Raw genomic sequence first — 57,671 nt, forward strand, 5'->3', positions numbered from 1 at the left:
CAAGAGTACTTAAATCCTAGAAGTGAGACGCAACTACACTCTCAACGTCAAATGATTAATCAAAAAAATAGTCAAGCTTCACAAATGCCTAAAAAACATCAACTAGGTATCACAGAGGAAGATATGAGAATTCCCGGTGAATCAAGCAGTAAATCTCGTAATATGAGTACTAAAAAGGGTTGGGGAAGTACTAACGCACAGGAAAAAAAATCAAAGAGTGATGAAGACTCTGATGATGATAACCCTAATTTATCTGATCTAGCTACTCCAGCACCTAAAAATATTCATAGTAATTTGTCAATTAGTGATGATGATAGGGCATTAAATAGGCAGATGATGCTATCTGGTCCTAAAGGTGGTTTTCAAAATAATCAGCCAAGAGGTATAGGTGGCTCGAGCGCTAACCTATAGTCAAAACATAATTGCTAACATTATCTAAATATAATAAAATCTACTAGTTCAATTATTTAATTAGTTTAGGTTCCCAATGAATTTTCAATACAACAATTTTAAAATTTTAGAAGTAAGTGGAATAGATACCATAAAATTTCTTCAAGGTTTGGTAACATCTGATTTAACTAAACTATCTGATGATAATAATTTATTGATGACTACTTTTGCTAATTTAAAAGGACGAATTATTTCTTTATGTTTTGTAAAATATGTTTCTAGCCAGAAATTGTTACTCTCAGTTGAGCAAACTGTTATAGATAATCTACTTTCTTGGTTAAAAAAGTATGGTATGTTTTCTAAAGTTAGTTTTGCTGTTAATGAAGATTATTCATTGTTTTTTACCGATAATGGGTTTTTAAATCATGATATTTTAGTCAAAGATGCTTTAAAGTCTGAAATATCATATGAACAAATACAAAAGATAAATATCCTAAACAAGCTTGCAATTATAGATCAAGCTAATGTAGAGAAATTTCTTCCAGCAGAGTTAGATCTTGATAATATAGAAAAAGTTGTCAGCTATACCAAAGGTTGTTATATGGGTCAAGAGGTGATAGCGAGGATGCACTATAAAGCTAAGTTAAAAAAAGAATTAGCAGTTGTTAAATCTGATACAAATATTCAAGATTTTGATTTAAAAACTAGTGATGGCAAACCTCTAGCAAATGTTGTAAATAGGGTTTATGTTGAGGATGTTTGCTATATGTTGGTAGTGTTTCATAAAGAAGCAACAGAAGTTGAATATCAGCTAGAAAATGAAGTAATTATAACTAAATGCTAAATAATCTTAATCAACAGCAACAGCAAGCTGTCAAATATACTAGTACTCCCTTACTAGTACTAGCTGGAGCTGGCAGTGGCAAAACTAGTGTGATTATTGAAAAAATCTCTTATCTAATAGAACAGCTTTTGTATCCAGCTAAAAGTATTTTAGCAGTTACATTTACAAATAAAGCAGCCAAAGAAATGCAAGAGCGTGTTAAATCTCGTCTTGATAAGGAAAAATCAAAAGGACTGATGATTTCAACGTTTCACTCGCTTGGTTTAACAATTTTAAAAAAGCATTTTTTAGATTTAGGGTATAAGAAAAACTTTACACTTTTTGATAGTCACGACTCACTTGCATTAATATACGATATTGCATATGAGGAGTATCAATTACCTAAACAAAATGCTGGGTTTATTCAATCAAAAATATCATTTTGGAAATCAGCGTTACTAACACCTAACGAGATACAGCCTCAAGATGATCTTGAAGAGCAAGCAGCTTTTATATACAAAGAATATCAAAAATATCTAAAATCTTATAACTCTTTTGACTTTGATGATCTGATATTTCAACCAATACAGTTATTTAAAAATTACTCAAGCATTCAAAAATTATGGTCAGATAAATTTAGATATATTCTCATAGATGAATACCAAGATACTAATGAATCACAATATCAACTTTTGAAGTATTTGACACAGGACAAAAATAAATTCACTGTTGTAGGAGACGATGATCAGTCTATATATGCATGGAGAGGTTCTCGACCTGAAAATTTACGCCATTTGCAAGAAGATTTCAAAGATCTAAAAGTTATTAAGTTAGAACAAAACTATCGTTCCACAGGTAGAATACTTAATGTTGCAAATAAGCTTATTGAAAATAATAGCCATATTTTTGACAAAAAACTTTGGTCAAATAAAGATTACGGTGAGCAAATTAAGGTTATTAGTCTTACAAACGATGAAGATGAGGCACAATTCATAACTAGTGATATTTTCTTTGATAGGGTAAAAACAAAATCTAAAAACTCTGATTATGCAATATTGATAAGGAGTAATTACCAAGCATACTTACTTGAAAGATATATGCAAATGCACAAAATTCCTTATACAATTAGCGGGGGAAGTTCTTTTTTTTCCAAATCAGAAATCAAAGATATCATTTCGTATTTAAGACTAATAGTTAATCTGGACGATGATAGAGCATTTTTGCGTGTTGTGAATACTCCTAAACGTGAAGTTGGTAGTGCAACTATTCATAAATTAGGAGAATATGCAAGTGAACATCACTGTAGCTTTTTTCATACTTTATATAATTTAGAAAAGTTTGAAATACGCGATTTTACCAAAAAAAACTTATCATCTTTTAAAGATTTGATACTTAATACGCAGCAGGAGATAAATTCAAGTATATCTGCTCAAGAGCTAAAAAATATAATTAATAATTTTATTGATAATATTTCATACCGACAGTGGCTTATAGATTCTAGCTCCTCAGAGAAACAAGCAGAGTTTAGATATGCGAATGTCATAGAGGTTACTAAATGGATTGTCAATCAGCTTGAAGGTGAGTCATATAATGCTCTTGAATCGCTAGCTTCAGTTCTTAATAAAATGTTACTTATAGATATTTTAGATAGAGATAACGAAGATAAAAATGATAATCAGGTTCAAATTATAACTATGCATGCTTCCAAAGGTTTGGAATTCAAAAAAGTTTATATAATGGGTATGGAAGAAGGAATCTTGCCACATCAACAAAGTATTGAAGAGGACTCTATAGAGGATGAACGTAGGCTTGCATATGTGGCGATTACTAGAGCTAGAGAAAATTTGACTATAACAATGACAAAACATCGTAAAAAGTTTGGCGAAAAACAGATATCTATTCCAAGTAGATTTATTGACGAATTACCAGAATCCGATCTATATTGGGTCGGCACAGAAAAAGAATGTGCAGAAACTCGTCAGCAAAATTCTAAACAGAATATATCCGCACTTAAAGATATGTTTGGATAATTTAGAATTTTTTAATAATTATATGGGTTTTAATCATATAACTGTATTTAGTAAACAGTTATTAAATACTAAGATCTATGATAATATTGGAATTGTTTTAAATTAAAGGTATGCATTTTGATTTCAATAGGAAAATATTCTAAGTTAAAAATTCTTGAAAAAGCACGAGATAGATTTGTTTTAGATGCTTTAGAGCTTGGTACAGCAAGTATTGCTAGTTCGGAGCTTAGCGATACAGTTAGTGTTGATGATAGTATAGAGGTTTTTTTATATCATAACTCTAAGTCTGAGCTTGTAGCAACTACAAAAAAAGTCCCAACAGTTGGTCAAATTGCTTATTTGCAAGTCAAAAGTATTACAAAAATTGGCGCTTTTTTAGACTGGGGATTAGAAAAAGATCTTTTTGTACCATTAGCAGAACAGCATCGACCTTTAGAAGTCGGTAAGTCATATATTGTTTATTTGTATCTTGATAAAGTTAGTGGCCGTATTACAGCATCATCAAAAGTTAATAAATTTATTACAGATTATGCTGGCGATGAATTAAAACCAAATCAAGAAGTAGATCTTGTAATTGCCAACTCAACAAATATAGGTTATAAAGCGATTATTAATAATAGTTATTGGGGTATATTATATTCTTCAGAAGTGTTTAGAAGATTGAGTTTTGGACAATCTACCAAAGGATATATTAAAAACATCCGTGATGATGGTCGTATAGATTTGTCTTTACAGCTAGTGCATAAAGATCTAGATAAAAATGCAGAGTTAGTAGAAAAATACCTGATTGAGCATAATGGTTCTGCTCCTTTTAACGATAAATCTAACCCTGATGATATAGTGCGTGAGTTTGGAATTAGCAAAGCCGCTTTCAAAAGAGCTATCGGAACCTTATTGAAGAAGAAAAAGATAATAATTAGAGAGAGTGGTATATATTTAAACGGATAAGATATATTATCTTTTTTATTTTTCTAGTGGCTTATGACAGAACCACCAGTCATAACAATCCGAACTTTCGAGTCTTTCTTGAGCAGTTTTTTCATTATTGGCAGGAGGTATTATAACTCTATCTCCAATCAGCTCATTGTTAGGCCAGCCAGCTGGAACTGCACCTTGTTTATAATTGTAAAGCCTTGACACCTCTAACAATTTCATCCATATTTCTGTCTACTTCTTGAGGATAGTACATAATTAATCTTAATTTAGATTGTGGGTCAACTATGAATACAGCTCTTACTGTATTAGTTCCTTTTCCAGGGTGTAACATACCTAGTTTCATAGCAAGAGAATCGTTTGCTGCGATAATTGGAAATTGTATCTTAATGTCTAAATTTTGATGTATCCATTGAGTCCACTTTATATGTGAAAAAACCTGATCTATCGACATACCAACTAATTTACAGTTTAGTTGCTCAAAATCACTGAATCTTTTTTGAAAAGCAACAAACTCCGTAGTACATATAGGTGTAAAATCTGCTGGGTGACTAAATAGTATGAACCATTGTCCTTTCAAATCTTCAGGGATATTCATAATGCCATGAGTTGTTTGTATACTGCCAAGATTTGGAAAAATATCTCCAATTAAAGGTAGTATTGAGCTATCGTTATTCATATCTGAGTTCCTTAATCAGCTTATTATATTAGCATTATCTAATAAAGTTAAACCTAATTCAAATGACTTAATATAATAATTAAAACTTTTTAGAATTACTTTTTAGAAACTTTGTGAAAAGTGCGATGTAAGAATGTAATAATCTACAAATTGCTATTGTTATTAGTTGGCTAAAGTAGTAAAATAATGACTTGCTCTTTGCTATGCAAGATAATAAGATAATTTTGTATAGCTTATCAGTAAAAAACTAACAATGATAAACCGGAAGGAGTTTACAAAATGAAACATTATGAAATCGTGTTAATGATTCATCCAGATCAATCTGAGCAGCTAGATGCAATGCTTAGCAAATATCGTGGAATCATTGAAGAGAAAGGCGGAAAAATCCATAGATTTGAAGATTGGGGACGTCGTCAATTAGCTTATCCTATCGAGAAACTTCATAAAGCACATTATGTGTTATTCAATATTGAATGTGATGTTGAGTCTCTAGAGAAGCTTCAGGAAAACTTAAAGTACAACGATGCAGTTTTACGTCGTTTAGTAATTTCTAAGAAAGAAGCTGTTACAGAGCCATCAATTATGATGGAAACTAATGAAAAAGAAGTAATTTAATAGAGGGATTTTAAGATGAGTCGTCGTAAAGTTTGCCGTTTCACTGTTGATGGTGTAAAAGAAATTGATTATAAAGATGTAAATAAGTTAAAAGCTTATATTACTGAAACAGGTAAAATCGTACCTAGTCGTGTGACTGGTACATCAGCTAAGTATCAAAGACAGCTTGCAACAGCTATCAAAAGAGCTAGATTCTTAGCATTATTACCTTACTGTGATCGTCATTTTAACTAATACCGGAGGTTGATTACAATGCAAGTTATTTTAAAAGAGAAAGTTGAAAACCTTGGTGTATTAGGTGATATCGTAAATGTTAAGCCAGGTTATGCTAGAAACTTCCTTATCCCATTTGGTAAGGCTGTTCAAGCTACTAAAGCTAATATTGAAACTTTTGAAGCACAAAAAGCTGAATTAGAAAAAGCTGAAAAAGCAAGATTTGATGCAGCTGTTGCTACTGCTGAAGCTATCAAAGACAAGGTTTATACAATCGCAGCTCAAGCTGGTGAAGGTGGTAAGTTATTTGGTTCTGTTGGTACTGCTGAAGTTGCTGAAGCTGTATCGCAAGCATCTGGAAAAGAGATTGAGAAGAGTCAAGTTCGTATGCCAGAAGGTGTGATTAGATCTATTGGTGAGTTTGAACTTACTATTCATGTTTATACTGATGTAGATGCTGATATCAAAGTAAATGTTGTAGCTTCTGAAGCGTAGTTTTATAATATATAAACTAACACAATATCTATATTTAATGTAAAAACCATGTGTTAGACATGGTTTTTTTGTATATAAGGGTCTTGATGTCAATGGATTATCAATTTAAGGTTGCTGAAACTACCTATTCAGTTGATGCTGAGAAAGCAATATTAGGAAATATTCTTCTAAATAATGATAATATAGAGCTAGTTGAAGATTTTCTTTTGATTGATGATTTTTTTGATAAAAGGCATAAAATTATCTACAAACAAATTACTGTTTTGAATCAATCAAACACTCCGTTTGATGTTTTAATCTTAAGCGAATATTTAGCTACCGAAGGTCTATTATCTGAGGCTGGAGGCGAGTCATATATTATTGACTTGGCAACAAATACACCAGCAGTTTCAAATATTAAGACCTATGCAAATATAGTTAAGGACAAAGCTAAGCTAAGAAGTCTACAGGCTAGTGTTAATGACATAGTTCAAAAAATATACTCTTCAGACTCAAAAAATCCTGATGAAGTTATTGACTATGCTGAAAGTAGAATACTTGATGTAGCTAAAGAGAGAGAGACTTTAGTAAAAGGACCTGAATCAATTAAATCTGTCATACCTAAACTAGTTGATCGAATGAGTGCTATTGTAGATTCTGGAAGCGGGTTGACTGGCATATCTACTGGGTTTATTGATCTTGATAAAATGACATCAGGCTTACAAAGAGCTAACATGGGTATTATTGCTGCTCGACCTTCAATGGGTAAGACTGTACTAGGTATTAACATAGCTCAAAATGTTGCAAAATTTGCAGATAAGCCAGTATTAGTTTTTAGTTTAGAAATGCCATCTGAAGATATAGTAACAAGAATGTTGGCTTCTCAAGCGCGTGTGGAGATGAGTTTGTTGAAGGAGTGTAATCGTTTAAATGATGCTCATTGGGTTAAGATTACAAGTGCTATGAAGTCCTTAAGCGAGATGCCTTTATATATTGATGATACATCAAGCCTTACACCTGCTGAGATGCGTTCAAGAGCAAGGAGATTGTATAATGAGCATGGTGGTCTTTCTATGATATTGATAGATTATCTTCAATTGATGAAAATACCAGGGTATGAAACTAATAGAACACTTGAAGTATCTGAGATATCAAGGTCACTCAAAGCTTTAGCTAAAGAGCTTGATATACCAGTTATAGCACTTTCTCAGCTTAATAGGGCTGTTGATGACCGTAAGGATAAACGCCCGATGATGTCAGATCTTAGGGAGTCAGGAGCGATAGAACAGGACGCTGACTTGATTATGTTTATTTATCGTGATGAAGTTTATAATAAAGATAAAGAAGATAATAAAAACCTAGGTGAAATAATTATTGGTAAACAGCGTAATGGCCCTATAGGTACTGTACATGTGCGCTTTGATGGCCAATTTGCAAGTTTTGCTAATTTGACACGCGAAAATGATAATATTTTACCTGGTGATATAGGGTATAACGAATAATTTTATATACAAAAGAGAAGTTCAATGCAACAAGATAAAATAAACTTACTTGGATTAAATCAAAAAGCTATAGAAGACTTTTTTATTTCGATAGGTGAGAAGAAGTTTCATGCAAGACAAGTTTTTAAGTGGATTCATAAAAAGGGTGTTATTGACTTTGATAGCATGACTGATCTTGGAAAGAATTTACGTAATAAATTAAGAGAAAATGCTGAAATAGTCATTCCTAAGGTTGTATTTAATAAAGCATCAAAAGATGGTACTCACAAGTGGCTTATTGATGTTGGTGGAAGTGCAGTAGAGACAGTCTTTATACCTGAAGAAGGAAGAGGTACTCTTTGTGTATCATCACAAGTTGGCTGTACTTTAAATTGCAGTTTTTGCTCTACTGGTAAACAAGGATTTAATAGAAATCTTTCATCAGCTGAAGTTATTTCACAGCTTTGGATAGCAGCTAGAACACTATCAAAAAATAATGGTGAGCATGACTTTAGCGTGACAAATATAGTTATGATGGGGATGGGCGAACCATTGATGAATTTTGAAAATGTAGTTCCTGCAATGGATATTATGATGGATGATTTAGCTTACGGACTATCACGCCGCAAAGTTACTCTTAGTACATCTGGTGTTGTTCCAAGAATATATGATCTACTTGAACAATCTGGAGTTTCTTTGGCTGTATCATTACATGCACCTACAGACTCTTTACGTAATGAAATCGTACCTATTAATAAAAAATATAATATAGATGAGCTTCTTGAAGCGTGCAAACTTTATGCTGAAAAAGGCCCGCATAAACACATAACATTCGAATATACATTAATGGAAGAGGTAAATGATAATTTATCAGATGCTGAACAATTAGTTGAGTTATTAAGATCTCGTGAAGTACCAGCTAAAATTAATTTGATACCTTTTAATCCATATCCAGGTACACCATATAAAAAACCTAGCAACAATCGTATTCATAGATTTAAAGAGTTTTTACAACACAATGGTTTTGTTACTACAGTAAGAAAAACTAGGGGAGATGATATTGATGCTGCTTGTGGACAGTTAGCTGGCGATGTCATGGATAAAACAAAAAGAAAAGAAAGATATTTAAAGAAGCTTGGTGATAAAAATGCAGTCTAATTTTAAAAAGATTTTAGCTACAACTATATTATCAGGAATGCTAGCTTCATGTATGGCCTCTAATAACGTGAATAACAAAAATCCTACCTCACAAAATCAAAATGAAGTAAAAAATCAGAATGTAGAACGAGCGGAATATTCAGTTACAGGTGGTTCTTTTCCTCAGGCTAATTATGAAGAGGCAACTAAAATTAATTCTGAATTAGCTATAATTTATTCAATAGAAGGGTATCTTGAAAGGGCAAAAACTAAGCTTATAAAAGCACAAGAGCTAGCAAATGAGCATAATCAGAAATTAGCTATTGTAGATTATGCTGGAGGATATTATTATCAAAGCATCGGAGCAAACTCTATTGCCGAAAAATATTATCAAAAAGCTCTTGATAATCATCCAAAGAACTATGAAGCAATGAACTTTTATGCACAATTTTTGTGTACAGAAAAGGAAGATTATAGTCGTGCACAAGAACTCTTTGAGAAAGCTTTATTTATGCCAAATAATAATGATATGGCTCAAACACTATTCTTATATTCTCAATGTATGTATAAACAAGGCAAGAAAGATGACGCTTTAGCATATATGCAACGAGCTGACAAATTTAGATTAGACTATAAAGCTGCTAAATTAAGATTAGCACAGATGTATTTTGAAAGAGGTGAATATAAAGAATGCTATAAAGTCATTTACAGCATGAAGAATGATCCTCAGTTCTTTAATAACAAACTTGTTTTAGACATGAGGTTAAAGTTAGCAGAGTACGCTAACAATAAAAATGAAGCTGCAGCTGTAAGATTAGTTTTATCTTCTAATAACTATAATGATGAAGATATAGATAAATTCTTCTCAGCAGCAGATCAAAAGGATATCGATAAAAATGCGTAGAATTAATCAAAATATTGAAAATACTCCAGAAAGACTACAAAAGCTATTAGCAAAATATGGCATTGGCTCACGTAGAAAAATTGAAGAGTTTATTGAACAAGGAAGAGTGCGAGTTAATGGTAAAGTCGCAACTCTTGGCGATAAAGCGACAGACAAAGATAAAATTAGCTTTGATGGAAAGGCTCTACACTCTTATGGTCAACCTATGACTAGACCAAGAGTTATTATTTATCATAAAAGAGAAGGGGAAGTCTGCACTAGTAAAGATGAGAAAGATAGAAAAACTGTCTTTGATTCATTGCCTAAGCTAGCAAAATCACGCTGGATAATGATTGGACGATTGGATATAAATACTACAGGATTGTTACTTTTCACAACAGATGGAGATTTAGCAAATCGACTGATGCACCCATCCTATGAAATTGAAAGAGAATACGCTGTACGCGTTTATGGTCAAGAGTTATCAGATGAAACTTTAAATAAACTTAAAGAGGGCATACAATTAGAAGATGGTATGGCGAAATTTAATAATATAAAATTCTCTGGCGGTGAGGGTGCAAATCTTTGGTATTATGTAACTTTGTCTGAAGGACGTAATAGAGAAGTCAGAAGAATGTTTGAAGCGGTTGGTGTTACGGTTAGTAGGCTGACAAGAATTAGATTCGGTGATATTATTTTGCCTAAATTTGTTTCTCGAGGAAAAACATTGGAGCTTAATCCTTCTGAAGTTAATAGACTAAGAAAGTCTGTTAAATTAAAAGAGTATAGCTTCCCTAAAAAATTAGTTGAAAGATTAGAGAAAAAATAATGGATTTTGTACGTCAGCTAGAAGATATTTTTGGTATTGATGTCTGGGAGTTAAAGCCAGAGTATAGGTTTACACAGCAGATTGAAACACAAATAATAACTGAAAAATTAGAAGACACAAAACCTTTAGAAAATAGCTTGGAGGTTATCTACTCAAATGAAGTAGATAGTCCTAAGGTTATAAATATTCTGTTAACTGATAAATTAGATATTAGCTTTTTAAAGCAAATTGTTACTAATTTATTTTTTAAATCTAATGTATGTATATATAAAACGAACAATATTAATTCTTTCCATAGTTTAGAAGGAATTAATCTTGCTGAAAATGATTTTATAAGTAACGATTATAAGTTATTAGATATCCAAAATAAAAAAACAATATTATCAAACTTATACAAGTATGCAGATTTTAGAGCTTGATATTACATTTCTAACAAAAACCATTCAGCTAGTAAGAGCTACTGATAAAGATTTTAGCTGGTCAGATAAACAAATCGAAGATTCATTAATTAATGACACCGTTTTAGGTTTAATGATTGATAGTGAGCTTGTTGCTATTACTATTTTTAACTATATATTTGAAACAGCAGAACTTTTGTATATATGTGTTGATACTGCTATGCAAAGTAGAGGAGTTGCATCTAAGCTTTTGAAATACTCAATTAATCATCTTGCCAAGAAAGAAGTTAAAGAATTATTTTTAGAGGTTGATATAAATAATACCAAAGCTATATCTCTATATAATAAACTCAATTTTATTAAAGTATCACAGCGTAAAAATTATTATAAAAAAACTGATGGTAGTCTAAATGATGCCTTAATCTGCCGATTAGATATATCAAACTAACCTTGACTATGCTATATTAATGCCTTGAAGACAACAGGGGTGCTATCTTTATAAAAAAGAATAGCTGAGAAAATAACCCTTTGTACCTGATCTAATTAGTATTAGCGTAGGGAGTTTGTTTGATTATTTTTTTATATAAGAAATATCACTCAAACTCTTATTATTTATTTTTGAAATAATAGGAGATTAATCATGGAATATTTAGGCTACATAACTTTAAACATATCATTAGTAATATATTTTATTCATTTTCTACCACAAACTATTCATAATCAGTTTAAACATAAAACGTTTGAAATTAGTCTCTGGACTCATTCTTTAATGATTTTTGCTAACTCTCTAGATCTTATATACGCAGTAGGATTTAATATGCAGTGGCAATATATTTTGGTTGATATTATTCTTTTAAGTTTTTTAACTATTCAACAATTTCAAATTCTTAATGATAGAAGACAGAAGAATATAGTTATACATACTATTTTCATTTTGATATTTTTATTAATTGTAATATATATATCTAAATTCATAACTCTAAACGAACAGACTTTATTATGGAGTGGGTCAATTAGTGGTGTTATATACAATGTATATTGGATACCTCAGATATATAAGAATTTTCGCCAAAAACAAGCTGAGGGATTTAGTATCTTCTACTTAGGGCTTTCAGTGCTTAGTCTTATGTGTGATATAAATAGCGCCATATTTTTAGGATGGCCTATTGTATCTGTAATAGTATCTAGTTGTTTACTTGTTTTAGTATCTATACAAATTATTCAATATTTTTATTATAAAGGAGTGATATCAAAGCAAATATTAAAAACTTCTATGAACTAGAATTATAGGCTAGCATATTTTTTATGTTAGAATTAGTGATTAGTATTTTTTAGAAAAAAGTTTAAACATGAAAAAAATTATTAGATATCTAGTGTGTATCTTAGCTTTAGGTGCTAGTTCTCAGGTATTTGCAGTGGATAATACCTCAAAAACATATACAGCTTATTCAATTGGTGATGCACTAGGTAAAGCTTCACATAAAAGCTTTAGTGCTATGAATCAAGAAATTATTAAAAAAGACTTCATCTCTGGCTTTGATGATACTATTTTAGATCATAAACCTGATATAAATAAAATTTCAGATAAAGATTCCTATGAAGTTGGAATGATTATTGCAACTCAATATAAAACAAAACTTAAAAAAATGATTGCTATAAATAAATTAAATGGTGAAGAGTTTATTAAAGGTTTTAATGATGGCGCTAATAGTAAAGATCAGTCTTTAACCTCAGAAGATAAAGAGATATTAAAACACTTTAGGGTTTCAAAAGATGAAGACAATTAGATAATATCAAGTAAATATAGTTGATAAATATATTCTGCTACTTTATTCTTAAATCTAACTAACCAAAAGTCTTAAAAATTATAAATAAATGCAAAGCTTAAAAGATATTCAGAACTTGATTAAACAAGATATTGAAAATAATAATCAGTTTATAATTAATTCACTTTCATCAGAAGTGGTTCTTATTAATCAAATTAGTCACTATATCATAAATAGTGGTGGCAAAAGACTTAGACCTTTGTTAGTAATGCTATTTTCTAGAGCATTAAATTATACTGGTAATGATCATCTAGCATGTGCTGCAATTATAGAGTTTATTCATACAGCAACTCTACTACATGATGATGTGGTTGATGACTCACACTTACGTCGTGGCAAAGAGACAGCTAATAATGTTTTTGGTAATGCTGCAAGTGTACTAACTGGAGATTTTTTATATTCTAGGGCTTTTCAAATGATGGTGGGTCTAGATAATATGAAAATTATGCAAATATTAGCAGATGCTACTAATAAAATATCTGAAGGAGAAGTACTTCAACTATTAAACGCTAGAAATATTGAATTGTCAGAAGAAGATTACACTAATGTAATATATTGTAAAACTGCTAAACTATTTGAAGCTGCATGTGAGTTAGCAGGAGTAATTAGTCTTGACAAGCAAAGCTATAGTAAACTTCAAAATAGTATTAAAAACTATGGTGTTTACTTAGGAAATGCATTTCAGATAGCTGATGATGTATTAGATTATGTTTCTGATGCAGAAAGCCTTGGTAAAAATATTGGTGATGATCTTGATGAGGGAAAAATGACCCTACCAACAATTTATGCCCTAGCAAATACTTCAAGTGCTGAACAAAAGAAAATAAAAGATGCCATTGAAAAAGGACAGTATGATATAAGCGAAATTATTAATATCGTCAAAAGTAGTGGAGCAGTTGAATACTCTTATCAAGTTGCATGTCAATATGCTGATAAAGCAAAAGAATCAATAAGTTTCTTGCCAGAATCAGAGTATAAACAAGCTATGATCTTACTATGTGATCTAGCAGTAAAAAGAAAAAGTTAATAATTTACAGAATATTAATATTACTTAAAATCCTTAAGCGTAATTTCAAAAGCTAATGCCTGATTAGGCCCTATTGTTGCAGGAGCTCTAGTTCCATATGCCTTATTTGGCGCACAGTATAATACAAATGTAGAGCCATTAGGTATTTTAGGAATAGCATCCTTCCAACATTCTATTAGATTTCTAAGAGGGAAAGTAGCACTCTCACTCGAATCAAAACTTGGTCCAATAAGTTTAGCTTCTTTTACATCGTTAAGCTTAGATTTATCATCTTCATATGCTATTACAGGAGTTGTTCCTTTATAAGCAATAGTTACTGTGCTATCTGCAGAAGGTTTTTTACCATCGCCTTGTTTAATCATTTGATAGTAAACACCATCATTTACTTTGACAGCATTATCAATTTTAGCAATTTGTGACATGAACTCATCTGATTTGACTTTATTTAGTTTAGCTATATCTAGCTGCTTTTTAATCATCCTATCTTTTAGAGTTTCCATATTTCTTCTAATTTGACTTTCAGAAATTCTAGGTTTATCACTATTGATAGCATCAGCAAAACCTGCAATTGTTTGTTTGTCATACAATCCAAAATCTTGTCTAGCAATACCAGATCCAACTTGATAACCTACTACATAACTAGCATCAGCATTCATTTTTAAACTACTTTTTGTTATATCGTTTGGTTGCGTTTGAGCTACTACGTTTTGAGTATTGGTTGATGTAGCTTGAGGCTTGGTCTCATTAGTTGTTTCTTTGGTAGAACATGAACCTATTGCTACTCCTAGGACAGTACACGACATTATTGCAACTATTTTTTTTAGTTTCATCTTATCTCCTTATTTATCTTCGAATATCATCTTTTGTGATATTAAAAAAATCAAAAAGCTCTTTATCTAACATTTGAGATGGAGAAATATTTGATAGAGCTTTGAATATAACATTTTTTCTTTCAGGATTATTATTTTCCCATCTGTTAAGCATATCTTTTATGAATACTCTTTGCAAATTATCTTGAGAGCCACATAGATTACAAGGTATTATCGGGAAGTTTTTTAATTTAGAGTACTCTAATGTTTCTTTTTCACTCACAAAAGCAAGAGGACGAATTACAATATTACGTTTATCATCGCTTAAGAGCTTTGCTGGCATCGACTTAATAGAACCGTTATAAAAGAGATTTAAAAAAAATGTCTCTATAATATCATCACGATGGTGCCCTAAAGCAACTTTAGTAATATTATTTTGCTCAGCAAAATCATATAGAATACCACGTCTCATTCTCGAGCATAATCCACATGTTGTTTTGCCATCAGGTATCACTCTTTTGACAACACTGTAAGTGTCTCTTTCAATAATATGAAACTCTATATTTTTAGTTTTAAGATAATTAGGTAAAACTTCTTCAGGAAAACCGGGCTGTTTTTGATCTAGATTTACAGCTACAATATCAAATTTTATAGGGGCCTTTTGTTGAAGAAGAAGTAGCATCTCAAGTAGACAATACGAGTCCTTACCTCCAGATAGGCAAACCATTATTTTATCGCCATCCTCAATCATGTTGTATTGATTTATAGCTTGAGCGGTTTTTCTTAGAATTTGTTTTTCTAATTTTTTTAGAGATTGTTTATTTATTTCTGTCATTTTTTTCTAAAATCATTTTTTTTAGTTCACTAGGAATTTTTTGTAATCTATGTGTTTTTGAATTATAGCAGGCAAGTTTTGCATTTGCTTTTGTAATAATTTGTTCATCACCTACTAGACGTATTTCATATTCAAATTCAAGACTTACTGCTCCTATTTTTGATATATATTGTGTTACCTCTATTTTATTAGGGTGTAGTAGGGGAAGTATATATTTACAAGTTTGTTCTGTGATTACTAGCTGAATTGAGTTTTGTGTAGCCCAACTCATTAATTCAGTGTTTTCATATGCCCAAGTTGTTCGGGCTTCTTCAAAGTAGTTAAAGTAGGTACAATTATTTACATGTCCATATTTATCAGTGTCAGCAAAACGAATATTTACGATATGTTTAAATATATTTGATTCCATAACTTACCTTTAGAAAATATATGAAAGTAAGGGTTTACGTGGTACTTCACAGTTTTGTAGTTGTACTGCATATTTTTGGGCAACATCTGCAGTTTTACGAGCATAGTTTTTTAAAAATGAGTTATTTCTGTGACTACCTCTTTTATATCCACCAATACCTTCATGATAGGCAAGATATAGATCATAAGTATTTGTTTTGCTTATACCAGTTTTGTTATGAACGTTATTCAAATACCAGCCAATAAAGTCTACGGCATCAGCATAGTCAGATCTTGAAACAAAAGACTGCTTAGTTTCTTTCTTATAATGTTCCCATGTTCCATCTAGAGCTTGTGCATAACCGTATGCGCTAGATGCTCTACCTTTAGGGATGAATCCAAAGTAATACTGCATTGAAGGTTGTGCATCAGCCCTAAAAGATGATTCTTGGCGCACAAAAGCCATTTGGACATTCAAAGGTATTCCCCAGCGATCATAAGAATCCATCATGTCATAATACCAGTCTGGGTATTGATGAATTATGCTACATGCATTATTAATATTTTTGGGTGGTTCAGTTGAACATGAGCCTAAAAGAATTACGGCTACCATAATAGAGATTAATTTTAGTATTTTTTTCATTATAAATTCCTATAAAAAACATCCACAACTTTATCTTGGAATCTTCTAGCGTTATAGCGATCAGAGTGTTTAAGATCATTGAGCATAATAGAAAATGATATACGATGGTTCTTTGCTGTTAAGACATATCCAGATAGTGTTGATACTCCTGCTAAAGTACCTGTTTTTGCATGAACTCTACCTAGTAATTTACCACCCATTCTGTATGATATTGTACCACTTATTCCAGATGCTGGAAGGTAGTTATAGAATTGTTTACCGATTTCACTATTGTAAGTTTTGGTCAAAAAATCCACCATAAATTCTGGCGTAACTCTATCAAGATGTGATAGTCCAGATCCATCATACATAGTCAAAGCAGAGGTATCTAAGCCTAATTTTTTATATAATATACTTTGGACAGCTTCTGTACCTGCTTTAGTTGAGCCAATTCCTTTTTCTTTTAAGCCAATTGTATTTAGTATAGTCTCTGCATACAAATTATCAGAATGCTTAAGTGTTTGATCAAAAAAATGACCTATAGTTGCTGATTTTGTGACTAGTTGTGTATCATAACCAGCTGGGATGTTATTAGTAATAATTACATTGCCATGTTTTATCCCATTTGAACTTAAGAAGTCGTTAACTGTATCGACTGTTTTAAGAGCAGGATTCTTAATTGCAAGTTTAAACATTTTTTCAGCAGTCCTTGATAAGTAGCCACTGATATATAAGACATTATTATCATTCATTGATATTATGGTTGCTTTTGAGGCACTAGTGTATATTGCTGAATTTTTTATACCAATATTGCTAGCATTACTTAATTCAACAACTCTGGTTGTCATGCTATTAGGGTTTTTAACCAATTTTATAACTGTGCAATTTCTATTTAATGTAAAACTAGAAGCTGGAGCACCATAACATAATGTACTATCTTCTTTTGACCAACCTTCTGGAGTATAAGGACCTGAGAATACTCCAACAAGATACACATCTCCGGTTATTTTGGATATTCCCTTTTCTGTTTTAATTTTTTTGATTAGTGAGCTTAATTGTCCACCCGTAAGTGCTGGATTACCAGTAAATTTAATATACATATCTCCATGCAGAATATGATTATTTACTCTATTGGATGGATATAAAATTGTAGTAGTAAATCTAAAATCATCAGGAATAGAGAGTAATCCAGAGACAATAGTGAATACCTTATTATTACTTGCGGGTTTCATAGACCTATTTTGAGCATAAGAATATAAATCATTGCCTGTCATAGTTCTTTGAGTAGCTATAGCAATTTTGGCATCAGTTAAGTTATATTTTTTTACTAGAGATTGAATTTCACTTCGGGTAGATGCGTAAGAAGCATTTAAACTAATTATAAATATAGATAGAGCTACTAGGAGCTTATTTCCTTTTCTCAAAGCGATAAACCTGTGTTGTAAGTTTCTAAAATTCTTAACTTGGAATAATAGCATTTTATAAAATATAAATATAGTAGGATACGATGCAATAGTAGGTAAGGTTTTATGTCTAAGTCATTTGTTGTAAGGCATCTTGCATTTATAATGTTATGTGATAAAATTGTAGCCTATAAATTTTGTTACAGGACTTATAAAGTTCTGGTTTGTTGGGTTTATTAAACTGGCATTTAAGTGAGGTGAGAGGGTATGCCAAGCGTTAGAATTAAAGAAAGAGAACCTTTTGATGTCGCTCTTAGAAGATTCAAAAGATCTTGTGAGAAGGCTGGAATAGTATCTGAACTACGTCGTAGAGAGTACTTTGAAAAGCCAACTTGGGCACGTAAAAGAAAGAAAGCTGCCGCGGTTAAAAGAGCTTATAAAAGCAATATAATCGCTAGAAGGTAGTAAATCATTTAATTCACCGTTGAGAGTTTAACTCTCCCTTTCACTAGGAATTCTTTTTTAAAATGTCACAGATTTTTGATCAATTGACTCTTGATATGAAAGAGTCAATGAAAAATAAAGATAAAAATAGATTAACTACTATTCGTATGGCTATGTCTGCTATTAAGCAAAAGCAAATTGATGAGAAGATTGAGATAACAGATGAAGTTGCTATAGCCGTAATAACAAAAATGATTAAGCAAAGACAAGATTCTTTCACTCAATATATGCAAGCCGATAGAGCTGAGCTTGCGGAAGGCGAGAAAAAAGAAATTGAGATCTTAACTAAATATATGCCTAAACAACTAAGTGATGAAGAAGTTGTAACTATAGTTCAAAAAGCAATAGAATCTGTGGGAGCTACATCTATGAAAGAGATGGGCAAGATAATGGCAAGTGTAAAGAAAGAGCTTGCTGGTAGAACAGATATGAGTAAAGTTAGTGCTATAGTAAAATCAAACTTAGCTTAAGTTCTAGATTTAATCAGTATGGCAAAAAAGATTTCTAATAACTTTATAAAAGAGCTTGTTGCAAATGCTGATATTGCTGATGTCGTGTCTAGATATGTTAATTTAACTAAATCTGGAAAAAATTATAAAGCTTGTTGCCCGTTTCATAATGAGAAAACACCATCATTCTTTGTTAATTCACAAAAGAGGTTCTTTCATTGCTTTGGTTGTCATGAGTCTGGTGATGCCTTAACCTTTGTAAAGAAAATTAATAATTTAGATTTCGTTGAGGCTGTTAAAACTCTTGCTGAAATTGTAGGCAAACCAGTTGAGTATGAAAATTATTCTCAGGAAGATTTACATAAAGAACAGCTATTTAACAAGTGTATTGGCTTTTTAGCAATTGCCCAAAAATATTATCGTTGGAATCTTGGTAACTCTGATTCAAAGGAAAAGGCTGTTAGCTACCTTAAAAAAAGAGGAATTGATAGTGATTTAGCTAAAGTTTTTGGCATTGGATACTCCTCAGAAGGTTGGAATAATGTTACTCAATTAGCTAAATCCGTAAATGTATCAGAAGATATATTAATTGATACAGGACTTGCAATAAAAAATGATAAAGGGAATGTTTATGATCGCTTTCGTAATAGAATAATGTTCCCAATTAGAAATATTCAAGGTAATGTAATTGGCTATGGAGGCAGAGTAATAGATGATTCAGATGGTGTTAAATATATAAACTCTCCTGAGACAATAGTTTTTCAGAAAAATAATATTTTATACGGGCTTTATGAATATAGAGAAAAGAAAAAACAATATCCTGACTTGGCAAATCAAAGTCTTATTGTTGTAGAAGGCTATATGGATGTTATTGGCTTAGCAAAATATGGCTTCTATTCTGCTGTGGCTACATTAGGAACAGCGTTCTCTCAAAATCATGCAAAAATATTATTTCGTGAAAGTAACTCTATTGTTTTATGTTTCGATGGAGATAGTGCTGGTCAAAAAGCAGTTGTTAGAACTATTAAAATAATTCTTCCTATTTTAGATGGAAATAAAAAGCTTAGGATACTTACCTTAGAACATGGTAAAGATCCAGATGATTATATTAAAGAATATGGATTAGACAATTTCAATAATTCATTAAAGAAGTCTCAGTCTGTCTTAGACTTCATAATAAACTATATCATAAATAATAAAGATGTTTCTAAAGCTGAATGCAAATCAGAAATAGTTGAAAACTTAAAAGAATTTTTGATAGATATTGATGAAAACATTTATACAGAGAGTCTAATTTCAACAGTTGCTGAGAAGATAAATATTAATACTAATCAAATAAAAAAATTACTAAAATTAGGAAAGCAGAAGTCTAATATAGTTAATTTAGATATTGATAATTATAAATATAGACAAAAAAGACTCTCAAAAAGTATGTTGCTTGAGGAAGTAATATTGGCTGAAATTTTTGTCAATATTGCTGATTTTCGTATGTTATTAAAAGAAAATGACTTTGAAATATTTGCTACTTCAAAAAATCTTGATATTCTTGTTAAAAGCTTGAAAATTCTCAAAGAAGACTCATCTAATGAAATAGAAGCTGTAATATTGATACAGCTGTTGGCAGAGGACTATCCTGACTATAGAGAGTATTTTTTTGAGTTATTAAGTCAAGGCATCAGTAAAGCTAGAAAAAAATCTGATGGCGAGCAATATTGTGAGCAGATCTTAAAAGATTTGAAGAGAATTGAAGCTAATAGTGTAAAAGAACAGCTTAATTATTTAGGGTCTTTACCTTTTAGAACAGATGTTCAAGAGATGGAACGTAAGTATTTAGTAGCAAAATTAAGTAATAAAATATAAAAAAATCTATTGGAGTATGAGTAGATGACAAGAGAAGATTTACTTTCTGATCTGAAAGATCTTATGGTTGATGGTAAAGAAAGAGGCTATTTGACCAGAGCAGATATTTTAGATGCGTTGCCAGGAGATGTATCAGAAGATCCAAAAAAATATGAGGAAATTGAAGCTATCCTTATAGATGCAGGTATTGATGTATATGATAGAACTCCTGAATTAGACGAAGATGATGATGAAAGAAAAGTAAGTGAAGCTAACTTAGATGATTTAAAGGGTAAAACATCTGATCCCATTCGTATGTATATGCGTGAAATGGGAATAGTCGACCTTTTAGATAAAAAAGGCGAGACTGATATTGCTATTAGAATTGAAGAAGGCACTACTGAGGTTTTTAGCACTATTTTGAGTTATCCAATAGTTGTTAAGACTTATATTGAACGTTTTCGTGAGTTAGAAGAGAAGGCTGTTGACTATATGGCTTCTCAAGATATCGAAGATGAGCCTGTTGCTAAGTATATCCGCTTTAATGAAATTATGGCTGGATTTAGCGATGAGCAAGTAACTGAAGAAAAAGTTGCAGAAGATGATCATGATGAAAAGATTGATACTCAAAGAGCATATGAGTTTTTTGTAAATCTTGAGAAAATGTTTGAAGAATATCAAGAAAAGCCAAATAAGAAACTTTATAGTAAAATAGTTAAAGAATTTGAGTGTTTGAGGTTATCTACATCTCACTTACAGAAATTAGTTGACTATATTAGGCTTCCTTATGCAAGGGTTAAGGAGTTTGAGCGAAAAATTCTTAGATTATGTGTGGAAAGGTCAAAGACTCCTCGCCAAGAGTTTATAAAAGTGTATGAAATAGGCTCTATTGAGTGGCTACCATCTTTGACTAAAAAATATAAATTTACAGATAATACTGTCAAAGAAATTCATAACTTGACAAAGCAAATTAATCAATTTCAGAATTTGATGATGATGAAAATTGAAGAGCTTAAGAAAGTTAATGTTGAAATTTCTAAGAGTGAAGCAAAAATTACTCAAGCTAAAAAGGAAATGATTGAAGCAAATTTGAGACTAGTTGTTTCTGAGGCTAAAAAATATACTAATAGAGGATTACATTTCTTAGATATTATCCAAGAAGGTAATATCGGATTGATGAAAGCCGTAGATAAATTTGATTATCGTAAAGGTTTTAAGTTTTCAACTTACGCAACTTGGTGGATTCGTCAGGCTATTACTCGATCAATCGCGGATCAAGCAAGAACGATTCGTGTACCAGTACATATGATAGAAACTATAAATAAGGTTAATAGAATTAAACGTCAAATTCTTCAAGAAAAAGGTCGTGAGGCTACGGAAGAAGAGATTATTGAGTATACTCCTAATATGACTAAGGATAAGCTTAAGAAAATTCTTAATATATCTCATACTCCAATTTCTATGGAAAGCCCAATTGGTGATGATGAAGATTCTACAGTTGGTGATTTTATTGAGGATAAAAATAATTATTCTCCGATAGAGGCTGCAAATTTAGAAAATCTAAGAGAAGCAATTAAGGAGCTTATTGATACTGGTTTAACTGAGAGAGAAGCAAAGGTACTGATGATGCGCTTTGGTATTGGTATGAACACAGATCATACTTTAGAAGAAGTTGGTAAGCAGTTTAATGTTACTAGGGAACGTATTAGACAGATTGAAGCAAAAGCTCTTAGAAAGCTTAAGCATCCATCTAGATCAGCATTTTTGAAGACATTTTTATAATCTTTATTGCCTAGTACTAAAACTTATTTTTCAAAATAGCTTTTTATCATTTAGTATGATATATTATTGCCAAATTTTATTTATTAAGTGTTTAAAATGAAAAAAATAGTGTCTATTTTTATACTGATATTTAGTACTTTAGCTCTTAATAGTTGTCTACTGATTGGTGCTGGAGTGTATGGTGTTGATCAGGCGGCATCATATTCAGAGAATCTTGATTACTCAGTTGTAGAAGTTAATAAGGCTGTTCTAGATACTTTAGCAAAAATGCCAGGTGTAACCATAACTAAAAACATTATAACTAATCAAGCATCAGAGATTGATGGTAGTGTAAATTCAAAGAGATTTAAAGGTACATTCAATATTAGTGTAGCTAGGATAGCTGAGAATTCATCAGCATTAACTATTAAATACGATATATTTGGTGATAAAGTTCAGTCAAAAAGATTCCTCGAAAATGTAAAGTCAAACTTGCATAAGAGTTACAGTTAGAAAAACTTCTCTTATAAGTCGTTTATAGTTTGATTAACTCTATAAACTCATCGACATATTGCTTTTGTACTGTCTCGACATTTACTTTGTCAGAAAAATCAGATAATTGACACATTTGTAAATTTGTATAACCACATGGATTTATATAACTAAATGGCGTAAGATCCATTTTAGTATTTATAGCAATGCCGTGGTAGCTTTTACCTTGCTTTATTCTTAAGCCAAGAGAAGCTATTTTTTTGTTATTTATATATATGCCATGAGCATTTTCAATAGTATGAGAATTGAGATTATAATGCTTCTGAAGTATATTTGTACAAGCTTGCTCAACTATATCAACCAATTTCTTTGCGCCAAGTTTATTTCTTTTTATGTCTAGCAAAAAATATATTACAGCCTGACCAGGACCATGATAAGTAACTTGTCCACCACGATCAGTTTCAACAATTGGAATGTTATGTGTGTTTAGAATGTGTTCGGGCTTGCCATGCTTACCTTGTGTAAAGACACTAGGATGCTCAACAAGCCAAATCTCATCTTTAGTAATATCACTACGCTTATTTGTAAAATCAACCATATCTTTAAAAACTTTTGAATATGGTTGTAAACTTAAATTCTTTATTATGATATTTTCTTTCATAAATATGAGTTTCTTATAGAACCATATGAACTTCTGGATGACTTGATATTTCTTTATAAATATTATCTAATTGCTCTTTACTATCAGCTGTAAATATTGCTGTTATAGATATATATTTTCCAGTTTTACTTTCTTTAGTATTAAAATCAATTTCACTATGTTTAGGTACATATTTTTCAAAAACTTTAAGAATAGCTTCTACAGTTTCTTTTTGAGGGTTTGCCATTATTTTAATTGGAAACTGGCAAGGAAATTCAAAAAAAGTTTCTGGTTGATTATTATTATTTTCTTCAGACATCATAAATCCTCTATTTTGGTTATAAAATTACCACCAACCTCTTTGTGATATATCATTCATAGATACTACCGGAACACTTGCTATTTTTTCTTTAGTATCACCAAGAGTTATTACAAGTTCGCCTACAGTTTGTCCTTTTTTAATTGGAGCTTTTATACCTGGAGTGAAGACTATACCTTGTTTTAAGAATGGTATATATGTTTTAGGCACTGTTTGGTATATGTTTTGAGTTGAAGCGACTGTTATTTTTTGTCCGGCTTTAGCATTAGGAATATTATCTGCACTTATCGTAACAGGTGAGTTAGCCTTGTATAGCAGAACATTTTCATATTTACTTATAGCATATCTTAGCAGTTTAGATGATTCTGAGTCTCTCTTAGCTGAACTGCTAGTACCAAGAACTACAGAAATGAATCTTTCACCATCTTGTTTCGCAGAAGAAACTAGACAGTAACCAGCCGCGTCCGTATGACCAGTTTTCATTCCATCAGCACCATCAAAAGTAAATAGAAGTCTGTTTCTATTATTTTGAAGGACAAAATTGTCACCTTTAGGAAATAATTTAGAACACTTATCCTGAGCTTGAGAATCCAATCCTTTAGCAGAGAAGCTTTCTAATACATTGCCACTAGAACGATCAAATTTTGGTAAGCATTGTTTACGGTCTGCAATGCTTACAGACTCTTGTTGTGTAGCATTCCATACCAAACCTCTATCATCATATATTTTATATGCATCTGGGAAGTTATATATGTAAGATCTAGCTAAAAGTGCCATATCATGAGCAGTTGTATATTGCTCACCACCAGGTAATCCATCTGGGTTGGCAAAATGAGTATTGTTCATGCCAATTGCTTTAGCTGTTTGGTTCATTAAATCTGTAAATGCTTCGGCTGTTCCACCAATATACTCAGCAAGAGCAATAGTAGCGTCGTTACCAGAGACTACATCCATACCTGTAACTAAGTTTTTGACAGAAACTTTAGCGCCTGCTTTTACATACATTTTAGATCCACCAGTAGAGGCAGCTTTCTCACTTATTGGTACCATGGTATCCCAACTAAGATTTCCTGCTTTGATTTCACTGGCAACAATATATGATGTCATGATTTTAGTTAAGCTTGCTGGAGGTCTTCTAACATCCATATTTTTTTGACTAACAATATCTCCAGTACGATAATTCATAGCTACCCATGCTGGTGCGTCTAATTCAATATTGACTGGTCTAACTATTATGTCTTTTTGTGCTAGTCCATTACCGCCATTAAAATATGGGTCTGAACTGGATGAAATATTTGGAGCTGCAAAAGCAGTAGTGGCCACTAAACTAGCCGTCAACAAAGCTATTTTTTTAAATTTCATAATTTTCCTCTTTAAAATCTTATTAAAGTGTAATTTGTAAATAATATCTCACAACATTTTAATATTTATAGGTTATAAATACAAAGGTTTTTATGATAGACTGTTTTGTAGTGTATCAAGCGTTTATGCTTTAGCAAAAATATAGGAGAAATTGTTATGCTAAAAAATATACCTTGTGGAAAAGATGTTCCTAATGATTTCAATGTTGTAATTGAAATACCTCAAGATAGTGATCCGATAAAATATGAATTTGACAAAGATAGTAATATGATTGTAGTTGATAGATTTATGTCATCTACAATGAGATATCCATGTAACTATGGTTTTGTTCCAAATACTCTTTATGATGATGGAGACCCTATTGATGTATTAGTTTTAGCTCCATATCCATTGGCAGTAGGTTGTGTGATTAACTGTAGAGCTGTTGGTGTTTTCAAAATGGAAGATGACGGTGGTGTTGATGCAAAAATTATTGCAGTACCAAGCTCTAAGCTAACTAAAGAATATGATCACATTAATGATGTTGACGACTTACCGGTAACGTTAAAACAAAGAATCGAACATTTCTTTACTCATTATAAAGATCTAGATTCAGGTAAGTGGGTAAAAGTTGATGGTTGGGATAATGCTGCTTTTGCTAAGCAAGAAATCAAAAAATCTGTCAGTAACTATAAATAATTTCTTCATTTGTTTTAAATATTTTAGTCTCTGAATCATTTGTGATAATATTTCTAATTGAATCAAATATTCTTTTTAAGCTTAATAATGAAAATAGATAAACAGAAAAATATTAAATTAGCAATTTTTGATGTTGATGGTGTTCTCACTGATAGTAGAATAATAATTTCAAATGATGGTAATGAATTTAAGAACTTCAATGTCAAAGATGGACTCGGCTTAGTCCTGCTTCAAAAGTTAGGTATTAGAGTAGCTATTATAACTGGCAAAGAATCAAAGATTGTTCATGATAGATTTGTAAGTTTAGGTCTGGATGCTGAAGATATTTATCAAGGGCAAAAAAATAAAATTAAGGCATACGAAAACTTAAAAAATAAGTATGATTTAAATGATCAAGATATTGCTTATATGGGTGACGATCTACCAGATCTTATTTTGATGGATAAAGTAGGCCTATCAGCAACACCTTTTGACTCTATAGCAATAGTAAAAGAATATGCAGATTATGTTTGTCAAAATAATGGTGGTAATGCTGCAGTTAGAGAGTTTTGTGACTATATTATCAAGCATATGGGATTACATAATAAAATCATTAATGACTTTTTAGAGTTTGGCGGAGTGAAATAAGGATAAAGATGAAGTTCTTCACTAAATATTCTTTATTTGCGAATGTACTCTCAATAATAATTATCATATTTGCTATGCTTTATATAAGTTATAATGCTCTAGATGGTGCAAAACCTCTTAAAAGCAATCAACAAAAAAATCGAGTTGAATTAAAGGCATTTGATTTTACTTATAATAAGTATGATGTAAAAGGTAATTTAGCTACAAACTTTTTTTCTAAAGAGTTAAGGCGTTATATCAATCAAGATTTATTTATGATTGATCTTACTGAAAAAAGTTATGATAGTAAAACTGGTAAGTTGCAATGGCAAGTTAAATCTAAACATGGTTATATTCAACAGTTTACAGGGCAGAACTTGACTCACTTATATGATGGTGTTGATTCTATTATATACACTAATGACAACTCAGTAGACTCTCAAAATAATAAAAAGTCTGATTCAACATCTTTAGATAAGATTTTTATTAAAACGTCAGAGATGTTTTATAACTCAGGTTCAAAAGACTTTTATAATGCTAGATTTACAAAAATGTACGATCCCGAAACTGGTAATAATACAACAGGCATAGGAGTAACTGGCAACTCAAACTCAAAGGTTATAAGACTTGGACAGAATGTAAGGAGCTACTATGCGTCGAGTTAGATTGATTGTGGCAATTTTTCTCTCGTTTACATCATATGCCTTTTCAGATGTAAGCGAAAATCAGATTGATAGTAGTCTCCCAATGTATGATGCTGCACTTCAAGAAGATAATGTTGCTGATAATGAAAAAGAAGATAATTCGCCTACTAATAGTCTAAAGGAGTATGGTCCTGTTACTATATGTTCTGATAGTGTCACCTATGATGATAATCAGCGTATAATTACTTATTTAGGTAATGTATTTGTGATGCAGATTCATAATAATCATATTCTTTGTCATAAGCCTACAACACCTAAAGATAATATTGTTTATTTTGAAAGAGATCCTTCACTTACTCTAGAACAATTACAACAAAGTTGGCTATCAACAGCTAAAAAACTTTGTGCTGAGCAAAAAGAGTGTAACTTTATATCTGGTCAAAGACTAGTAATAAATTTAGATGATAAAAAGAAGCTAAAAACATTTACTATGATTTCGGATGATAATCATAATTCTCAATTTTATACTTATCCTACAAACTCGAATCCTGATTATAATACAGTCAAGACTGCGACTAGGGGTCCTGTTGAAGGTCAATCAAAGATGGTAATTTATCATGTGAATGATAAGCATCTAGAAATGTATAGAAAGGCTGTAGCTTATCAAAATGATAATGTTTACAAAGGTGAAAAAGTAATCTTTGATATTGATCACGATTTAATATCTATTCCAGGTAGTGAAAATAGAAGGTCTACAATAATCTTAGATGGGGTACAAAAACAGACTAGAATTGATACTGGACTTACACCTATTAGTGATTATGGTAAAGATAGACAAAAAGGAAGTGTAACAGGATTGAACACTTATAACACCAGTACATAATTTTAAGAGTGGTTTAAAATGGAAAAATATACATTAGAAGCAAAAAGATTGGGTAAAAAGTATGGTGCTCGCTGGGTAGTAAATAATGTATCTATGAAAGTTTCAACAGGTGAAATTGTTGGATTACTAGGTCCTAATGGTGCAGGAAAAACTACGTCTTTCTATATGATTGTTGGACTTGTTGCTGCTACACGTGGCAAAGTACGCATGGGTGATGAAGATGTAACAAAAATGCCAATTCACTTAAGAGCACGAAGAGGGTTGGGATATTTACCCCAAGAGGCTTCTGTATTTAGAAAGCTAAGTGTAGAAGATAATATTATAGCTATATTAGAAACTCGTAAAGAGCTTAATAAAGTCCAAATTGAAGAAAAACTTAATGAACTTTTAGATGAGTTTAGTATTCAACATATTCGCAAAAGTTTGGGTATGAGTTTATCTGGTGGAGAGCGAAGAAGAGTTGAAATTGCAAGAGCTCTAGCTATGGACCCCAAGTTTATTCTCCTCGATGAACCATTTGCAGGGGTTGACCCAGTTTCTGTAATTGAAATTAAAGAAGTTGTAAGACATCTTAAAGATAGAGGGATAGGTGTATTAATTACAGACCATAATGTACGTGAGACGCTTGATATTTGTGAAAGAGCATATATTGTGAATGCTGGAAATATGCTAGCTGCTGGCTCACCAGAAGAAGTCTTAGCTGATGAGACCGTTAGAAAAGTATATCTTGGAGAAGATTTTAAATTGTAATTGATTACATGATTCATAATAGGAAATAAATTATGCAAATTGATCTGACAAAATCAAAAGTAGTTTGTGTTGGTAGGAATTATGTTGAACATATTCATGAGCTAAATAATGAAGTTCCAGAGAGCCCAGTCATATTTATCAAGCCTAATTCGAGCATATCTAAAAATCTTAGATTATCATCAGCTAGAGAAATTCATTATGAATGTGAGATAGTTTTTGCATTTGATCATGATTCAAATATAAAAGCAGTAGGTTTAGGCTTAGATTTAACTGATAGAAATTTACAATCAAAACTTAAAGCAAAAGGACTACCATGGGAATTAGCTAAAGCTTTTGATAATAGCGCTGTGATTAGCGAGTTTGTTAAGATTAATAATCAGGATATTGAGTTTCTAAACTTTAAAGCATATAAAAATAACTCCTTAATTCAGCAAGGTAGCTACGATTTAATGATTTATAAACCTCAACAAATTATAGATTTTTTAAGGCAAAATGAGATATCTGTGGCTGAAAATGATTTACTAATGACAGGAACACCCAAAGGTGTTGGAGTAGTAAATGAGGATGATAAATTTAGAATAGAACTCTTTTGTAAAGATAGAAAAATATTAGAAACAACTTTTGGATAAATAACATATGTGGGCAATTGTAGGAAGCAGTGGTTTTGAATCTTTTGATGATTTTGAGATTATAGAGGAACTATCACGAGAAACTCCATTTGGGTTGTGCTCAAATGGCCTCTTTAAAATAAAAATAGAAGATAAAGAAGCATTATTCCTAAATAGAACTGGCTTAGGTCAGAATATATTACCACATCAAATAAACTACAAAGCGAATATATATGCTTTGAAAAAATATGGTGCTACTTCTATAATTGCCTTATCTTCAGTTAGAAGTTTAAGAGAAGAGTTAAAACCTGGAGATATGGTTATTCCATATCAGTTCATTGATAGAACAAAATCTTTACGAGAATTTACTTTTTGTGAGCAGGGACTACTTAACTATGTATCTCTTTCAAAACCTATAACAGAGAGTATAGCTGAAGAAATTAGAGCAAAAAAACAAGAATTTGATTTTGATATTCATTTTAAGCAGAGCTACGTATGTATAGAGGGACCACAGTTCCCTACTATAATAGATGCTAAATGCTTCCAGAGTATGGGAGGTGGTGTCATAGGTATGACAGCATTTCCAGAGTTTGCTTTAGCAAGAGAAGCTGGGCTTAACTATATTAGCTGTAACTTTATCGTTGACTACGTGCCTTGGTCTTATGATGTTAGAAATCTCTATAACGTTTTAGAAATAAGAGAAACAAACAATCTTAAAGCAGAAAAACTAGTTAAGTGGTTAGTAAATAATTTACCTTTTTATGCTGAAAATGATTGTCATGAGCTTGGTATTGCTCGATATTTATCAACACCTATTGAGTCGTTATCTCCAAATAAAAAAGAATGGCTTAAAGTCATAGCTAGAGATAATTCTGAACATGAAGAAGCTCTTGAAGCTGAAATTCTTAAAAAAGTTCCAGACTTATATGGTGGTATCAAGACTATACCTGCTAAACTACAGGATTTATTAACTTTCATTAGTAAGTTTGACAGAGATGGCAATCGTCAAGATATTGATACCACAAGAAAGGCTGCTGCATCACTAGGGTTATATAGTTATCCTAAAGTGGATCTTGAGAGTGTTGAAGATATTGAAATTACACATGATGATGGTCACAATATCCCTGTTAGAGTATATAATCCTAAAGTTGATGAGAAACTTAAGGTAATAATTTTTTCTCATGGCGGAGGATTTGTATCAGGTACACTTGATTCATTTGATGCTTTTTGTCGTAAGCTTGCATTGACTACCAATAGGATTGTTTTTGCGGTTGATTATCGTCTTGCACCTGAACATAAATTTCCAGCTGGTCTAAATGATGTCGAGTTTGTTGCAGAGTATGTTTATCAGCACTCTAAAAGGCTAGGAGTTTCTCGTAAGAAATTTACTTTAATGGGTGATAGCGCAGGAGCTAATTTGACAGTTTTGGCAACTTATAATCTACTTCAGAAAGGTAGTGTTAAAATTGGGAATAATATTATCCTATATCCATCTGTAGATTTATCGCATATGCCTACGAAATCGCTTGAAGACTATTCTAGTGGCTATATTTTAACTAAAGCAAAAACAAAATGGTATTCTGAGTTGTACGTGCCTGAAGGTATGGACAAATGTTCTCCAGAAATATCTCCATTTTATATTAAAGAATTGGATAATATGCCGAGAACATTAGTTATGACAGCAGGATATGACCCTTTAAAAGACGAAGGGCTGTTATTCGCTGAAAGACTTCTTAGACATGATGTTGAGGTACAACATTATCACTTTGATAGTTTAGTACATGGTTTTATCAATTTCTCAAAATTGATTCCAAAAGAGATGGAAATACTTCATTCTAGAGTTGTTAAATTTCTTGGCTAATTATGAAAAATTATCTACTACAAATTGAGTACTTTGGTAAAAACTATTGTGGCTGGCAAAGACAGTCCCATTCACCAAGTATTCAAGAAGAGTTAGAAAAAGCACTCTCAAAAATTGCAAATCAAAATATAGAAGTTACTTGTGCAGGGCGAACTGATACCGGAGTTCATGCGACTTCGCAAGTTGTTAACTTTCATTCAGATGCAGATAGGAATCTTAGTTCTTGGATGAGGGGAACGAATGCTCTTTTACCACAAGATATTAAAATACTGGATATTAAAGTAGTTGATAATGATTTTAATTCTAGATTTACAGCGAAAAATAGAACCTATAATTATATTATCTATAATTCTCTAATTAGCTCACCAATATTCGCAGAACACTGCTTGTGGGAAAATCGTCAGCTAAATATAGATAAAATGAATCAAGCTTGTAAATACTTATTAGGTGAGCAAGATTTTACATCTTTTAGATCATCTCAATGTCAGTCAAACACACCATTTAGAAATATTCAAAAAGCTGAGTTTATTAAACAGGGAAGTTTTATAGTATTTGAGGTTGTTGGCAATGCTTTTTTGCACCATATGATTAGAAATTTTATAGGCTCTTTACTAAAAGTAGGTTTAGAATTTGAATCTCCAGAATGGATTAAGCTAGTATTAGAAGCTAAGGATAGGACAAAAGCCGCTGAAACAGCTAAAGCACACGGTCTATATTTTGTTGGAGTTGAGTATCCTGGGTTTAGCTTTAGACGTCGAGTCATAGAGCTTTTTTATTAGTCTAATAATTTAGTTTTCTATGAAAGTCTTATACGACTATATATTTAATATTATTTTTATCACTAAAAGCTAATTACAATCAAATTCATTTAGGTTAAAATATCCTTTTAAGAAAATATTTATTTCTATAAAAATGACAGATATACATAATCATAAGATTTTGATTTTAGATTTTGGTTCGCAATATACTCAACTTATCGCGCGTAGAGTGAGAGAGGTTGGTGTCTTTTGCGAAATATTTCCTCACGACATAGCAGATGATTTTATCAAAGATTATCATGCTAAAGGTATAATTCTTTCTGGTGGTCCTGAGTCTGTATATGATTCAGATGTTAAGGCTCCGGAAATAGTCTTTGAATTAGGTGTTCCTGTTTTGGGTATCTGCTATGGTATGCAAACAATGGTAATGCAGCATGGTGGAGAGGTAAAAGGAGCTGATCAAAGTGAGTTTGGTAAAGCGATCATTAATATCTTAAAATCATCAGAAAATATATTTTCTAATCTCAAAACAGAGCAGTCTGTATGGATGAGTCATAGTGATAAAGTTACTCAAACTGGCGAACATTTTGAAGTAATAGCATCATCAGCTAATGCTCCTGTTGCAGCTGTTGCTCACAAGAGTAAACCTTTTTATGGAGTACAGTTTCATCCAGAAACCACTCATACAGAGAATGGTAAACAGATTATAGAAAATTTTGCCTTAAATATCTGTAAATGTGATGCTCTTTGGAATATCGAAAATATTATTGAAAACGATATCAAAGAAATAAAAAAACAGGTTGGAAGTGATAGAGTAATTTTAGGCTTATCAGGTGGTGTTGACTCATCTGTGGTAGCAGCAATATTACATGAAGCTATTGGTGATCAACTTACCTGTATATTTGTAGATACTGGACTACTTCGTCTTAACGAAGGCGACCAAGTGATGGAAGTATTTGCAGAGCATATGGATATTAATGTTATTCGTGTAAATGCTAAAAATAGATTTTTAGATGCTCTAAAGGGTATTGGTGATCCTGAAGAAAAGCGTAAAATCATAGGTAAGCTTTTTGTTGATATTTTTGATGAAGAAGCAGCTAAAATCGAAAATGCGAAATGGCTTGCTCAAGGCACGATCTATAGTGATGTAATTGAGTCAGCTGGTAATAGCCAGTCTAAAGCTCATGTTATCAAATCTCATCATAACGTTGGTGGTTTGCCAAAAGAGATGAAGCTTAAGCTATTAGAACCTCTAAGAGAGTTATTCAAAGATGAGGTGCGTAAATTAGGACTAGGCTTAGGCTTACCGTATAATATGCTTTATAGACATCCGTTCCCAGGTCCAGGTCTTGGTGTGCGTATATTAGGTGAAATTAAGAAAGAGTATGTTGAAACTCTACAAAAAGCAGATGCTATCTTTACTGAAGAGCTCTATAAGCATAATTTGTATCATGATATTTCTCAGGCCTTCGGGGTTTTCTTACCAGTTAAGTCAGTTGGGGTTGTTGGGGATCAGCGTAGATATGAATATGTTATAGCATTAAGAGCTGTGGTTAGTATTGATTTTATGACTGCAACATGGGCAAATTTGCCTTATGACTTCTTATCTATAGTTTCAAATAGAATTGTAAATGAAGTTAAACAAGTATCACGAGTCGTTTATGATGTAACAGGTAAACCACCTGGAACAATTGAGTGGGAGTAACCACTAGCTGACGAAATGTTTAATTTATTAAAGTATATATTCTTTAGAATTATACTTTTGGGTTAGATGAAGATTTTATACTATGTCGAAATATACTATTTTAGATAAGATAAATACCCCTGCAGATCTTAAGCTTGTACCTGAGGGACAACTTAAAGAACTAGCATCTGAGTTAAGAACTTTTTTGGTAGATACATTGGATGTAAGTGGTGGACATTTTGCAAGTAGTCTTGGTGCTACTGAGCTTACAGTAGCACTACACTATGTTTTTAATACACCTTACGATAATATTGTATGGGATGTTGGACATCAAACATATATTCATAAAATCTTGACAGGTAGAAAAGATAAGCTTATTACTATCAAAAAAGATGGTGGGATTTCAGGTTTCCCAAAGCGATCTGAAAGTGAATATGACACTTTTGGAGTAGGGCACTCAAGTACATCGATAAGTGCAGCACTTGGCATGGCTATTGCAGATAGACTACAAGGTAAACACTCTAGCTCAATTGCTGTAATTGGAGATGGAGCTATAACTGGTGGTATGGCATTTGAGGCACTTAATCATGCAGGGGGAATTAAAGAGGACATTTTAGTTATTCTCAATGATAACGAAATGTCAATTTCTGATAATGTTGGTGGTCTTTCTGCTCATTTTAGCAAGATTATTTCAGGTGGCTTTTATAACTCAATTCGTGAAAAAGGAAAGGAAGTTCTTAAAAATATTCCACCGATGTTTGAGTTTGTGAAAAAGATAGAAACACAGACTAAAGGAATGTTTGTCCCTGCAAATTTTTTTGAAGATTTAGGTTTTTATTATGTAGGGCCAATAGATGGGCATAATGTTGTAGAGTTAGTAAAGACTTTAAGAATTTTAAAAGATCATAAGGGTCCGAAACTTTTACATGTAATTACCAAAAAAGGTAAAGGCTATACTAAAGCAGAATCTGATCCAATTAAGTTTCATCATGTTGCACCAAGTTTTCATAGTGGAGATGCTCAATCAAAAGCTTCTAAGCCAACTTACTCAAATATATTTGGTAACTGGATTTGTCAAAAAGCAGCTAAAGATGAGCGCTTAGTAGGTGTAACTCCAGCTATGAAGGAAGGCTCTGATTTAATTAGATTTTCACAACAATATCCAAATAGATACTTTGATGTGGCTATTGCTGAGCAGCATGCAGTTACTTTTGCAGGTGGTTTAGCATGCCAAGGACTTAAGCCTGTAGTTGCTATCTACTCAACATTTCTACAAAGAGCTTATGATCAGGTTATACATGATGTAGCATTACAAGATTTAGATATCTTGTATGCTGTTGATAGAGCTGGTTTGGTTGGAGCAGATGGAGCAACTCATGATGGTAGTTTTGATATATCATTTATGCGTTGTATTCCAAATCATGTAATTATGACTCCAAGTGATGAAAACGAGACATATCATATGCTTGAACTTGGATATGAATACAAGGGACCTGCAATGGTACGCTATCCTCGTGGAGCAGGTACTGATGCTGAAATTACTGATAATCTTGATATGGAATTAGGCAAAGCAAAGCTTGTTAAAAAAGGTTCAAGAGTCGCTATTTTAAATTTTGGAACTTTATTACCACTTGCTAACCAGCTAGCTGATAAATATGATATTACTGTAGTTGATATGAGATTTGTAAAACCTCTTGATGAACAAATGATTGATGAAATATGTCAAAACCATAATATTATATTTACACTTGAGGAAAATTCGATAGCCGGAGGCGCTGGCTCTGCGGTTAATGAGTATATATTTGCCAATGATCTAAGTAAAAATATAACTGTTAGAAATTTCGGCTTAAAAGACGAGTTTTTGACTCATGGTACAAAAGATCTTTTGCTAGATTATTCAAATCTTTCTTTCAATAAAATAGCTGAGGTTTTAGAGAAGCTTTTAAGTCACAAAAAATAATTATTATAAAATCTATCTAAAATTTAATTATAGTTGCTATTAATCTTACTATATATAGTATTTTGAGAGTTACTATTTTATAATTTCTAACATATTTATTTCTGGTGATACCTATCTGATGAAGAAAATACTTCTTGTCATTTTTTTGATACTTTTATTAGCATTGTCATACTATTATTTTATCTACCAAAAATATAATAATTGGCCGATTGTTAATCAAAAGCCACAGGGCGAGACTATTATTGCTTTTGGTGATAGCTTAACAGCTGGATACGGTGTCGATAAATATGACAACTATCCATCTCAATTATCAAGAATGATTGGTGAACCTGTAATAAATATGGGAGTATCTGGTGAAACAACAGGTCAAGCACTATTAAGAATTGAAGATGTTGTACAAGCTAATCCTAGAATAGTAATAGTATCACTAGGAGCAAATGATCTCAGAAAAAGAATTCCTGCAGCTCAAGCTTTTGCAAATTTAAGACGTATAGTAAATATACTACAGGCAAATGGAGCATTAGTTGTTATTGGAGGTTTAGACATACCATACTATAAAAATGATTATGCTGAAGACTATATCGAGTTTGCAAAAATTAATGGATGTTTGTTAGTTCCTAATGTTTTAGAAGGAATTATCGGCCACCAAGATTTAATGGTTGATGCTGTGCACCCTAATGCAAAAGGATATACAATTATGGCAAATCAATTTTATAACGTTATAGAAGGATATATTGATTAGTATTAAAACAGTTAGATACCTTTATTAAGATTAGAAACGCCTTCTTTTTGATAAACGTGATAGACATCTAAGCCAAGCTTTCTTCTAATGTATGGTAAAGAGAAATAACCACGAATATATTTTTCGCCATTTTCATTCTTATCATACACTACTATATGATGGTAATCCGAATTAATCAAAGTATTAAGGATATGACCAATCTTAGTATTTTTTATAATAGAATAAGATACAGCATTTACCTTAGCAATTGGTAACATAATATCATGTGCAACTAAATCAGCGGGTTTTGTGCCTGAGCTTCTAGCTCTTTCTTGAAGTGCTTGGCTTTCTATATAATGAAGAGCAATCGTCCCTACAACTTTATCTTCAGCATTAATGACTAGTGCAAAATCTTTATGATTATCAATTATTTTTGTTTTCACATCTTTTATATTTAGATCTGCTTTGACTGTCAAAGCATCATGATCCTTATAATCCCTAAAGACCTCTAAAGCGGAACTTTCTAAGTAAAGAAGATGGCTAGCATCATCTCTAAGATAGTTTATTGATTTAGTATCGGTAAAGTGAGAAAGCTCTATTTGTTTAAAGTCTTTTAAATCCACTATTTTCTCCATATATTAATGTCGATTTTATAAATAGATTTTAGACAAAACATTTATCTTTTTCAAAGTTTATCAATCAATATTTTTAGTATAAATAGTTAAGGTGGCAAAATTATTCAATTATAAGCATTTAGAACGGACTAGAGCAAATAATAATAGTAGGTATAAGTTAATATTAAAAACACTAAAAATGTTATAATAGACTAAATTTTTATTAGAAGATTAAAGTATGATCGAGACAGATAGAATAATTTCAGCAAATACTGTACAAACTAAGGATGAAAATTCCATTGATAGAGCTATAAGACCAAAAACTTTAGCTGAATATGAAGGTCAGCCTGCAGTACGCGAACAAATGGAGATTTTTATTCAAGCTGCAAAATCTCGAAAGGATGCCCTTGATCATACTCTTATATTTGGACCCCCAGGTTTAGGTAAAACAACATTATCAAATATTATTGCCAATGAAATGGAAGTGGAACTTAAGCAAACAAGTGGTCCAGTTTTAGAAAAAGCTGGAGATTTGGCAGCACTTTTGACTAACTTAGAAGAGAACGATGTATTATTTATCGATGAAATACATCGCTTAAGTCCTGTTATTGAAGAAATATTATATCCAGCTATGGAAGATTATCAGCTTGATATTATGATTGGTGAAGGTCCCGCAGCAAGATCAATCAAGATTGATTTACCTCCATTTACATTAGTAGGAGCTACAACTAGAGCAGGGCTTCTGACTTCACCCTTGAGAGATAGGTTTGGTATAATTCAAAGGCTAGAATTCTACTCAGTTGACGATCTAGCTAAGATAGTTTATCGTTCGGCTAAGCTTTTAGATCTAGATATTACAGACGATGGTGCCAACGAAATTGCTAAACGTTCAAGAGGTACACCAAGAATAGCAAATAGATTACTACGTAGAGTTAGAGATTATGCTCAAGTTAAAGCTTCTGGAGTTATATCTTATGATATTGCTGATAAAGCTCTTACAATGTTAAAAGTTGATCCTGTAGGATTTGATCATATGGATCATAAATATCTACTCACATTAATGGAAAAATTTGGTGGTGGTCCGGTAGGATTAGATACGATGGCAGCTGCACTTAGTGAAGAAAAGGGAACTATTGAAGATGTCATAGAACCATATTTAATCCAGCAAGGATACATCATGCGTACAGCAAGAGGGCGTATTGCAACTTTGCTAGCATACAATCATTTTAAATTAAAAATACCAGATAGTTTATCATCAGATCAACAACAGAATTTATCTCTTTAATTCAGAACTTATTCTTTAACAAGTAGCTTTAAGCTTATCTAAATTATTTGATTTAATTACACTATTTAATCTATTTTGATATTCATCTCCACCTAGTGAAGAATAGTCTGTTAAGGTGTTTATTAATTGATTTGTATTATCCGATCCAATACCACCATTTTGTCTTACTTGTCTAAATTTAGCAAACTTTTCTCCAGTATTTAATCTAAAGTAGTATCCAAGAATACTATCTCCAACATCTTTAAAAGTCTCTACTTGGACATCTGAATCTTTAGCCTTGACACCACAGTTTTCTTCAAAACAATGTAGTCCAAAATAATTATTATAGTCAACTGCAAATCTAGATGTTCCCCAGCCAGTTTCAAGAATTGCTTGAGCAATTACTAGACTTTTAGGGGCGATATTAACTTTTGTAACTAAAGCATTAACTTGTTCTTGTAAAGTATTAGCATTCCATACTTTGTAGAATGAAGTATATTTTTTGACTTTTGTTTTTTGATTTTCATCTAAATCTTGTTTGTCATTAAGAATTTCTTGTAGTTTCAAAATAGTTTGTCTTTGTTTGCATAACTCTTGATTAGCCTCATCTATTTCTTTTGACATAAACTCTATAAAGATTTTTTTCTTTTCAGATACATTTTTGATATCTCTAAAGTCAGGTTTATAAGTTCCTACTGGTATCGGAGGGGTTTCTAAGTGATATTTATCAGAACTTGCAAAACTTATATTTATGAAAAATATAGTTAAAACAAAAAAATACTTACCTAAATTTATTTTATTCATAATTTATACTATCTAAGATTAATTTTATTTAAATACAATTGTAACAAGATATACAAAATACTTGTATATCTAAATTCTACAAGATTTTAATCTTCATAAATTAGTATGTCACCAGGTTGACAATTTAGATATTCACAAATTGCTTCTAAAGTAGAAAACCTAATAGCTTTTGCCTTTTCATTTTTTAAAATAGATAAATTTTGCTCAGTAATTCCAATAGCTTTAGCTAAGTCTTTTGATTTTATTTGTTTTGCAGTCATAATTTTAGCTAGGTTAACTCTTATAGCCATCTAAATACCCTTAAATTGTTAAATCATTTTCTTCAGCAAGTTCGTGAGCTTTTTGCATAACTTTTGATATTGTTATAATCACTCCCCCACATAATAATGCTAGAATTTCGTTAGTACCAATTGATACACTTACGAAACGTTCACCTACAGGATTATGATAACTTAGAGTCAATGATATTAAAGGCTCAAAAATGATTTGAGCAAAAAAATAATATACTAATCCCCATCCTAATCTTTTGTATATCAAAACTACTCTAGAAGAAAAAACCTCAAGTTTTTCATAACACGTAAATAATTTGACTAAAAGAGCAATTATATAAAGTATTACTGAAACTGGTATCAAGCTAACTAAAAGGCCTATAATTCTAGTATCTAAAGCTATTGGTTGTGACATTTGATCGATATAATGCTGTGCTGTATCTGTGACATTAGGTATATATTCGCTCTGTGCAAGAGCCCAAAATGTTGGAACAGATATTACTATCAATACAAAAACTATTCTAAAAATATTTTTATAGAACTTACTAATTTTTTCTAAATTTTGCATAATTTTTATTCCTTGTGTATTTAGATGTATGATATCTATTTTAGATTATTTTTATTGTTTATCAATAATTAGTTATTGATAAACAGTAATTTATTTGTGAGAATATCAAAAAAATGAAAGAAAATAAAATATGTTTAGAAAAATTTTAATAATATTTAGCTTTTGTTTATTCATGAATTTATCGGTTGCTAATAATTTACAAGATATTTTGAAAGAATATGCTTACGAAGCATTGAAGTTAGAAAATAAAAAAGAGTTTAAAGCACCATATGTACTTGCAAAGGTAAACAATAGATTTGCTTATGTGATTTTTGATTCTGGATCAAAAGGAATAAGTGTTTTTAGCCACTCAGTTGATCAATTAGGACTTAATCAGGAAAGTGGTTCTGGATATTCATCAAATATGGTAGGACAAAAAATTAAAAATCAAAATGTAGTATTAAATAAAATTCAGATAGGCGACATTCTCCTTAAAAATGTCGAAGCCAAAATTACTAACCAGCCTAAAAGAAAACAATATCCGGTAATTGTTGTTGGAACAGATTTCTTAGTTAGATATAATGCGATTTTTGACTTTTCAGAGAACTTAATATACTTAAACAAAAATAACGTAACAGCTAAAAAACACTATGAAATAGAACAAGTATTAGATAAAGAAAATTATTTATTAATTAGCTTAACTAAATTATTATCTCAGCATCAGACAATTGCCATATCAATAGATAGTAATAAACCAGTTAATTGCTTACTTGATACAGGAACTTCTAATTTTACAATTTCAGATAAATATCTGAAGAGCATAGACTTAGCACCAACTAAACCTCATAAAACAATTAAAGCAACAGATGGAACATTGACAGTCGCAGATATTAAAATCAAGAACCTAATCTTAAATCCTATGAATTTGTTTTTCCAAAATAAAATCCAACTAGTAAATCTAGATGCAACTGCTGCAAATATTGAGTCGATGAGTAAATTTTTAGGAGTTGTATGCATTTTAGGATATCAGGAACTAAAGGCAGAAAAAGTAATATATGATTTTTCTGCAAGTAGAATTTATGTTAAGAAATAAGAACTGAAGGGTATATCAATTAGTTAGGAATAACTTTGCTTAAGTTTTCGAACATAGTTGCTTGAAGAGCTACATAAACTTGTTCTTCGAAAGCGGCATCGACAGTTTGACCTTTAGCTATTTGTCCAGCTATTTGCTTAGTAGCAGCAACCATTGCTTTAGCGACAGGATTTTCGCTATTTTGAGCAGCAGTGAAGTTACAAGCATTTTGGCCAAATAGTATGCTATCAGCATCACTTACTTGCTTATATATGCCATTTTCAGCGATAGCATTAGCTACAGGAGCTGCTACTGCACTTGCAGGTCTTAACATTAAAGTATGATCTTTAACATAAACAACACCTTCAGAACCTATAGCAACAGCGATAGCATTAACAGCAGCCTTAACAGCCCAACTACTTCCAAGCTTATCTAAATCATACACTTTAATATCACCAACATTAATGATATCTAAGAATTGAGTAAGAATAGATTCTACAGCTTTTTCATCAGATAAGTCACTTAAAACGTTTCTTGCTGTAGCAATATTACTATTAGCTCTGACATCAAGTAAATCAGTTTCACATATTGATTGAGCCGTTCTAGGAGAAGCTATTTTCTCTTGAATTCCACTTTCTAAATCACCTAGTGTAGTTACTGTATATGCAAGTGTATTTACATTTGCATATGTAGCGATGGCTTTATCACTATTACCACCTTGAATAAGTTGGATAGCCTGAATAGTTAAATAGTTAGTTATATTGTTAAACTCTATTGCAGTTTCAGCATATTTACTATTGATATTGTATTGACCATTCCAAAGAGCAACTCTTGCACTCCAGAACTTATCTATATTACTTCTATAACCGATATAATCAAGAGCACTAGCTGAATTCCATGCAGCAGTCAACTCAGATGAAACAGGTTTAGCAATATCATTATAGTATGCAGTAGGACCATTTACAGTTATGTTTTTAATAATGTTAAACTGAGCAATTTTTTCTTCAGTATAAGCTTTATCACCATTTTCAATACCTTTTAAGATATCAATTTTAGTGTTTATAGCTTTTAACTCAGCTTTCTTTTGAGCTATTTTACGATCATAATTTAATTGTTTAACTTTTTTACCGATTCCTGAAACATTATTTCTTTTTTCAGTCCATCTTTCGATAGTTTCGTTAATTTCATCTCTTTCAGCTCTATATTTTTCAAGACCTTGAGCCGCAGAAGCTTCGTCTTTCATGTACATGTCTTTAGGTTTAACAGCATTAGGTATTTTAACTTTACCGTTATTTGTTAGAACTAGACCTCTAGCTATTTTTTCACCATTTGCTTGTATATCAGCAGCATCAGCAGCAATGCTTTTAACAGCATAAATTGGAGAGTTAGGATCAGTATCAGCAGCTGTTTCAACTTTATTTGAATAATCAACGATAGAGTTGTTTACAATGTTAGCATTTAAATCATCTGCATAAACAGAAGTGGCTGCAATTGAACCTAAAAGAGCGATAGTGATAGTTTTTTTCATTCTAATCTCCATGATTAATAAAATATTAAATTAGTGTTACTTAAATGTTTAAAATACCTTACCATTATATTTAATATTAATTTTATGTCAATATTTAAATTAAAGTAAAATTAAAATAATTTACTTATATTTAATAATATAAGCTGAATATGTACGGATATTAGTACATATATGTAGTTAAATATGGGATTTGGTAATGAAATTAAAATTAATTTGAGAATTGTAAGTTTTAAAGATTAATAATTAATATTATTAAAAATAAAATTAAGGTATCTATTTGTAAACTGGAGATTTATATAAACTTTTATACCATGAGAATATAATTGCAGCAGCAATTAATTTACAAAGACAAGGTAAAACACAGTATACAAATTTAAGGGCTATCTCAAGATTAGCAGAATCAGAAGCAAAAGAAGAATTAATAATAGGGAAGGTTATAATCGTAGCTATTGCATAACTAAACTTAGCAATAAATGTGAGCATAGCATAATAACCGTTACCAAGCTCTTTTCGTTCAGGATAACTATCTATCCATTTAGCTAAAAGAATACTTGGAAGAATTAGCTCTGTAGCAAGTCCCGCACCAGAGATAAAGCTAATAATAGTAAAAAGGATATAGTCACCATTTGATAGTGCAAAAACAAAAGAAAATATGCTGGCATAAAATAAAAGGGCATAACCCCACGTTTTAATAATTCCAAATCTTAGTGATATCTTCTTCATTATAGGGATAAATACTATTGCTCCTAAGAAGTATGCGAATATATACAATCCTGTTAACTCGGGAGTTTTTAGAATATATTTACTAAAGAAAATAATAGTCACGGCTGGTAAGGTAGAACCAATAGCACTAACTGTATAACCTACAAATAGAAATATACCATCTCTATCTAGATGATTGATATAGTTTTTAATATTGAAACTATATATTACGTGTTTAGATTTATCTTCTAGATTAACTTTATTTATCCATTTTAAGAAAAATATACTAGATATGACAATTAATATTACTGCCACTATAGCATACAGAAAATAACCATTTTGGTGAGGCATTATAGCTAAAAAAATAGATAGTAATACAGAAGCTACTAACACTCCTAAAATGTTAAAAATTTCTCTGGCTGAGATTATTACAGATTTACTATTATCATCCTTCAACCAAAGAGCACCTTTAGTTGTTGAGAATATTGTAATATAGCTAAAAGCCAATGTAGATAAAAAAATTCCAAGGGCAAGATTGACTATAATATTTGTAAATACAGGGATACATATAATATAAACACCAGCTATGAATATAGCGATTATAGCTATTAAACTAATTTTACTAAGATAATGAAATTTATCACAATACCAACCTATTATAGGGTCAAATATAGCATCTAATGTTCTTAGGATAAAAAGAACTATACTCAAAACTACCAAATTTATACCAAAGTTTGAATGATAATATTCAGGTATAAATATATATATGGGAATACTAGCAAAGGCTACGGGAAAAGCTATAAATGCATAGTTAAATATATCTGATTTTTTGATGTTCATATAAACAATAAATTTATTGCATTAATATTATAATAGCACTTGCTAGTATTTATTTTTGATAAAAATTGATATTACCAATTTATTTTTTTCTCTGGTATCCATTTATCTAAAAGAGTTTTGTATTTGATTTCTAATACATCTTTAGGAGGTAACTCTGGTAGCTTAGAATATAAATCAGCTTTTTGAAAAGCTTTTAATAAAGGTAGTAACAACCAATCTTTTTCATTAGCTAGTTCTTGATAAGCATGTCCCCCAGTTTGAGGAGTATGCCATGGATAAAATGAGTGATATCGTAGAAGATATAATCCTTCATATGGTATATCACTACCTTGCTCGAAAACTTTATAAATATATTCATCATGACCAAAACTCATATCTACATTGTCGAAACCACATTTTTTCTTATATTTTCCATAATGAGTTTCAGATTCGGTATTATAGTTATTATAATCTTTAGAGTCCTTAACAAATTCTCTATGAGAAAAAACATTAGCAGAAGCAAAAGGGCAAGCAATAGGGTATGTATCACCAACAGTTGACCATTGAGGTAATTGACCGTATTCTGGTAATGTCATAATTTTACCTAAATCATGTACAAAACCAATTAGAGGGAACCAAGACCAATCTTTAATATGGCTATATAGATTACCTAGACTTTGTTTTTCAGTATAAAAATCTTGCCAAATTTTAGGAATACTTTGCCACTCATGATCCCTAAATAGTGATCTAACTAAAGCATTTTCTCTAATTTCAGTATCACTTTTTAAGAACTTATTTTGGCAAGCCTCTGCTGTTTGATATGCATGTTCAATTTGTGGTAAATCATTATCAGGATCACTTTCATCATGAACATTTTCGAGAAGTTTAAATACTTCATAAACATCCATATTACCAAGTTCAAGTTTAAAATATTTTTGCTTCATTTGAGTAACATAATCTGGGTTTTGATTAATATGCATTTCTCTATATGTTCTTTCTACACGATTTTGGAACTTACTATCTGTATAATTACGAAATTCGCCAAATGTATTTTCTGCTGTTTGAGACATAATATTTCTCCTTTAAATTAATTTAAATTTCTTTACCTAAATATCTTGTTTTTATACCTTTATTAAGATTATTTTCAATAGTCTCAAGATCAACTCCTTTTGTTTCTGGAACGAAAAGATATGTAACAATAAATGCTAAACTTGCTACACAAGCATATATTCCAAAAGTAAATGAAACTCCTAGTTTTGTTAAGATGGTTAAAAATGTTGCAGCAACAACAAAATTAGCTAGCCATTGTATAGATGCTACAAAACTCATGGCAGATCCTCTAACATTTAAGGGAAAAATTTCCGAAATAATTAGCCAGAACAGAGAACCGACACTAATACAATATCCAACAATATATATTAAAAGACAAATTAAAGCTAATATTGCAACTGTACTACTCGTAACATTATTAAGTAAATAAATCATACTAAACAAACTTAATGCAGCCATTGCAGATCCAATTAGTAGAAACTTTCTTCTCCCTAATTTATCAATAAATATTATAGTTATAATTGTAGCTATAAAGTTAACAAGCCCTAATGAAAGAGTCATAAGCATTTGCATTTCATTACCATCAAAGCCAATATTTTCCATTATATACGGTCCATAATACATTACTGTATTGATACCAAAAAATTGTTGAAATATTCCAAGAGCCAAGCCAATGTATAAGACAGGGCGGACTTTCTTATTGAAAATAGCAGAAAATTTCAGTTTAGTTGTCGTTTGGAGATTATTCTGTATAGCTAATAATTCTTTAGAAACATCCTGTTGTGTTTCTCTAATTTTAGCTAGAGTTTCACGAGCTTCATGCTTTCTTCCTTTAGAGAATAACCACTTAGGTGAGTAGGGCATAAAGCACATTCCAATAAATAACATTATCGCAGGAACCAAACCTGTAGCAATCATAATCCTCCAACTACCGCTACTAGTTAGGCAGTAATCAACTATAAATGCTATAACTTGTCCACCTGTTAAGAAAGCACCATTCCAAAGGACTAGAGATCCTCTTTTAGATGCTGGAGCAACTTCTGCTATAAATAGTGGAACAGCATAAGATGCTACACCAATAGCCGCACCTAACATGAATCTACCAATAACTAATGTTGCAATGTCTGGAGCTAAAGAAGCTATTAAAGTACCAATTATAAATAATAAGCTGGTAGCAATCATAACTCTTTTACGACCAAACTTGTCAGTAAAATAACCACTAGCGAGAGCTCCAAAAAAGGCTCCTAGAACACAGAAACTAACAACCATTTCAAGTTGCCAATGACTTGCTAAGAAATCCTTTTGTATAAATGGAGTAGCTCCAGCAATAATAGATGTATCAAAACCAAATAATAAGCCACCAATTGCAGCTACAGCAACAATAATAGTTACATAAAGTTTTGGCGATTTTTGTTGATCTTGTTGCATTTTACTATCCTAGTAAATGATTCATGTTAAATATTTTAATCGATTGTGTATAAGTTAAATCATAAGCGATATCGAAAGCATCAGCTTTAGATATTCTACCTTGAAGAACCATTTCTGCGAGGTATACAGCATCAACACGTCTAGCTATATCATGCCTAACTGGTATAGATAATAGGGCGCGAGTATCATCTATAAAACCTGAGCAGTTATAGAAACCAGCTGTTTCTGTTACAGCATGGCGAAATCTTTTCATTCCTTCTGCAGAATCATTAAACCACCATGGTGGTCCTAAGAAGACACTCGGATAATGTCCAGCTAATGGAGCTAATTCACGTGAATAAGTTGATTCATCCATAGTAAATAGTACTGTTTTGAAATTGTGATTATTACCAACCTTACTCAAAAGAGGATGCAAGCCATTTACATAATCACATTTAAGAGGAATATCACAACCCCTATCATTACCAAATTTTCTTTGGATACGCGTATTATGATTTCTAAAAACACCTGCATGAATTTGCATAACAAGACCATCATCCGTAGCCATTTTTGCCATTTCAGTAAGCATTTGACCACTAAAAATTTGTTTTTCTTTAGCATTAGCAGTGTTAGAAACTATTTTTTTAAATAAGTTGTGACGTTCAGTTTTATCTAAATCATAAGTATTTGGAACTGTAACACCATGATCAGAAGCAGTAGCTCCATTAGCTTTAAAAAACTCACGTCTCTCTGCTAAGATATTAATGAAGTCATTATATGAGTCTATTTTTGTATTAAGTTTTCTTGCTAGTTTCTTTATATTTTTATGAACTGGATGTAGCTCAGGATTTGTAACACTATCTGGACGGAATGTTGGAACGACTTTACACTCAAAATTAGAATTAGCTATATTTTTATGATGTTGTAAATCGTCAGCGACATCATCTGTAGTAGCAATAACTTTTATATTAAACTTCTTACATATTTCACGAGGAAGAAACTCTTTTTGTTTCAAACAATTATCTATATGTTCATAGAGTTCATCAGCGGTTTGTGGATTAAATGGCTTATCATAATTAAATACATCTTTAAGTTGAGCATCAAACCATAGACCAACTTGAGTTCCTCTAAATAAATACCAGTTTTCTGCAACTTTTTTCCATATTTTTTTAGGATCAGTTTCAACTGGTTTATCATCTTTTCGAGTAATTCCAAAATCCTCTAACCTTAAACCTTGAGAGTAAAACATTCTAAAAATATAATGATCAGGTTTTATAAGAAGCTCAACAGGGTTTTCAAATGCTTGATTTTCATCAAACCATTTTGGATCAGTATGACCATGAGGACTGATTATTGGTAGGTTTTTGATATGTTGATAAATCTCAAGAGCTAAATCTCTTGTTTGTTTATCTACTGGCATTAATACGTTATCGTTTAACATATACTCCTCCTTTATATTAACGATGAACTTCCTATAGCAATAATGTTTTCTTGGTTTAAATACTCTTGTTGATTTTGAGCATTAATTCCTCCAGTTGCACAAAATTTAACTTCAGGGAAAACTGCCTTATAGTTTTTTAAAAGCTTAATTCCTCCAAATGCTTCAGCTGGAAAAAATTTGATAGTTCTAAAACCATAACTCATGACTGTCATAATTTCAAAAGGTGTCACAGCACCTGGTAGATACTTAAGGTTATGTTCTTGGGCAAATTTTAGTAATTCATGGCTAGCTCCTGGAGAAACATAAAAATCAGCTTCAAGAAATCTTGCTTTTCTAAATAGCTCTATATTTGTTATAGTTCCTATGCCAATAATCAAATCATTATTAGACTTAATTACTTTTTCGATAACATCTAAAGAATTAGGTGTTCTAAGGGTGAACTCAACTATATTAAGCTTTTTCTCTCTTACTTTTTTTAATATCGATTCTGCTTGTTCAATAGTATCAGCAGATACCACTGGTATTAAGGGATTATTTTTGAGCAATTCACCTGTTGGCATTTATCAACTCCTTTAACTGATTTGTGTAGATATCTGTATGGCTTTTATCAATTATGGCGCCTTGATGCTGTATAATCTCAGCTGCAAAATTTTGAGCAAATTCAATACTTGTCTGCAAATTTAGATTATTTGAGAAAGCAGCTAAAAAAGCAGCATTAAAGCTATCTCCAGCTGCAGTTGTATCTATAGGTGTAACTATTTTAGTAGCTTCAATTAAGCTAATTGTATTTTGATATTGTAATACAGTAGGATTTATACCATGTTTAATAATAACTATAGGAATATCAAATCTATTATATCTATCTAAGGTTTTTTGATAATTAACATCATCAAAAAGCATTTCTTCATCATCAAAGGTTGTTAAAACTATCGTTACATGTTTTAGTACTTTTTCTAAGTATCCTTTGGTTTGTTCTTTGGATTTCCAACATTTAGGGCGATAGTTTAAATCAAAAATTATCTCTTTGCCATCACCTGAGTTTCTAAAATCTTTTAACCAGTTTGCAAATATTTCTAGCTGTTTATTATCCCATCTTGAGAGGGATATACCTGATAAATATAAGTAATTATATTCTTTATTATATCTATCTAGATTTTCTTTTGATAAGTGATAGAAAATATCTTTGATAGGAGCTTGTTCGCGCCAATAATAAAAACTTCTCTCGCCTTGATTATCTGTTTGTATAGCATATAAACCAGGGACTCTATCTTTTATTTTCAAAACTTCAGAAGTATTAATATTTTCAGTATCCCAATGAGATATCATCTGAGCTGAAAAATTATCATTTCCAAGAGCCGTGATAAAAGAAACATCTCCATTAAGTCTTGCAAAATATAATGCTGTATTTAAAACATCTCCACCAAAGTTTAATTTAGCTTGAGAACCTAACTGGATTTGACCACTAAGCTCAAGCATACATTCGCCAATAGCTAAAAGTTTATTTTGACTCATTTTCTAGTTCTCTTTTTACAGCATATGCAACACCGCGAACTTCAGCAAGACCTTTCAAACGTCCAATGCATGAGTATCCAGGATTAGTTTTTTTATCTAAATCTGAAAGCATTTGTTGACCATGATCTGGTCGCATGTATATAGGCTGCGAATTTTTTTCTATTTTTAGAATTTCTTTCACAAGAGCATACATATCTGTATTACCACATAAGTGCTCAGCCTCATAGAAACTGCGGTTATTAGGATTGAGGGCAACATTTCTTAGATGTGTGAAATAAATTCTTCTACCAATTTTTTTCGCCATTAGAGGAAGATTATTATCCCATCTGGAGCCTAATGATCCAGCACAGAATGTTATACCATTAGCCATAGATGGTATATTTTCAAATAACCAGTCATAATCTTCTATAGTACTAATTATTCTTGGTAGGCTGAATAGTTCAAATGGGGGATCATCAGGATGTATAGCTAACTTTGCCTCAACTTCTTCAGCTACTGGAATTACTTTTTTCAAGAAATATACTAAATTCTCACGTAACGTTTCTTTATTAATATCTTTATATTCATCAAGAGCTGCTTGAAATTGTTCTAATGAGAAGCTTTCTTCAGCACCAGGTAGACCTGCAATTATATTACCAGTAAGCTTTTCTACTTCCGCATCTGACATATTTTCAAAATATTCTTTTGCTTGAGATATTACATCAGCTTTATAACCTTTCTCAGCATTTTGCCTTTTTAGAATATGAATATCAAAAGCTGCAAATGCTATCTCATCAAAAGATAAAGTCTTAGCGCCTGTGGAAGTTTGTTTATCTAAATCTGTACGAGTCCAATCTAATACAGGCATAAAATTATAGATAATTAATTTAATACCACATTTGGCTAAATTACGGATGCTTTGACAGTAGTTATCTATATATTCATCACGTGTAGACTTACCTCTTTTAATATCCTCATGAACAGGAATGCTTTCTACGACAGACCATGTTAAATTTGTTTTACCCAGTCTAGTAGAGTTCTCAACTTCAAATTGTCTTTTTTGAATTTCTTCTATAGACCAGACTTTTCCATTAGGTATATGGTGTAGAGCAGTTACAATATCAGTAACTCCAGTTTGCATAATATCTTCGATACATACAGGATCATTTGGACCAAACCAACGCCATGATTCTATCATTTTATTCTCCTAATTTAGTAAGAGTTTTAATAACTCCATATTTATTAATTTCTTCAATAAAAAACACTATTTTTTCTTTTAAATCATTGTTTATTGCTATTGTTTCTGGGAATATGCTTTTTAATGATAAGAAACAATTAACTATATCAGTAATTTGAGTATTCTCTTGATATATCAATTTATAGCCATTTTGTAGAGGATCACTAATTTCTAATATTTTTCCATATTGATCTTTACCACTACAAAATAATATCCAACCAGCTATACCAAGGGCTAAAATATCGTAATTTTGCTTATTTTCTAAAAGATGTGCTAAAGATCCTAGCCATCTTTGAGGTATTTTTTTAGAGCCATCCATAGCTATCTGTTCAGTCTTATGCTTTAAATGAGGGTTAGCAAATCTATGTAAAAGTTTATTAGCATATTCACTAGTTGAGATCTCTTGTGGTAAACCATCTACCAATGGCGCTGCAATTTTTAGCATATATTTTTTAATAAAATTATAAAACTCTGGTTTCACTATAACTTCATCTACAGTTTTAAGACCAGCATAAGCACCAAGATATGCAATTAAACTATGACTACCATTTAACATAGTTAGCTTTAATTTCTCGAAAGGTTCTATATCTTTAACAAACTCAACACCAACCTTCTCAAGAGCAGGGCGACCATTAGCAAAATTATCTTCGATAACCCATTGAGAGAATTCTTCAGTTGCTACTGCTGAGATATCTTTTTGACCAATCATATTTTCAATATTATCTAGAGTCTGCTGAGTAACTGCTGGAACAATTCTATCTACCATTGAGCTTGGGAAACTCACATTCTCTGCTACCCAAGTACTAAACTGTTTATCTATTTTACTTGAGAATTCTAAGATAGCTTTTTTTAGAATCTTGCCATTATTTGGCATATTATCACAACTTAACAAAGTTATAGCTTTTGCATTTTTATTCCAACGTTTATATAATCCAGCAACTGTAATTCCTATAGCGGTTTTAGGTGAGTTGATATTAACTAAATCATAAGCTATATCAGGATTTTCAAAATTTAACTCTTGAGTTGATAAATCAACATAATAACCTTTTTCGGTAACTGTATAGGAGATTATTCTTATATTAGGATCTGAAATTTTAGTTATTAGACTTTGAGATTGGCCATTACCTGCAAAATAAACATCTTTTAATGCGCCTATTATAGTATTTTTAGTGCCAGATTCATCATTGGTTGATAATGTATATAAGCAATCATTTGCTTTTAAGTCATCTATTAGTTTTTGATTAGATCTAATTGTGCCACTAACATAACCCCAGTTTAGGGCATTTTGATCACCAGTATTAAGTAACTTATTGATATAGAACACTTGATGAGCTCTATGAAATGCTCCTATACCTATATGCAATATACCTGGGTTTAAATTATTACGTTGATAGTTTGGTAAACTACAATTATGTAATTTTTGAAGATTAAGCATTATACTCTAAATCCTTATTCATATTGATTATTTGAGGTTGAGTAACCCTAAAATTTTCATGACCATTATATTCCCAACTAATATTCAGTTTAGCATTTTTGCTTACAACTTGAATATTTAAGATACCAAATTCACCATTTAGATACTCTGTGGTTTCACCATCATCTAGGTGAATTTGATGAATGGTTTGTGAATTATTCAGCGAAGGAAATACTTTATAAACTAATTCTTGTTTAAAATTATTAAATTCTGCTTTATGTTTATTTGTAACAATAATAGAATCTTCCTTTACAAAAATAGGAACACTGTCTATATTTATATTTAATCTTATAATTTTTCCACCTTGATAAACTTCTCCAGTATAATAGTTATACCAATTAGAGCCAGCTGGTAGATATATTTCTCTAACCCTTTGGTTATACTCTAGTATGTTTGCTATTAGTAAGTTTCCAATCATAAAGTCTTGATTTTCTTCAAATGTTTTTACATCTGATTCGAAGTCATAAAAAGTCGGCTTTATAATAGGCTTAGCATTTTTATGTGCTTGATAGCATAGTTGATAAATATATGGGATTAACTCATTACGCAAGTCAAAGGCTTTTTGGATACTTTCTAAGGCTTCAGGGTACATCCAAGGTGTGTTTACAGATTTATCATCATTCCATGAGTGAATAGTAAATCTAGGATAAAAAATACCATGCTGAATCCAGCGAATTAATAATTCTGAATCTGGAGCGGGACCACTAAAACCACCAATATCATGACCAAAATTATAAATTCCTGATAGAGATAGCCCTTTCGCCATTTCTAGATTATATTTCAAAGTTTTCCACTCTGTATAGTTATCACCAGTCCAAGTTTGAGCATATCTTTGCAGGCCAGCACATCCTGATCTTGTAATTAAGTAAGGACGCTTTTCCGGAGCAAAATGCTTTTGAGCCTCAAAGCTTGCTTTTGTCATTAGTAGTGATTGAATGGGTTTAATATGCTTGATTTTTATCTCTTTACCAAAGCCGTAACAAATAGCTTCTCCATTATAAACTTCATATTCGTTATTATCATTCCAAGTTGATTCTATACCTTTTTCTAGAAGCTGTTTTGTGACATTATCTTGCCACCAAGAAATCGTACTAGGATTTGTAAAATCGAGATAGTATCCTAGCTCATCCCAAAATTGCACAAGTTCTGGCTTTGTATAAGATTTATTATAAATAAAACCATTGAAACTTGCTACTTCGTCTAATTTAGGATGGTCTTGAAGTAAGCATGGTTTAATATTTGCACATAGTTTAATGCCATTATTTAGATATTTATTCGTGAAAGCTTCTATATTAGGGAATTTTGAATGATTCCAATTAAAAACGTATCTCTTATCTCCAATAGAAGTATAGCCTGAACTTAGTTGAAATGATCCACATTGAATATTGTATTTCTTGCAATCATCAATAAAATTGTCCATTTGGCTCTGGGCATCTGGAAGATCTGTGTATGTCATTGTTGAGCCTGAATAATATAAGCTCCAGTAGGGTGGTAGTATAGTTCTACCTGTTATTGTACTAAAAGTTTCTGTTATATCAGAAATCCTATCACCAATTATAAAATAATAATCTAAATCACCAGCTTTTGCCTCATAGCTAATGTATGGACCATGATAATTATCAATTTCTTTACCAAAGTTAAAAACACTATCACTTAAATTATCATAGAAAATTCCAAAAGAACTTTTATTTGCAAGATTATGAGATATGAAAAAAGGAATATGTTTATATAAAGGATCAGAGCTTTCTGCATCATAGCCCATGGGATCGATTGATTTCATCTCATAACGTTTTTTATTACGGTTGAGAGAACCAGTCTTTTCACCAAGACCAAAAAACATAGCATCACAATCTTTTTTTATAGCATGATATATACCTCGATCTGACCAAAAGTCTAAGTTATATGCTTGAGTTTGTAAATCTTGAGATACCTTAATCCAATTGTCAGCATTTCTTTTATACCAACTAATTTTAAAACCAGTAAGATTAATTTCACATTTTAGTTTTGATGTTTCTATAAAAGCAAAATCATCAGTGCCATAAGCTTCAAACCTAGGACAGCTAAAACTAGATGTATCTAGTCTATCAGTTCCTTCAAATGGAATATCATCTTTTGTTATTGACCAAGTTTTATCTAAAGAGGGTTTTAAAGATTTAGTGAAGAGTACTCTAAAAATATTTTCTTCAAGAACAAAAACTCTAACAAATATTTGCTTTTCTTCTAACTCAAATAAAATGTGATCTACTTTAGTATTTTTAAGTTTAAATTTACAAATGTCTAACATAATTCAAAATCCTAAAACGTGTTATTATGACCCCAAGTTTTTTCATGAGGCCAGCCTGTAAGTTCTTCAACAATAATGATTGCTTCTTTGGGCGCTTTTTTAAGCTCTCCTCCAGCTCTTAATCTTTCTAATTCAGTTACTAATATAGAGTGTTTTGCTTGAGTTAATCTAAATCTTGAGCTTGCAATAGCTCCTATAATACAAAACAATATAGTACCCCCAATAAAGCAAATATTTATTCCTAATAAAGCAGATTCTGATTGAACTACAGCACCTGCTTTAAAATTAAAAATTGATAGGGTAAAACCAACTATTGCAAATGCTAATGCTTGAACTAATTTACGTGAAACAGTCATCGTACTAGCAAAAGTTCCCTCTCTTCTTTTTGTAGTTAGCGCCTCATCAATATCAGCAATAAAATTATAGATATTCCATGGTGTAAAATAGCATCCTGCTCTAGCAAAACCTAAAACAAATATAATTACAACAAATGAAGCTAAAGCAAGAATCGGAGTAAACACAGGAATGATAAGGAAACTAAGCATACTTACAAGTAGACAGCTAATAGCAATTCTATAACTCATCACACTACCAACTTTTATACATAAATATGCAAATATAGGTACTGAAATAACCTGAATTATTGAAAAACAGGTATATACAATTGATGCAGAACTAATATTGTAATCTAATATAAAAGTAAAATAGTAAGCGAAACTTGCACCAAATACATCTAATGCAACAAAAGCACCAATATACATCAAAAGATTAAGTCTAAATGCTCGAACTCGTAGTGTCGAAAATATGTTAATAAATATAAATTTTATTTCTTTTAATAATGATGAATGGTCTTTTTTTGAAACTTCAACTTTTCTTTCCCAAGTGAACTTATAGACAAAGAACCATGGTAGCATGAATAGTATTGCACAAATAATACCCATAATTACAAAAGATGTTTTTTCATCAGCAAAAAAATACATAATAGCTGCAGGTAAAAATCCTGCAACAATGTTAGAACTTTGTGAGAAAATCATTCTAATTCCAGTCATTTTAGATCTGGTATGATAACTATCTGTCATTTCTGCAGCCAACGTTTCATAAGGGACTTGAATCATAGTGAAGATGAAGTTGAAAGCAATATAACCGAATAAGTAATACCAAAAACCAAATCCAGGAATCCAAAGCAATGCAAATACTGAAACTAAAGGAGCACCTATTACAAAGAAAAATCTTCTTCTGCCTAAAGGTCCTCGCCAATTATCTGAAATATATCCCATAATTGGATCTGCAAATACATCAAGACCTCTACCGATTGCTACTATTAACCCAGCTTCTGCAGCGGATAATCCTGCTATATTTGTATAAAAATACATCAACCACAATCCAAGAATAGTAAAAGCCCCACCACCAAAAAAATCACCAGATCCATAGGCAACCATATTCTTAAATTTAACTTCTTTAGTATTTGACATCATTCTTTTATCTAAAATGGTTATAACTTTAAATATAAGTGATTCAGAGCTAATTTGAAATATAAATTAAATATTTGATATGGTTTTTTATTAACTATTATCGTGTTAATAAATATTCCTAATGTTATTTTTCAAATATTTTTTCTTATAATACAGATCAATACTAGCTATAATCGAATTTAAAATAAAAATTATTATGGATAAAATTGATGAATATTAGAAAGCAAAATTCATTCTTTTTGCTATGTTTTTTCGAATTTTTTGAAAGATTTGGTTACTACGGCTTTAGTTACACAGCTATTCTATTTTTTATGAGTCAGTATGGTTTTGATTTTACAGAAAAACAAGCCGTACTCCTATTTGGAGGCTTTGCTTCATTAACATATGTTTTTAATGCTATTGGTGGATATGTCGCAGATAAAGTCTTTGGTATAAAAAGAACTATGTTCTTAGGAGCTATATTTCTTTTAATTGGATATTTTAGCTTAGCATTAAGTCCTTATTTTGTAACTATTGATAATTATGTTTATATAAGTTTAGCTTGTATTATTGTTGGATCTTCATTATTCAAACCCGCCCCAACAAACTTAATCTCTAGAATGTATACAGATAAACTAAAATTAGATTCTGTCTATACATACTTTTATATGTCAATAAACTTAGGATCACTATCTGCATCTCTTTTGATACCCATTTTAGCAACAAAGTATGGATATACTGCTGCATATGGAGTATGTTCTGTAGGTTTTGCAATAGGTATATTAAATAGTATATTAAGTTATTCTAGTATCAAAAATATTGGTAATGAAGTTGATTTTAAAAACATGGGATATCTAAAAACTATCCTCATAGTGTTAATTTTTATTATTGCTATCTTAGGGCTTAGTATAATCTTACAAGCTAATGATACTATTAATTATATTTTATGGTTTGGTGCAGGACTTATTTTTGGAGTATTTGCTTTTCAGATTTATGTTGAGAAAGATCCTAGCTCAAGAAAAAAGATAGTAGCTGCGATAATTTTATTAGTTTATGCGGTACTGTTTTTTATAATATATCAGCAGAAATCGACCTCATTTTTCTTGTTTAACGTCCACCATGTCAATTTAAATTTATTTGGTTATAGTGTTAATCCTCAGAGTATACCAGGTGTTTTGAATACTGCTGGTGTGATTATATTGTCACCAATATTAGCTTTTATATATACAAAGCTAGGGGCAAAAGATTTTAGCTTACCATTTAAGTTTGCTTTGGGAATTCTATTCTGTGGTTTTGCATATGGTAGTATGTTTTTAGCTTGTATGATTAATGACCCTACAGCTAAAGTTAGTATACTTTGGGAAGTTTTAGCAATAACAGTGTTTTTCTCAGCTGGTGAATTATTAATCTCAGCTCTAGGATTGTCATTAATGGCTAAATTATTACCTCAAAGGATAACTGGCTTTGCTATGGGAACATGGTTTATAACATCAGCTATTGGTATTAAGATTGGTACAACAATTGCTCAAGCAGTTTCAAGTGGTATACAGTATGATGAATCAAAAGGCTTTGATATTCAAATGACGATAAGTAGTTTCGATAAATACCAGGAATTATTTGGATATGTTTCTCTAGTTGCGATAGTTTTTGCAATAATTGCTTTTGTAATTGGCAAAAAACTTAATAAAATGATCGAAGATTAAATTATATTACCTAGCTATGCATAATCAGTTGTCTACTAAAAAAGCATTAATTTTATTACTAATGACTATAACAATGTGGTCAACGGCTTTTATTGGAATCCGTTATTTGATGCTAAATGGATTTAGTGCTGGAGGCTTATCATTAGCTAGATATGGTATAGCTAGTATTGTTATGCTTATAATATTTGTTAGACAAAAAAA

The 57,671-nt window shown here is 31.3% G+C and carries 61 protein-coding genes and 1 riboswitch (2 of these 62 only partly in view); of the genes, 36 read left to right on the forward strand and 25 right to left on the reverse strand.

Translation table 11 applies throughout. The features are described 5' to 3' along the window. The 4 genes from FTPG_RS06755 to FTPG_RS06770 form a co-directional block, all read left to right on the forward strand. Nucleotides 1-411: the 3' portion of a hypothetical protein gene (locus FTPG_RS06755; protein ID WP_004287684.1), read on the forward strand. It extends 75 nt beyond the left edge of the window; only the last 411 of its 486 coding nucleotides appear in the window; its start codon lies off the left edge, out of view; it ends in the stop codon at nt 409-411. A 76-nt stretch (nt 412-487) separates the two neighbouring features. Beyond that, the gene (gene ygfZ / locus FTPG_RS06760) at nt 488-1,234 is read left to right on the forward strand and encodes a CAF17-like 4Fe-4S cluster assembly/insertion protein YgfZ (protein WP_004287685.1); all 747 of its coding nucleotides are present in this window, start codon (nt 488-490) and stop codon (nt 1,232-1,234) included. Continuing rightward, entirely contained in the window at nt 1,228-3,243 is a 2,016-nt protein-coding gene (locus tag FTPG_RS06765) for a UvrD-helicase domain-containing protein (RefSeq protein ID WP_004287686.1), read from the forward strand. The genes ygfZ and FTPG_RS06765 overlap by 7 nt, the downstream gene beginning before the upstream one ends. Before the next feature lie 117 nt (nt 3,244-3,360). Beyond that, on the forward strand, nt 3,361-4,191 hold the full coding sequence (locus FTPG_RS06770) for a CvfB family protein (RefSeq protein ID WP_004287687.1): 831 nt from the start codon (nt 3,361-3,363) through the stop codon (nt 4,189-4,191). A 15-nt stretch (nt 4,192-4,206) separates the two neighbouring features. Here FTPG_RS06770 and FTPG_RS09820 read toward each other — a convergent pair whose 3' ends face one another. Together FTPG_RS09820 and FTPG_RS06775 are read right to left on the reverse strand one after the other, a co-directional pair. Further along, on the reverse strand, nt 4,207-4,383 hold the full coding sequence (locus FTPG_RS09820; RefSeq protein WP_200150473.1) for a peroxiredoxin: 177 nt from the start codon (nt 4,381-4,383) through the stop codon (nt 4,207-4,209). Beyond that, complete coding sequence (locus tag FTPG_RS06775; RefSeq protein WP_004287688.1) at nt 4,361-4,855, reverse strand: peroxiredoxin; 495 nt, start codon at nt 4,853-4,855, stop codon at nt 4,361-4,363. The genes FTPG_RS09820 and FTPG_RS06775 overlap by 23 nt, the downstream gene beginning before the upstream one ends. Before the next feature lie 279 nt (nt 4,856-5,134). Here FTPG_RS06775 and rpsF point away from each other — a divergent pair, with 279 nt between their 5' ends. The 12 genes from rpsF to FTPG_RS06835 all read left to right on the forward strand — a co-directional run bounded on the left by rpsF (nt 5,135) and on the right by FTPG_RS06835 (nt 13,738). Beyond that, nucleotides 5,135-5,470 (forward strand): 30S ribosomal protein S6, encoded by a 336-nt coding sequence (gene rpsF, locus FTPG_RS06780; protein WP_004287689.1) that lies wholly within the window; start codon nt 5,135-5,137, stop codon nt 5,468-5,470. A gap of 15 nt (nt 5,471-5,485) precedes the next feature. Beyond that, the gene (rpsR, locus tag FTPG_RS06785) at nt 5,486-5,704 is read left to right on the forward strand and encodes a 30S ribosomal protein S18 (protein ID WP_004287690.1); all 219 of its coding nucleotides are present in this window, start codon (nt 5,486-5,488) and stop codon (nt 5,702-5,704) included. Nucleotides 5,705-5,722: 18 nt separating this feature from the next. Beyond that, nucleotides 5,723-6,178, forward strand: coding sequence for a 50S ribosomal protein L9 (rplI, locus tag FTPG_RS06790; RefSeq protein ID WP_012280980.1), 456 nt, complete (start codon nt 5,723-5,725; stop codon nt 6,176-6,178). 86 nt (nt 6,179-6,264) lie between these two features. Next, a complete protein-coding gene (gene dnaB, locus FTPG_RS06795) occupies nt 6,265-7,659 on the forward strand; it encodes a replicative DNA helicase (RefSeq protein ID WP_004287692.1) in 1,395 nt (464 codons plus the stop codon). 24 nt (nt 7,660-7,683) lie between these two features. Continuing rightward, nucleotides 7,684-8,796, forward strand: coding sequence for a dual-specificity RNA methyltransferase RlmN (gene rlmN, locus FTPG_RS06800; RefSeq protein ID WP_004287693.1), 1,113 nt, complete (start codon nt 7,684-7,686; stop codon nt 8,794-8,796). Beyond that, complete coding sequence (locus tag FTPG_RS06805; protein WP_035722568.1) at nt 8,786-9,679, forward strand: CDC27 family protein; 894 nt, start codon at nt 8,786-8,788, stop codon at nt 9,677-9,679. Before rlmN ends, FTPG_RS06805 begins: the two co-directional genes overlap by 11 nt. Then, nucleotides 9,672-10,487, forward strand: a complete 816-nt coding sequence (rluB, locus tag FTPG_RS06810; RefSeq protein WP_004287695.1) for a 23S rRNA pseudouridine(2605) synthase RluB — start codon at nt 9,672-9,674, stop codon at nt 10,485-10,487. The genes FTPG_RS06805 and rluB overlap by 8 nt, the downstream gene beginning before the upstream one ends. Further along, a complete protein-coding gene (locus FTPG_RS06815) occupies nt 10,487-10,906 on the forward strand; it encodes a hypothetical protein (RefSeq protein WP_004287696.1) in 420 nt (139 codons plus the stop codon). The genes rluB and FTPG_RS06815 overlap by 1 nt, the downstream gene beginning before the upstream one ends. After that, nucleotides 10,887-11,333 (forward strand): GNAT family N-acetyltransferase, encoded by a 447-nt coding sequence (locus FTPG_RS06820; RefSeq protein ID WP_004287697.1) that lies wholly within the window; start codon nt 10,887-10,889, stop codon nt 11,331-11,333. Before FTPG_RS06815 ends, FTPG_RS06820 begins: the two co-directional genes overlap by 20 nt. Nucleotides 11,334-11,358: 25 nt before the next feature. Further along, nucleotides 11,359-11,464: riboswitch (TPP riboswitch) on the forward strand. Nucleotides 11,465-11,525: 61 nt separating this feature from the next. After that, nucleotides 11,526-12,167 carry a PQ-loop repeat-containing protein gene (locus FTPG_RS06825; protein WP_004287699.1) on the forward strand — a complete coding sequence of 214 codons (642 nt, stop codon included), beginning with the start codon at nt 11,526-11,528 and terminating at the stop codon, nt 12,165-12,167. A 67-nt stretch (nt 12,168-12,234) separates the two neighbouring features. Beyond that, the gene (locus FTPG_RS06830; RefSeq protein ID WP_004287701.1) at nt 12,235-12,672 is read left to right on the forward strand and encodes an FKBP-type peptidyl-prolyl cis-trans isomerase N-terminal domain-containing protein; all 438 of its coding nucleotides are present in this window, start codon (nt 12,235-12,237) and stop codon (nt 12,670-12,672) included. A gap of 88 nt (nt 12,673-12,760) precedes the next feature. Beyond that, a complete protein-coding gene (locus FTPG_RS06835; protein ID WP_004287702.1) occupies nt 12,761-13,738 on the forward strand; it encodes a polyprenyl synthetase family protein in 978 nt (325 codons plus the stop codon). 20 nt (nt 13,739-13,758) lie between these two features. Here FTPG_RS06835 and FTPG_RS06840 read toward each other — a convergent pair whose 3' ends face one another. The 5 genes from FTPG_RS06840 to dacB are packed head-to-tail and all read right to left on the reverse strand — an operon-like array spanning nt 13,759 to nt 17,869. After that, nucleotides 13,759-14,568, reverse strand: coding sequence for an FKBP-type peptidyl-prolyl cis-trans isomerase N-terminal domain-containing protein (locus FTPG_RS06840; protein ID WP_004287703.1), 810 nt, complete (start codon nt 14,566-14,568; stop codon nt 13,759-13,761). Between the two features lie 13 nt (nt 14,569-14,581). Then, entirely contained in the window at nt 14,582-15,382 is an 801-nt protein-coding gene (ttcA, locus tag FTPG_RS06845) for a tRNA 2-thiocytidine(32) synthetase TtcA (protein WP_004287704.1), read from the reverse strand. Beyond that, nucleotides 15,366-15,791 carry an acyl-CoA thioesterase gene (locus tag FTPG_RS06850; RefSeq protein ID WP_004287705.1) on the reverse strand — a complete coding sequence of 142 codons (426 nt, stop codon included), beginning with the start codon at nt 15,789-15,791 and terminating at the stop codon, nt 15,366-15,368. Before FTPG_RS06850 ends, ttcA begins: the two co-directional genes overlap by 17 nt. 9 nt (nt 15,792-15,800) lie before the next feature. Next, a complete protein-coding gene (locus FTPG_RS06855; protein WP_004287706.1) occupies nt 15,801-16,412 on the reverse strand; it encodes a transglycosylase SLT domain-containing protein in 612 nt (203 codons plus the stop codon). Further along, complete coding sequence (dacB, locus tag FTPG_RS06860) at nt 16,412-17,869, reverse strand: D-alanyl-D-alanine carboxypeptidase/D-alanyl-D-alanine endopeptidase (protein WP_234367131.1); 1,458 nt, start codon at nt 17,867-17,869, stop codon at nt 16,412-16,414. The genes FTPG_RS06855 and dacB overlap by 1 nt, the downstream gene beginning before the upstream one ends. A gap of 192 nt (nt 17,870-18,061) precedes the next feature. On the opposite strand from dacB, the gene rpsU reads away from it, so the two are divergent. The 5 genes from rpsU (at nt 18,062) to FTPG_RS06885 (ending at nt 22,860) form a co-directional block, all read left to right on the forward strand. Further along, a complete protein-coding gene (rpsU, locus tag FTPG_RS06865) occupies nt 18,062-18,259 on the forward strand; it encodes a 30S ribosomal protein S21 (RefSeq protein WP_004287708.1) in 198 nt (65 codons plus the stop codon). A 62-nt stretch (nt 18,260-18,321) separates the two neighbouring features. Continuing rightward, nucleotides 18,322-18,768: a GatB/YqeY domain-containing protein gene (locus FTPG_RS06870; protein ID WP_004287709.1), complete on the forward strand. Its 447-nt coding sequence runs from the start codon at nt 18,322-18,324 to the stop codon at nt 18,766-18,768. A gap of 18 nt (nt 18,769-18,786) precedes the next feature. Further along, the gene (gene dnaG, locus FTPG_RS06875) at nt 18,787-20,607 is read left to right on the forward strand and encodes a DNA primase (protein ID WP_004287710.1); all 1,821 of its coding nucleotides are present in this window, start codon (nt 18,787-18,789) and stop codon (nt 20,605-20,607) included. Between the two features lie 24 nt (nt 20,608-20,631). Further along, a complete protein-coding gene (gene rpoD / locus FTPG_RS06880) occupies nt 20,632-22,368 on the forward strand; it encodes an RNA polymerase sigma factor RpoD (protein WP_004287711.1) in 1,737 nt (578 codons plus the stop codon). Between the two features lie 96 nt (nt 22,369-22,464). Then, on the forward strand, nt 22,465-22,860 hold the full coding sequence (locus FTPG_RS06885; protein WP_035722569.1) for a DUF3568 family protein: 396 nt from the start codon (nt 22,465-22,467) through the stop codon (nt 22,858-22,860). Between the two features lie 22 nt (nt 22,861-22,882). Here FTPG_RS06885 and lipB read toward each other — a convergent pair whose 3' ends face one another. The 3 genes from lipB to FTPG_RS06900 are packed head-to-tail and all read right to left on the reverse strand — an operon-like array spanning nt 22,883 to nt 25,160. Then, nucleotides 22,883-23,500 carry a lipoyl(octanoyl) transferase LipB gene (gene lipB / locus FTPG_RS06890; RefSeq protein WP_004287713.1) on the reverse strand — a complete coding sequence of 206 codons (618 nt, stop codon included), beginning with the start codon at nt 23,498-23,500 and terminating at the stop codon, nt 22,883-22,885. Nucleotides 23,501-23,513: 13 nt separating this feature from the next. Further along, nucleotides 23,514-23,798, reverse strand: a complete 285-nt coding sequence (locus FTPG_RS06895) for an HP0495 family protein (RefSeq protein ID WP_004287714.1) — start codon at nt 23,796-23,798, stop codon at nt 23,514-23,516. Nucleotides 23,799-23,825: 27 nt separating this feature from the next. After that, nucleotides 23,826-25,160 carry a D-alanyl-D-alanine carboxypeptidase family protein gene (locus tag FTPG_RS06900; RefSeq protein ID WP_004287715.1) on the reverse strand — a complete coding sequence of 445 codons (1,335 nt, stop codon included), beginning with the start codon at nt 25,158-25,160 and terminating at the stop codon, nt 23,826-23,828. A 156-nt stretch (nt 25,161-25,316) separates the two neighbouring features. Between FTPG_RS06900 and ppa the strand changes: the two genes are divergently transcribed. The 11 genes from ppa (at nt 25,317) to FTPG_RS06955 (ending at nt 36,334) form a co-directional block, all read left to right on the forward strand. Further along, a complete protein-coding gene (gene ppa, locus FTPG_RS06905) occupies nt 25,317-25,838 on the forward strand; it encodes an inorganic diphosphatase (protein ID WP_004287716.1) in 522 nt (173 codons plus the stop codon). Nucleotides 25,839-25,925: 87 nt separating this feature from the next. After that, complete coding sequence (locus FTPG_RS06910; protein ID WP_004287717.1) at nt 25,926-26,465, forward strand: KdsC family phosphatase; 540 nt, start codon at nt 25,926-25,928, stop codon at nt 26,463-26,465. Between the two features lie 8 nt (nt 26,466-26,473). Further along, nucleotides 26,474-27,109 carry an LPS export ABC transporter periplasmic protein LptC gene (gene lptC / locus FTPG_RS06915; protein ID WP_004287718.1) on the forward strand — a complete coding sequence of 212 codons (636 nt, stop codon included), beginning with the start codon at nt 26,474-26,476 and terminating at the stop codon, nt 27,107-27,109. Then, nucleotides 27,096-27,971, forward strand: a complete 876-nt coding sequence (locus FTPG_RS06920) for an LptA/OstA family protein (RefSeq protein WP_004287719.1) — start codon at nt 27,096-27,098, stop codon at nt 27,969-27,971. Before lptC ends, FTPG_RS06920 begins: the two co-directional genes overlap by 14 nt. Before the next feature lie 18 nt (nt 27,972-27,989). Further along, complete coding sequence (gene lptB, locus FTPG_RS06925) at nt 27,990-28,721, forward strand: LPS export ABC transporter ATP-binding protein (protein ID WP_004287720.1); 732 nt, start codon at nt 27,990-27,992, stop codon at nt 28,719-28,721. A gap of 32 nt (nt 28,722-28,753) precedes the next feature. Next, the gene (locus FTPG_RS06930; RefSeq protein WP_004287721.1) at nt 28,754-29,350 is read left to right on the forward strand and encodes a fumarylacetoacetate hydrolase family protein; all 597 of its coding nucleotides are present in this window, start codon (nt 28,754-28,756) and stop codon (nt 29,348-29,350) included. Nucleotides 29,351-29,357: 7 nt separating this feature from the next. Continuing rightward, nucleotides 29,358-31,190 carry an alpha/beta hydrolase fold domain-containing protein gene (locus FTPG_RS06935; protein WP_004287722.1) on the forward strand — a complete coding sequence of 611 codons (1,833 nt, stop codon included), beginning with the start codon at nt 29,358-29,360 and terminating at the stop codon, nt 31,188-31,190. A gap of 2 nt (nt 31,191-31,192) precedes the next feature. Next, nucleotides 31,193-31,969 (forward strand): tRNA pseudouridine(38-40) synthase TruA, encoded by a 777-nt coding sequence (truA, locus tag FTPG_RS06940; RefSeq protein ID WP_004287723.1) that lies wholly within the window; start codon nt 31,193-31,195, stop codon nt 31,967-31,969. A 133-nt stretch (nt 31,970-32,102) separates the two neighbouring features. Then, complete coding sequence (guaA, locus tag FTPG_RS06945) at nt 32,103-33,653, forward strand: glutamine-hydrolyzing GMP synthase (RefSeq protein ID WP_004287724.1); 1,551 nt, start codon at nt 32,103-32,105, stop codon at nt 33,651-33,653. An 82-nt stretch (nt 33,654-33,735) separates the two neighbouring features. Next, nucleotides 33,736-35,592, forward strand: a complete 1,857-nt coding sequence (gene dxs / locus FTPG_RS06950) for a 1-deoxy-D-xylulose-5-phosphate synthase (RefSeq protein ID WP_004287725.1) — start codon at nt 33,736-33,738, stop codon at nt 35,590-35,592. A gap of 118 nt (nt 35,593-35,710) precedes the next feature. After that, nucleotides 35,711-36,334, forward strand: a complete 624-nt coding sequence (locus FTPG_RS06955) for an arylesterase (protein WP_035722570.1) — start codon at nt 35,711-35,713, stop codon at nt 36,332-36,334. 11 nt (nt 36,335-36,345) lie between these two features. Here FTPG_RS06955 and FTPG_RS06960 read toward each other — a convergent pair whose 3' ends face one another. Further along, a complete protein-coding gene (locus FTPG_RS06960; protein WP_200150474.1) occupies nt 36,346-36,936 on the reverse strand; it encodes a CBS domain-containing protein in 591 nt (196 codons plus the stop codon). 229 nt (nt 36,937-37,165) lie between these two features. On the opposite strand from FTPG_RS06960, the gene ruvB reads away from it, so the two are divergent. Beyond that, nucleotides 37,166-38,212 carry a Holliday junction branch migration DNA helicase RuvB gene (ruvB, locus tag FTPG_RS06965; protein WP_004287728.1) on the forward strand — a complete coding sequence of 349 codons (1,047 nt, stop codon included), beginning with the start codon at nt 37,166-37,168 and terminating at the stop codon, nt 38,210-38,212. A gap of 15 nt (nt 38,213-38,227) precedes the next feature. Here the strand turns inward: ruvB and FTPG_RS06970 are convergent, their stop codons facing one another. From FTPG_RS06970 to FTPG_RS06980, 3 genes are all read right to left on the reverse strand, one after another. Beyond that, complete coding sequence (locus FTPG_RS06970; RefSeq protein ID WP_004287729.1) at nt 38,228-38,995, reverse strand: glucosaminidase domain-containing protein; 768 nt, start codon at nt 38,993-38,995, stop codon at nt 38,228-38,230. Nucleotides 38,996-39,081: 86 nt separating this feature from the next. Beyond that, on the reverse strand, nt 39,082-39,285 hold the full coding sequence (locus FTPG_RS06975) for a helix-turn-helix domain-containing protein (protein WP_004287730.1): 204 nt from the start codon (nt 39,283-39,285) through the stop codon (nt 39,082-39,084). A gap of 10 nt (nt 39,286-39,295) precedes the next feature. Then, the gene (locus FTPG_RS06980; RefSeq protein ID WP_004287731.1) at nt 39,296-39,832 is read right to left on the reverse strand and encodes a DUF2975 domain-containing protein; all 537 of its coding nucleotides are present in this window, start codon (nt 39,830-39,832) and stop codon (nt 39,296-39,298) included. 130 nt (nt 39,833-39,962) lie between these two features. On the opposite strand from FTPG_RS06980, the gene FTPG_RS06985 reads away from it, so the two are divergent. Continuing rightward, complete coding sequence (locus tag FTPG_RS06985) at nt 39,963-40,904, forward strand: aspartyl protease family protein (RefSeq protein ID WP_004287732.1); 942 nt, start codon at nt 39,963-39,965, stop codon at nt 40,902-40,904. A gap of 19 nt (nt 40,905-40,923) precedes the next feature. On the opposite strand, the gene FTPG_RS06990 is transcribed toward FTPG_RS06985, so the two are convergent. The 11 genes from FTPG_RS06990 to FTPG_RS07040 all read right to left on the reverse strand — a co-directional run bounded on the left by FTPG_RS06990 (nt 40,924) and on the right by FTPG_RS07040 (nt 55,788). Then, nucleotides 40,924-42,411 carry a hypothetical protein gene (locus tag FTPG_RS06990; RefSeq protein ID WP_004287733.1) on the reverse strand — a complete coding sequence of 496 codons (1,488 nt, stop codon included), beginning with the start codon at nt 42,409-42,411 and terminating at the stop codon, nt 40,924-40,926. Between the two features lie 273 nt (nt 42,412-42,684). Further along, on the reverse strand, nt 42,685-43,953 hold the full coding sequence (locus tag FTPG_RS06995) for an MFS transporter (RefSeq protein WP_004287734.1): 1,269 nt from the start codon (nt 43,951-43,953) through the stop codon (nt 42,685-42,687). Between the two features lie 71 nt (nt 43,954-44,024). Further along, nucleotides 44,025-45,002 (reverse strand): inositol oxygenase family protein, encoded by a 978-nt coding sequence (locus FTPG_RS07000; RefSeq protein WP_004287735.1) that lies wholly within the window; start codon nt 45,000-45,002, stop codon nt 44,025-44,027. A 22-nt stretch (nt 45,003-45,024) separates the two neighbouring features. Continuing rightward, nucleotides 45,025-46,410 carry a sugar porter family MFS transporter gene (locus FTPG_RS07005; RefSeq protein ID WP_004287736.1) on the reverse strand — a complete coding sequence of 462 codons (1,386 nt, stop codon included), beginning with the start codon at nt 46,408-46,410 and terminating at the stop codon, nt 45,025-45,027. 4 nt (nt 46,411-46,414) lie between these two features. After that, entirely contained in the window at nt 46,415-47,830 is a 1,416-nt protein-coding gene (gene uxaC, locus FTPG_RS07010) for a glucuronate isomerase (RefSeq protein WP_004287737.1), read from the reverse strand. Between the two features lie 11 nt (nt 47,831-47,841). Next, complete coding sequence (gene eda, locus FTPG_RS07015) at nt 47,842-48,390, reverse strand: bifunctional 4-hydroxy-2-oxoglutarate aldolase/2-dehydro-3-deoxy-phosphogluconate aldolase (RefSeq protein WP_004287738.1); 549 nt, start codon at nt 48,388-48,390, stop codon at nt 47,842-47,844. Next, entirely contained in the window at nt 48,377-49,342 is a 966-nt protein-coding gene (locus FTPG_RS07020; protein ID WP_004287739.1) for a sugar kinase, read from the reverse strand. Before FTPG_RS07020 ends, eda begins: the two co-directional genes overlap by 14 nt. Further along, a complete protein-coding gene (gene uxuA, locus FTPG_RS07025; protein WP_004287740.1) occupies nt 49,329-50,519 on the reverse strand; it encodes a mannonate dehydratase in 1,191 nt (396 codons plus the stop codon). Before uxuA ends, FTPG_RS07020 begins: the two co-directional genes overlap by 14 nt. 1 nt (nt 50,520) lies before the next feature. After that, on the reverse strand, nt 50,521-51,993 hold the full coding sequence (locus FTPG_RS07030; protein ID WP_004287741.1) for a mannitol dehydrogenase family protein: 1,473 nt from the start codon (nt 51,991-51,993) through the stop codon (nt 50,521-50,523). Continuing rightward, nucleotides 51,986-54,316 carry a glycoside hydrolase family 31 protein gene (locus FTPG_RS07035; RefSeq protein WP_004287742.1) on the reverse strand — a complete coding sequence of 777 codons (2,331 nt, stop codon included), beginning with the start codon at nt 54,314-54,316 and terminating at the stop codon, nt 51,986-51,988. Before FTPG_RS07035 ends, FTPG_RS07030 begins: the two co-directional genes overlap by 8 nt. Before the next feature lie 11 nt (nt 54,317-54,327). Then, a complete protein-coding gene (locus tag FTPG_RS07040; RefSeq protein ID WP_050754316.1) occupies nt 54,328-55,788 on the reverse strand; it encodes an MFS transporter in 1,461 nt (486 codons plus the stop codon). A gap of 206 nt (nt 55,789-55,994) precedes the next feature. On the opposite strand from FTPG_RS07040, the gene FTPG_RS07045 reads away from it, so the two are divergent. Beyond that, on the forward strand, nt 55,995-57,470 hold the full coding sequence (locus FTPG_RS07045; protein WP_004287744.1) for a peptide MFS transporter: 1,476 nt from the start codon (nt 55,995-55,997) through the stop codon (nt 57,468-57,470). Between the two features lie 16 nt (nt 57,471-57,486). Beyond that, nucleotides 57,487-57,671: the beginning of a DMT family transporter gene (locus FTPG_RS07050; protein ID WP_004287745.1), read on the forward strand. 709 nt of this gene lie beyond the right edge of the window; only the first 185 of its 894 coding nucleotides appear in the window; it begins with the start codon at nt 57,487-57,489; the stop codon falls past the right edge of the window.

This window comes from Francisella philomiragia subsp. philomiragia ATCC 25015 (assembly GCF_000156715.1).
Classification (GTDB): domain Bacteria; phylum Pseudomonadota; class Gammaproteobacteria; order Francisellales; family Francisellaceae; genus Francisella; species Francisella philomiragia.

Bases quoted from the DNA above. Each gene is read 5' to 3' on its own strand.
- ygfZ (WP_004287685.1), top strand. From the start codon at position 488: ATGAATTTTCAATACAACAATTTTAAAATTTTAGAAGTAAGTGGAATA.
- FTPG_RS06765 (WP_004287686.1), top strand. From the start codon at position 1,228: ATGCTAAATAATCTTAATCAACAGCAACAGCAAGCTGTCAAATATACT.
- FTPG_RS06775 (WP_004287688.1), bottom strand. From the start codon at position 4,855: ATGAATAACGATAGCTCAATACTACCTTTAATTGGAGATATTTTTCCA.
- rpsF (WP_004287689.1), top strand. From the start codon at position 5,135: ATGAAACATTATGAAATCGTGTTAATGATTCATCCAGATCAATCTGAG.
- rpsR (WP_004287690.1), top strand. From the start codon at position 5,486: ATGAGTCGTCGTAAAGTTTGCCGTTTCACTGTTGATGGTGTAAAAGAA.
- rplI (WP_012280980.1), top strand. From the start codon at position 5,723: ATGCAAGTTATTTTAAAAGAGAAAGTTGAAAACCTTGGTGTATTAGGT.
- dnaB (WP_004287692.1), top strand. From the start codon at position 6,265: ATGTCAATGGATTATCAATTTAAGGTTGCTGAAACTACCTATTCAGTT.
- rlmN (WP_004287693.1), top strand. From the start codon at position 7,684: ATGCAACAAGATAAAATAAACTTACTTGGATTAAATCAAAAAGCTATA.
- FTPG_RS06805 (WP_035722568.1), top strand. From the start codon at position 8,786: ATGCAGTCTAATTTTAAAAAGATTTTAGCTACAACTATATTATCAGGA.
- rluB (WP_004287695.1), top strand. From the start codon at position 9,672: ATGCGTAGAATTAATCAAAATATTGAAAATACTCCAGAAAGACTACAA.
- FTPG_RS06815 (WP_004287696.1), top strand. From the start codon at position 10,487: ATGGATTTTGTACGTCAGCTAGAAGATATTTTTGGTATTGATGTCTGG.
- FTPG_RS06820 (WP_004287697.1), top strand. From the start codon at position 10,887: ATGCAGATTTTAGAGCTTGATATTACATTTCTAACAAAAACCATTCAG.
- FTPG_RS06825 (WP_004287699.1), top strand. From the start codon at position 11,526: ATGGAATATTTAGGCTACATAACTTTAAACATATCATTAGTAATATAT.
- FTPG_RS06830 (WP_004287701.1), top strand. From the start codon at position 12,235: ATGAAAAAAATTATTAGATATCTAGTGTGTATCTTAGCTTTAGGTGCT.
- FTPG_RS06835 (WP_004287702.1), top strand. From the start codon at position 12,761: ATGCAAAGCTTAAAAGATATTCAGAACTTGATTAAACAAGATATTGAA.
- FTPG_RS06840 (WP_004287703.1), bottom strand. From the start codon at position 14,568: ATGAAACTAAAAAAAATAGTTGCAATAATGTCGTGTACTGTCCTAGGA.
- ttcA (WP_004287704.1), bottom strand. From the start codon at position 15,382: ATGACAGAAATAAATAAACAATCTCTAAAAAAATTAGAAAAACAAATT.
- FTPG_RS06850 (WP_004287705.1), bottom strand. From the start codon at position 15,791: ATGGAATCAAATATATTTAAACATATCGTAAATATTCGTTTTGCTGAC.
- FTPG_RS06855 (WP_004287706.1), bottom strand. From the start codon at position 16,412: ATGAAAAAAATACTAAAATTAATCTCTATTATGGTAGCCGTAATTCTT.
- dacB (WP_234367131.1), bottom strand. From the start codon at position 17,869: ATGCTATTATTCCAAGTTAAGAATTTTAGAAACTTACAACACAGGTTT.
- rpsU (WP_004287708.1), top strand. From the start codon at position 18,062: ATGCCAAGCGTTAGAATTAAAGAAAGAGAACCTTTTGATGTCGCTCTT.
- FTPG_RS06870 (WP_004287709.1), top strand. From the start codon at position 18,322: ATGTCACAGATTTTTGATCAATTGACTCTTGATATGAAAGAGTCAATG.
- dnaG (WP_004287710.1), top strand. From the start codon at position 18,787: ATGGCAAAAAAGATTTCTAATAACTTTATAAAAGAGCTTGTTGCAAAT.
- rpoD (WP_004287711.1), top strand. From the start codon at position 20,632: ATGACAAGAGAAGATTTACTTTCTGATCTGAAAGATCTTATGGTTGAT.
- FTPG_RS06885 (WP_035722569.1), top strand. From the start codon at position 22,465: ATGAAAAAAATAGTGTCTATTTTTATACTGATATTTAGTACTTTAGCT.
- lipB (WP_004287713.1), bottom strand. From the start codon at position 23,500: ATGAAAGAAAATATCATAATAAAGAATTTAAGTTTACAACCATATTCA.
- FTPG_RS06895 (WP_004287714.1), bottom strand. From the start codon at position 23,798: ATGTCTGAAGAAAATAATAATAATCAACCAGAAACTTTTTTTGAATTT.
- FTPG_RS06900 (WP_004287715.1), bottom strand. From the start codon at position 25,160: ATGAAATTTAAAAAAATAGCTTTGTTGACGGCTAGTTTAGTGGCCACT.
- ppa (WP_004287716.1), top strand. From the start codon at position 25,317: ATGCTAAAAAATATACCTTGTGGAAAAGATGTTCCTAATGATTTCAAT.
- FTPG_RS06910 (WP_004287717.1), top strand. From the start codon at position 25,926: ATGAAAATAGATAAACAGAAAAATATTAAATTAGCAATTTTTGATGTT.
- lptC (WP_004287718.1), top strand. From the start codon at position 26,474: ATGAAGTTCTTCACTAAATATTCTTTATTTGCGAATGTACTCTCAATA.
- FTPG_RS06920 (WP_004287719.1), top strand. From the start codon at position 27,096: ATGCGTCGAGTTAGATTGATTGTGGCAATTTTTCTCTCGTTTACATCA.
- lptB (WP_004287720.1), top strand. From the start codon at position 27,990: ATGGAAAAATATACATTAGAAGCAAAAAGATTGGGTAAAAAGTATGGT.
- FTPG_RS06930 (WP_004287721.1), top strand. From the start codon at position 28,754: ATGCAAATTGATCTGACAAAATCAAAAGTAGTTTGTGTTGGTAGGAAT.
- FTPG_RS06935 (WP_004287722.1), top strand. From the start codon at position 29,358: ATGTGGGCAATTGTAGGAAGCAGTGGTTTTGAATCTTTTGATGATTTT.
- truA (WP_004287723.1), top strand. From the start codon at position 31,193: ATGAAAAATTATCTACTACAAATTGAGTACTTTGGTAAAAACTATTGT.
- guaA (WP_004287724.1), top strand. From the start codon at position 32,103: ATGACAGATATACATAATCATAAGATTTTGATTTTAGATTTTGGTTCG.
- dxs (WP_004287725.1), top strand. From the start codon at position 33,736: ATGTCGAAATATACTATTTTAGATAAGATAAATACCCCTGCAGATCTT.
- FTPG_RS06955 (WP_035722570.1), top strand. From the start codon at position 35,711: ATGAAGAAAATACTTCTTGTCATTTTTTTGATACTTTTATTAGCATTG.
- ruvB (WP_004287728.1), top strand. From the start codon at position 37,166: ATGATCGAGACAGATAGAATAATTTCAGCAAATACTGTACAAACTAAG.
- FTPG_RS06970 (WP_004287729.1), bottom strand. From the start codon at position 38,995: ATGAATAAAATAAATTTAGGTAAGTATTTTTTTGTTTTAACTATATTT.
- FTPG_RS06975 (WP_004287730.1), bottom strand. From the start codon at position 39,285: ATGGCTATAAGAGTTAACCTAGCTAAAATTATGACTGCAAAACAAATA.
- FTPG_RS06980 (WP_004287731.1), bottom strand. From the start codon at position 39,832: ATGCAAAATTTAGAAAAAATTAGTAAGTTCTATAAAAATATTTTTAGA.
- FTPG_RS06985 (WP_004287732.1), top strand. From the start codon at position 39,963: ATGTTTAGAAAAATTTTAATAATATTTAGCTTTTGTTTATTCATGAAT.
- FTPG_RS06990 (WP_004287733.1), bottom strand. From the start codon at position 42,411: ATGAAAAAAACTATCACTATCGCTCTTTTAGGTTCAATTGCAGCCACT.
- FTPG_RS06995 (WP_004287734.1), bottom strand. From the start codon at position 43,953: ATGAACATCAAAAAATCAGATATATTTAACTATGCATTTATAGCTTTT.
- FTPG_RS07000 (WP_004287735.1), bottom strand. From the start codon at position 45,002: ATGTCTCAAACAGCAGAAAATACATTTGGCGAATTTCGTAATTATACA.
- FTPG_RS07005 (WP_004287736.1), bottom strand. From the start codon at position 46,410: ATGCAACAAGATCAACAAAAATCGCCAAAACTTTATGTAACTATTATT.
- uxaC (WP_004287737.1), bottom strand. From the start codon at position 47,830: ATGTTAAACGATAACGTATTAATGCCAGTAGATAAACAAACAAGAGAT.
- eda (WP_004287738.1), bottom strand. From the start codon at position 48,390: ATGCCAACAGGTGAATTGCTCAAAAATAATCCCTTAATACCAGTGGTA.
- FTPG_RS07020 (WP_004287739.1), bottom strand. From the start codon at position 49,342: ATGAGTCAAAATAAACTTTTAGCTATTGGCGAATGTATGCTTGAGCTT.
- uxuA (WP_004287740.1), bottom strand. From the start codon at position 50,519: ATGATAGAATCATGGCGTTGGTTTGGTCCAAATGATCCTGTATGTATC.
- FTPG_RS07030 (WP_004287741.1), bottom strand. From the start codon at position 51,993: ATGCTTAATCTTCAAAAATTACATAATTGTAGTTTACCAAACTATCAA.
- FTPG_RS07035 (WP_004287742.1), bottom strand. From the start codon at position 54,316: ATGTTAGACATTTGTAAATTTAAACTTAAAAATACTAAAGTAGATCAC.
- FTPG_RS07040 (WP_050754316.1), bottom strand. From the start codon at position 55,788: ATGTCAAATACTAAAGAAGTTAAATTTAAGAATATGGTTGCCTATGGA.